Annotated in this window: 46 protein-coding genes (1 of these 46 running past the window's edge); 22 read left to right on the top strand and 24 right to left on the bottom strand. The window is 68.6% G+C overall.

Annotated features, from left to right (window positions below; all coding sequences use genetic code 11):
- On the bottom strand, positions 1 to 652 hold a 652-nt coding region (locus VLG41_RS18525; protein ID WP_325350864.1), incomplete at its 3' end, for a histone deacetylase family protein.
- A gap of 42 nt (positions 653 to 694) precedes the next feature.
- Here VLG41_RS18525 and VLG41_RS18530 point away from each other — a divergent pair.
- Genes VLG41_RS18530 through mltB form a run of 4 tightly spaced genes read left to right on the top strand, consistent with a single transcriptional unit; the run spans position 695 to position 5,750 of the window.
- Positions 695 to 1,615, top strand: coding sequence for a MoxR family ATPase (locus VLG41_RS18530; RefSeq protein ID WP_325350865.1), 921 nt, complete (start codon positions 695 to 697; stop codon positions 1,613 to 1,615).
- On the top strand, positions 1,616 to 2,599 hold the full coding sequence (locus VLG41_RS18535; RefSeq protein ID WP_325350866.1) for a DUF58 domain-containing protein: 984 nt from the start codon (positions 1,616 to 1,618) through the stop codon (positions 2,597 to 2,599).
- Positions 2,593 to 4,650: a DUF3488 and transglutaminase-like domain-containing protein gene (locus VLG41_RS18540; RefSeq protein ID WP_325350867.1), complete on the top strand. Its 2,058-nt coding sequence runs from the start codon at positions 2,593 to 2,595 to the stop codon at positions 4,648 to 4,650. Before VLG41_RS18535 ends, VLG41_RS18540 begins: the two co-directional genes overlap by 7 nt.
- 14 nt (positions 4,651 to 4,664) lie before the next feature.
- The gene (mltB, locus tag VLG41_RS18545; protein WP_325350868.1) at positions 4,665 to 5,750 is read left to right on the top strand and encodes a lytic murein transglycosylase B; all 1,086 of its coding nucleotides are present in this window, start codon (positions 4,665 to 4,667) and stop codon (positions 5,748 to 5,750) included.
- A 6-nt stretch (positions 5,751 to 5,756) separates the two neighbouring features.
- Here mltB and VLG41_RS18550 read toward each other — a convergent pair whose 3' ends face one another.
- From VLG41_RS18550 to VLG41_RS18560, 3 genes are read right to left on the bottom strand one after another with little or no spacing between them, the layout of a single operon-like run.
- A complete protein-coding gene (locus VLG41_RS18550; RefSeq protein ID WP_325350869.1) occupies positions 5,757 to 6,230 on the bottom strand; it encodes a type III secretion system chaperone in 474 nt (157 codons plus the stop codon).
- Positions 6,227 to 6,835, bottom strand: coding sequence for a hypothetical protein (locus tag VLG41_RS18555; RefSeq protein WP_325350870.1), 609 nt, complete (start codon positions 6,833 to 6,835; stop codon positions 6,227 to 6,229). Before VLG41_RS18555 ends, VLG41_RS18550 begins: the two co-directional genes overlap by 4 nt.
- A 1-nt stretch (position 6,836) precedes the next feature.
- Complete coding sequence (locus VLG41_RS18560) at positions 6,837 to 8,903, bottom strand: hypothetical protein (protein WP_325350871.1); 2,067 nt, start codon at positions 8,901 to 8,903, stop codon at positions 6,837 to 6,839.
- A 254-nt stretch (positions 8,904 to 9,157) separates the two neighbouring features.
- On the opposite strand from VLG41_RS18560, the gene VLG41_RS18565 reads away from it, so the two are divergent.
- Genes VLG41_RS18565 through VLG41_RS18575 form a run of 3 tightly spaced genes read left to right on the top strand, consistent with a single transcriptional unit; the run spans position 9,158 to position 13,884 of the window.
- Positions 9,158 to 9,616: a type III secretion system chaperone gene (locus tag VLG41_RS18565; RefSeq protein ID WP_325350872.1), complete on the top strand. Its 459-nt coding sequence runs from the start codon at positions 9,158 to 9,160 to the stop codon at positions 9,614 to 9,616.
- A 31-nt stretch (positions 9,617 to 9,647) separates the two neighbouring features.
- Complete coding sequence (locus VLG41_RS18570; protein ID WP_325350873.1) at positions 9,648 to 12,059, top strand: hypothetical protein; 2,412 nt, start codon at positions 9,648 to 9,650, stop codon at positions 12,057 to 12,059.
- Positions 12,060 to 12,090: 31 nt separating this feature from the next.
- Complete coding sequence (locus VLG41_RS18575; protein ID WP_325350874.1) at positions 12,091 to 13,884, top strand: hypothetical protein; 1,794 nt, start codon at positions 12,091 to 12,093, stop codon at positions 13,882 to 13,884.
- A 25-nt stretch (positions 13,885 to 13,909) separates the two neighbouring features.
- Here VLG41_RS18575 and VLG41_RS18580 read toward each other — a convergent pair whose 3' ends face one another.
- The 5 genes from VLG41_RS18580 to VLG41_RS18600 form a co-directional block, all read right to left on the bottom strand.
- Positions 13,910 to 14,869, bottom strand: coding sequence for an alpha-E domain-containing protein (locus tag VLG41_RS18580; protein WP_325350875.1), 960 nt, complete (start codon positions 14,867 to 14,869; stop codon positions 13,910 to 13,912).
- A 14-nt stretch (positions 14,870 to 14,883) separates the two neighbouring features.
- The gene (locus VLG41_RS18585; RefSeq protein WP_325350876.1) at positions 14,884 to 16,323 is read right to left on the bottom strand and encodes a circularly permuted type 2 ATP-grasp protein; all 1,440 of its coding nucleotides are present in this window, start codon (positions 16,321 to 16,323) and stop codon (positions 14,884 to 14,886) included.
- A gap of 110 nt (positions 16,324 to 16,433) precedes the next feature.
- Positions 16,434 to 16,895: a type III secretion system chaperone gene (locus tag VLG41_RS18590; RefSeq protein WP_325350877.1), complete on the bottom strand. Its 462-nt coding sequence runs from the start codon at positions 16,893 to 16,895 to the stop codon at positions 16,434 to 16,436.
- 19 nt (positions 16,896 to 16,914) lie between these two features.
- The gene (locus VLG41_RS18595) at positions 16,915 to 18,672 is read right to left on the bottom strand and encodes a hypothetical protein (RefSeq protein WP_325350878.1); all 1,758 of its coding nucleotides are present in this window, start codon (positions 18,670 to 18,672) and stop codon (positions 16,915 to 16,917) included.
- Between the two features lie 402 nt (positions 18,673 to 19,074).
- Positions 19,075 to 21,468: a DNA internalization-related competence protein ComEC/Rec2 gene (locus tag VLG41_RS18600; protein ID WP_325350879.1), complete on the bottom strand. Its 2,394-nt coding sequence runs from the start codon at positions 21,466 to 21,468 to the stop codon at positions 19,075 to 19,077.
- 105 nt (positions 21,469 to 21,573) lie between these two features.
- On the opposite strand from VLG41_RS18600, the gene VLG41_RS18605 reads away from it, so the two are divergent.
- From VLG41_RS18605 to VLG41_RS18620, 4 genes are read left to right on the top strand one after another with little or no spacing between them, the layout of a single operon-like run.
- The gene (locus VLG41_RS18605; RefSeq protein ID WP_325350880.1) at positions 21,574 to 24,978 is read left to right on the top strand and encodes a transglutaminase family protein; all 3,405 of its coding nucleotides are present in this window, start codon (positions 21,574 to 21,576) and stop codon (positions 24,976 to 24,978) included.
- A 46-nt stretch (positions 24,979 to 25,024) separates the two neighbouring features.
- On the top strand, positions 25,025 to 27,622 hold the full coding sequence (locus VLG41_RS18610) for a circularly permuted type 2 ATP-grasp protein (RefSeq protein WP_325350881.1): 2,598 nt from the start codon (positions 25,025 to 25,027) through the stop codon (positions 27,620 to 27,622).
- A gap of 6 nt (positions 27,623 to 27,628) precedes the next feature.
- Positions 27,629 to 28,597, top strand: coding sequence for a transglutaminase family protein (locus VLG41_RS18615; RefSeq protein WP_325350882.1), 969 nt, complete (start codon positions 27,629 to 27,631; stop codon positions 28,595 to 28,597).
- 54 nt (positions 28,598 to 28,651) lie between these two features.
- Entirely contained in the window at positions 28,652 to 29,122 is a 471-nt protein-coding gene (locus VLG41_RS18620) for a RidA family protein (protein WP_325350883.1), read from the top strand.
- On the opposite strand, the gene VLG41_RS18625 is transcribed toward VLG41_RS18620, so the two are convergent.
- From VLG41_RS18625 to VLG41_RS18640, 4 genes are read right to left on the bottom strand one after another with little or no spacing between them, the layout of a single operon-like run.
- Complete coding sequence (locus VLG41_RS18625; protein ID WP_325350884.1) at positions 29,123 to 29,302, bottom strand: hypothetical protein; 180 nt, start codon at positions 29,300 to 29,302, stop codon at positions 29,123 to 29,125. It lies immediately after the preceding gene.
- A 2-nt stretch (positions 29,303 to 29,304) separates the two neighbouring features.
- The gene (locus VLG41_RS18630) at positions 29,305 to 30,435 is read right to left on the bottom strand and encodes a DNA glycosylase AlkZ-like family protein (RefSeq protein WP_325350885.1); all 1,131 of its coding nucleotides are present in this window, start codon (positions 30,433 to 30,435) and stop codon (positions 29,305 to 29,307) included.
- Positions 30,436 to 30,471: 36 nt separating this feature from the next.
- The gene (gene parC / locus VLG41_RS18635; protein ID WP_325350886.1) at positions 30,472 to 32,817 is read right to left on the bottom strand and encodes a DNA topoisomerase IV subunit A; all 2,346 of its coding nucleotides are present in this window, start codon (positions 32,815 to 32,817) and stop codon (positions 30,472 to 30,474) included.
- Positions 32,817 to 34,784, bottom strand: coding sequence for a DNA topoisomerase IV subunit B (locus VLG41_RS18640; RefSeq protein WP_325350887.1), 1,968 nt, complete (start codon positions 34,782 to 34,784; stop codon positions 32,817 to 32,819). The genes parC and VLG41_RS18640 overlap by 1 nt, the downstream gene beginning before the upstream one ends.
- A 152-nt stretch (positions 34,785 to 34,936) precedes the next feature.
- Between VLG41_RS18640 and VLG41_RS18645 the strand changes: the two genes are divergently transcribed.
- The 6 genes from VLG41_RS18645 (at position 34,937) to bamC (ending at position 40,111) form a co-directional block, all read left to right on the top strand.
- Positions 34,937 to 35,992, top strand: a complete 1,056-nt coding sequence (locus VLG41_RS18645) for a hypothetical protein (RefSeq protein WP_325350888.1) — start codon at positions 34,937 to 34,939, stop codon at positions 35,990 to 35,992.
- Positions 35,993 to 36,128: 136 nt separating this feature from the next.
- Entirely contained in the window at positions 36,129 to 37,352 is a 1,224-nt protein-coding gene (locus VLG41_RS18650; RefSeq protein ID WP_325350889.1) for an MFS transporter, read from the top strand.
- Positions 37,349 to 37,474, top strand: coding sequence for a hypothetical protein (locus VLG41_RS18655; protein ID WP_325350890.1), 126 nt, complete (start codon positions 37,349 to 37,351; stop codon positions 37,472 to 37,474). Before VLG41_RS18650 ends, VLG41_RS18655 begins: the two co-directional genes overlap by 4 nt.
- Positions 37,474 to 38,028 (top strand): class I SAM-dependent methyltransferase, encoded by a 555-nt coding sequence (locus tag VLG41_RS18660; RefSeq protein WP_325350891.1) that lies wholly within the window; start codon positions 37,474 to 37,476, stop codon positions 38,026 to 38,028. Before VLG41_RS18655 ends, VLG41_RS18660 begins: the two co-directional genes overlap by 1 nt.
- A 69-nt stretch (positions 38,029 to 38,097) precedes the next feature.
- Positions 38,098 to 38,985 (top strand): 4-hydroxy-tetrahydrodipicolinate synthase, encoded by an 888-nt coding sequence (dapA, locus tag VLG41_RS18665; protein WP_325350892.1) that lies wholly within the window; start codon positions 38,098 to 38,100, stop codon positions 38,983 to 38,985.
- A gap of 31 nt (positions 38,986 to 39,016) precedes the next feature.
- Positions 39,017 to 40,111, top strand: coding sequence for an outer membrane protein assembly factor BamC (gene bamC, locus VLG41_RS18670; RefSeq protein ID WP_325350893.1), 1,095 nt, complete (start codon positions 39,017 to 39,019; stop codon positions 40,109 to 40,111).
- On the opposite strand, the gene VLG41_RS18675 is transcribed toward bamC, so the two are convergent.
- On the bottom strand, positions 40,112 to 40,636 hold the full coding sequence (locus VLG41_RS18675) for a hypothetical protein (protein WP_325350894.1): 525 nt from the start codon (positions 40,634 to 40,636) through the stop codon (positions 40,112 to 40,114). It lies immediately after the preceding gene.
- A 17-nt stretch (positions 40,637 to 40,653) separates the two neighbouring features.
- Positions 40,654 to 41,802, bottom strand: a complete 1,149-nt coding sequence (locus tag VLG41_RS18680) for a JmjC domain-containing protein (protein ID WP_325350895.1) — start codon at positions 41,800 to 41,802, stop codon at positions 40,654 to 40,656.
- A 38-nt stretch (positions 41,803 to 41,840) separates the two neighbouring features.
- Here VLG41_RS18680 and VLG41_RS18685 point away from each other — a divergent pair, with 38 nt between their 5' ends.
- Positions 41,841 to 42,380, top strand: coding sequence for a peptidylprolyl isomerase (locus VLG41_RS18685; RefSeq protein ID WP_325350896.1), 540 nt, complete (start codon positions 41,841 to 41,843; stop codon positions 42,378 to 42,380).
- On the opposite strand, the gene dut is transcribed toward VLG41_RS18685, so the two are convergent.
- The 7 genes from dut to xseB all read right to left on the bottom strand — a co-directional run bounded on the left by dut (position 42,381) and on the right by xseB (position 49,832).
- Positions 42,381 to 42,830 (bottom strand): dUTP diphosphatase, encoded by a 450-nt coding sequence (gene dut, locus VLG41_RS18690; protein WP_325350897.1) that lies wholly within the window; start codon positions 42,828 to 42,830, stop codon positions 42,381 to 42,383.
- 10 nt (positions 42,831 to 42,840) lie between these two features.
- Positions 42,841 to 44,643: a TRAP transporter large permease gene (locus tag VLG41_RS18695; protein WP_325350898.1), complete on the bottom strand. Its 1,803-nt coding sequence runs from the start codon at positions 44,641 to 44,643 to the stop codon at positions 42,841 to 42,843.
- A 12-nt stretch (positions 44,644 to 44,655) separates the two neighbouring features.
- A complete protein-coding gene (locus VLG41_RS18700; RefSeq protein ID WP_325350899.1) occupies positions 44,656 to 45,252 on the bottom strand; it encodes a TRAP transporter small permease subunit in 597 nt (198 codons plus the stop codon).
- Between the two features lie 147 nt (positions 45,253 to 45,399).
- A complete protein-coding gene (locus tag VLG41_RS18705) occupies positions 45,400 to 46,479 on the bottom strand; it encodes a TRAP transporter substrate-binding protein (protein ID WP_325350900.1) in 1,080 nt (359 codons plus the stop codon).
- A 174-nt stretch (positions 46,480 to 46,653) separates the two neighbouring features.
- Entirely contained in the window at positions 46,654 to 48,561 is a 1,908-nt protein-coding gene (gene dxs, locus VLG41_RS18710) for a 1-deoxy-D-xylulose-5-phosphate synthase (protein WP_325350901.1), read from the bottom strand.
- A gap of 39 nt (positions 48,562 to 48,600) precedes the next feature.
- Entirely contained in the window at positions 48,601 to 49,584 is a 984-nt protein-coding gene (locus VLG41_RS18715) for a farnesyl diphosphate synthase (RefSeq protein ID WP_325350902.1), read from the bottom strand.
- Positions 49,581 to 49,832 (bottom strand): exodeoxyribonuclease VII small subunit, encoded by a 252-nt coding sequence (xseB, locus tag VLG41_RS18720; RefSeq protein ID WP_325350903.1) that lies wholly within the window; start codon positions 49,830 to 49,832, stop codon positions 49,581 to 49,583. The genes VLG41_RS18715 and xseB overlap by 4 nt, the downstream gene beginning before the upstream one ends.
- Before the next feature lie 276 nt (positions 49,833 to 50,108).
- Here xseB and VLG41_RS18725 point away from each other — a divergent pair, with 276 nt between their 5' ends.
- The 4 genes from VLG41_RS18725 to VLG41_RS18740 are packed head-to-tail and all read left to right on the top strand — an operon-like array spanning position 50,109 to position 55,652.
- The gene (locus tag VLG41_RS18725) at positions 50,109 to 51,269 is read left to right on the top strand and encodes an aromatic ring-hydroxylating dioxygenase subunit alpha (protein ID WP_325350904.1); all 1,161 of its coding nucleotides are present in this window, start codon (positions 50,109 to 50,111) and stop codon (positions 51,267 to 51,269) included.
- Between the two features lie 3 nt (positions 51,270 to 51,272).
- Positions 51,273 to 52,163: a DMT family transporter gene (locus tag VLG41_RS18730; RefSeq protein ID WP_325350905.1), complete on the top strand. Its 891-nt coding sequence runs from the start codon at positions 51,273 to 51,275 to the stop codon at positions 52,161 to 52,163.
- Between the two features lie 40 nt (positions 52,164 to 52,203).
- A complete protein-coding gene (locus VLG41_RS18735) occupies positions 52,204 to 53,055 on the top strand; it encodes a sulfurtransferase (RefSeq protein WP_325350906.1) in 852 nt (283 codons plus the stop codon).
- Positions 53,055 to 55,652, top strand: coding sequence for a PAS domain S-box protein (locus VLG41_RS18740; protein ID WP_325350907.1), 2,598 nt, complete (start codon positions 53,055 to 53,057; stop codon positions 55,650 to 55,652). Before VLG41_RS18735 ends, VLG41_RS18740 begins: the two co-directional genes overlap by 1 nt.
- A gap of 30 nt (positions 55,653 to 55,682) precedes the next feature.
- Here the strand turns inward: VLG41_RS18740 and VLG41_RS18745 are convergent, their stop codons facing one another.
- Positions 55,683 to 56,492 carry a ZIP family metal transporter gene (locus VLG41_RS18745; RefSeq protein ID WP_325350908.1) on the bottom strand — a complete coding sequence of 270 codons (810 nt, stop codon included), beginning with the start codon at positions 56,490 to 56,492 and terminating at the stop codon, positions 55,683 to 55,685.
- A 63-nt stretch (positions 56,493 to 56,555) separates the two neighbouring features.
- Positions 56,556 to 57,296, bottom strand: the 3' portion of a protein-coding gene (locus tag VLG41_RS18750; protein ID WP_325350909.1) for a dienelactone hydrolase family protein. It continues 159 nt past the right edge of the window; 741 of the gene's 900 nt are visible here — the last part of the coding sequence; its start codon lies beyond the right edge, outside the window; its stop codon occupies positions 56,556 to 56,558.

Here is a 57,296-nt window from a genome sequence, read left to right on the forward strand (position 1 = left end):
CGGGCAGGTTGACAAGGTTGGCCGCCGTGGAGTGCTCACAGGCCGGGTAGAAGGGGTGCTGGTAGAAGCTGCACATGAGGATGCGCTCGTCGCCCCCGACGATGTCCTCGGTGCCGTTACCGTGGTGCACATCGAAATCGATGATGGCCACGCGTTGGAGACCGTGGCGCTCCAGCGCGTACTTGGCCGCCACGGCCACGTTGTTGACGAAGCAAAAGCCCATGGCCTGGCGGCGCATGGCGTGGTGGCCAGGCGGGCGCACCGCGCAGAAGGCGTTGCGCAACTCCCCCGCCATCACGGCGTCGGTGGCGTCGATGGCCGCGCCCGAGGCCAGCAGGATGGCCTCCCAGCTGTGCACGTTCATGGCGGTGTCGGGGTCGACCTGCGCGTGCTTCGGGCCGCCAGCGGTGATGTCGTCCTTGAGGGTGTCGGCCAGCCCGCGCAGGGCGGCCAGGTGCAGCCGGTCGTGCGCGAGTTCGAGGTCGGCCAGCGCGGCGGGCGTGGCCTCGCGGCGCTCGAGCGCGGCGTCCAGGCCGGTCAGCAGCAGCCGGTCCTCGATCGCATCGAGCCGTTCGGGGCATTCGGGGTGGCCGGCGCCCATCTCGTGCTGCCAGCATGCCTTGTGCGTGAAATAACCGGTGGCGTGGGCCATCTCTGATCTGCGGTGAGAATCGCGGCCAATATGCAAGTCCAGATGCAACAAGATTCGAAGATCCAGCACCTGCTGAGCCAGCTTAACACGGTGATCGTGGGCAAGCCGCAGCAGGTGAGCGATTGCGTGGCCTGCCTGCTCGCGGGCGGGCACCTGCTCATCGAGGACGTGCCCGGCGTGGGCAAGACCACCCTGGCGCACGCCCTGGCGCGCAGCTTCGGCCTGCAATTCGCCCGCGTGCAATTCACGGCCGACCTCATGCCGACCGACCTCATCGGCGTGTCCATCTACGAGCGTGGGCGCGAGGCCTTCGTCTTCCACCCCGGCCCGGTGTTCGCCCAAGTGCTGCTGGCCGACGAGATCAACCGCGCCAGCCCCAAGACGCAAAGCGCGCTGCTGGAGGCCATGGAGGAAAAGCAGGTGACGGTGGAAGGCGAGACGCGCGCCCTGCCGCAGCCCTTCTTCGTCATCGCCACGCAGAACCCGCACGACCAGCTCGGCACCTACGCGCTGCCCGAGTCGCAGCTCGACCGCTTTCACATGCGCCTGTCGCTGGGCTACCCCGACCGCGCGGCCGAGCGCGAGCTGCTGCGCGGTCAGGACCGGCGCGAACTGATCGAATCGATGCCGCCCGCCCTCACGCCCGAGGACCTGGCCCGCCTGCAGCGCGCGGTGAGCGAGGTGCACACCGCCGAGCCGGTGCTCGATTACCTGCAGGACCTGGTCAACGCCACCCGCAGCGGCCGCTGGTTCCTGCAGGGACTGTCGCCGCGCGCGGCGCTGGCCGTGGTGCGCGCAGCCAAGGCGCAGGCCTACCTGCAGGGGCGCGACTACGTGGCGCCCGACGACATCGCCGCAATCCTGCCGCAAACCACGGCGCACCGGCTGATCCCTGTGCGCGACGCCGGTCGCGGGCCGCTGGAACAAGTGCGCGCCATGCTTGACGCCGTCCCCCTGCCCTAGATGAACCCGTCCTGGCGCAACGTCAAGGCGCGGGCGCGCCAGTGGTTTCACAACCGGCTCAAGCGCACCGACACGCTCACGCTCACGCAGCGCAACGTCTACATCCTGCCCACCCGCCCGGGCTGGATGCTGGCCTTCACCCTGATGTTGCTGCTGGTGGCCAGCATCAACTACCAGCTCAACCTGGGCTACCTGCTGACCTTCCTGCTGGCCGGCAGCGCGTTGGTGGGCATGCACGTGTGCCACAACAACCTGCGCGGGCTCACGCTGCACCTGCACCCGCCCGAACCCGTGCACGCGCACCAGGCGGTGGTGTTGGAGGTGCGCCTGTCCAGCGAACGGCGGCGCACGCGCCACGGCATCGGCCTGGGCGTGCTTCCCGAGGACGGCGGCGCGCCCGCGCTGGCCTGGGCCGACGTGCCCGCGCAAGGCAGCGCCGAGCTGCAGGTGGCCTGGCAGCCGCCCGCGCGCGGCCTGCACGCCCTGCCCGCGCTCACCGCACAGACGCTCTTTCCGCTCGGCACCTTCCGCGTGTGGACGGTGTGGCGCCCGGCCGCCAGCGCCCTCGTCTATCCCACGCCCGAAGAGCACCCCCCGCCGCTGCCGCCCGGCGAGCCGCAATCCGGCGGCGCCGGCAGCGCGCGCGTACAGGCCACCGGCGAGTACGACGGCGTGCGCGCCTACCGCCGCGGCGACCCGATGAAAGCCGTGGTCTGGAAGAAGGCGGCCCAGGCCTTCGCGGGTGGGCGCGACGACCTGGTGAGCCGCGACGCCCTGTCCAGCCAACGCCAGGAACTCTGGCTGGACCTGAACCAGTGCGGCGGTATGGGCCTGGAGGGCCGCGTGTCGCGCCTGACCGCCTGGGTGCTCATGGCCGACCGGCTCGAACTCGACTACGGTATGCGCCTGCCGGGCCGCGAGATCGCGCCCGACCAGGGGCCGGTGCACCGCAACCAGTGCCTGGAGGCGCTCGCGCTGTGTTGAACGCCCTTCGCACCACCCGCGCCCCGGGCGTCGCGCGCGCACTGCCCCGCGAGGCGCGGGACACCCTGTTCGTGCTCGCCGTCATCGCCTGGGTGGTGGCCTTGCAGGCCGCGCACATCCCCTGGTGGACCACGGCGCTCACGGCCGGCGTACTGGCCTGGCGCGCCCGGCTGGCGCTGCGCGCCGCCCCCCTGCCCGGCTGGCCCTGGCGCCTGGGCCTGCTGCTCATCACCCTGGGCGCCACCTTCGCCAGCCACGGCACGCTGCTGGGGCAAGAGGCCGGTGTCACGCTGGTGGTGGTGCTGCTGGCGCTCAAGACCCTGGAGCTGCGCGCGCGGCGCGACGCCTTCGTGGTGTTCTTTCTCGCCTTCTTCACGCTGCTCACGCACTTCTTCTATTCGCAGTCGCTGCTCACGGCGGCGGGCATCCTGATCGCGCTGCTGGGCCTGCTGACGGCGCTGGTGAACGCCCACATGCCGGTGGGGCGGCCCCCGCTCGCCCAGGCCGCCCGCATTGCCGCTGGCATGGCGCTGCTGGGCGCACCCATCATGCTGGTGCTGTTCCTGCTGTTCCCGCGCATGGCGCCCTTGTGGGGAGCACCGAGCACCGACCCCAGCGGGCGCAGCGGCCTGTCCGACGAAATGCGCGTGGGCGAGATCGCCCAGCTCGCGCTGGACGACAGCATCGCGCTGCGCGTGCGCTTCGACAACCCGCGCCCGCCACCCGCCGGCCTGCTCTACTTCCGCGGCCCGGTCTTCGGCGGCTTCGACGGCCGGGAATGGCGGCCGCTCGAATCGGGCTTTCCGCGCGAGCGGCGCCTGTCGGCCGAGTTGCGCCCGCGCGGCGAACCCGTGGGCTACGAGGTCACGCTGGAGCCCAACCGCCGCCCCTGGGTTTTCGTGCTCGAAGCCGCCACCACCGCTCCCGAGCTGCCCGGCGACAACCGCGTGCGAATGAGCGAGGAGCTGCAGTGGATCGCTCAGCGGTCCATCAACAGCCTGGTGCGCTACCGGGCGCAGAGCCACCTCGATTTCGGCCACGGCCCGCTGCAGAACGAGATCGGCCTGCAGGACTACGTGCAACTGCCGCCCGGCTTCAATCCACGCACGCTGCAACTCGCTCAAGAGCTGCGGCGCCAGCACGGCCCTGGCCCCGCCGCCGCGCCCGCGCTGGTCAACGCGGCGCTGGAGCGCCTGCGCACGGGCGGCTACACCTACACACTGGAGCCCGGCGTCTACGGCCGGCACACGGCCGACGAGTTCTGGTTCGACCGCAAGACCGGCTTCTGCGAGCACATCGCCAGCGGCTTCGCCGTGCTCATGCGCGCCATGGACATCCCGGCGCGCGTGGTCACGGGCTACCAGGGCGGCGAGGTCAACGCCATCGATGGTTACTGGACCGTGCGCCAGCGCGACGCCCACGCCTGGACCGAGGTCTGGCTCCAGGGTCAGGGCTGGGTGCGCGTGGACCCGACGGGCGCGGTCTTCCCTGGCCGCATCGGCTCGATCCAGCGCCTGCAGGCGCCCGCCGCGGGCTTCGGTGGCGCGTTCGCGGGGGCCTTGGGCAACCTCAACCCCACGCTCATCGCGCAACTGCGCGCCGCCTGGGAAGCGGTCAACAACGTGTGGAACCAGTGGGTGCTGGATTACACGCAGGGCCGCCAACTCGACCTGCTGCGCGCGCTGGGTTTCGCCTCGCCGAGCTGGCAGGACCTGGCCACCGTGCTGCTGGGTGTGGTCATCGTGGTGAGCCTGCTGGGCGCCTTGTGGGCGCTGTGGGAGCGCCAGCGGCACGACCCCTGGCTGCGCCTGCTGCGCCGGGCGCGCCAGCGGCTGGGGCGCCTGGGCGTCGCGTCGGACGAGCGCACATCGCCGCGGGAGTTGGCCCGGCGCGCCACAGCGCAACTGGGCGACCGCCACCTCACACAAGCCGTGACCGCGTGGCTGCTGCGCCTGGAAGCCCAGCGATACGCGCGCGACAGCGGCACCAGCCTCGCCCAACTGAGACAGGAATTCCGCCGGCTGGCCTGGCCGGGCCGCACCATCGCGTGATCCAATCGCACGCAATGCAACGCCGATCGATCGCCCTGGCCGCCCTGGCCCTCACCTCCCTGCCGCTGCCCACCGCCCTTGCCCAAGGCAAGCCGCCCGCCAAGCAGCGCCCCACCCACCGCCCCCCATCGCGCCCGGCCTTCTTCTATGGCGACCACCCGGCCGCCATGGCCTTCGCCGACGACCTCGCCGAGCGCCGCCAGCTCGACCCCGCCTGGGTGCGCGCGCAGGTCGCTCAGGCGCAGCGGCTGGAGGCGGCCATCCGCGGCGTCACCCCACCACCGCGCGGCGTGCCCAAGAACTGGGCCGCCTACCGCGCGCGCTTCATCGAGCCTACGCGCATCGCCGCCGGCCAGCGCTTCTGGCGAGACAACCGCGACGCCCTGACGCGCGCCGAAGCCGAGTTCGGCGTGCCGGCCTCGCTCATCGTGGGCGTGGTCGGCGTGGAGACGCTCTACGGCCGCCACACCGGCACGCACAAGGTCATCGACGCGATCACCACGCTCGCCTTCGACTTCCCCGCCAGCCACCCGCGGGCCGCCGCACGCACCGCCTTCTTCCGCGACGAACTGGAGCAGTTGCTGAGTCTGTGCCATCGCAACGGCAGCGACCCGCACAGCCTGCTCGGCAGCTTCGCGGGTGCCATGGGCCTGCCGCAGTTCATGCCCAGCAGCTGGGCGCGCTACGCCATCGACTTCGACGCGGATGGCAAGGTCGACTTGTTCGACAGCCCGGCCGACGTGATCGGCTCGGTGGCCAACTACTTCAAGGCCTTCGGCTGGCAAACGGGCATGCCCACGCACTACCCGGTGCGCTTCGACCCGGCCACGCTGGACTTGAACACCCTGCTCGCGCCCGACATCCTGCCCAGCTTCGGCGTGGTGGACTTCCAGGCCAAAGGCGCGGTGCTCGACGGCGCGGCGCTGCAGCACAGCGGCAAGCTCGCGCTGGTTGAACTGGAGAACGCGGGCGCGCCCTCCAGCTACGTGGCCGGCACCGAGAACTTCTACGTGGTGACGCGCTACAACTGGAGCAGTTACTACGCGTTGGCGGTGATCGAGTTGGGGGAAGCGGTGAAGGCGAGCCTGGGCTTCAACTGATCACGCTCAGGCGAAACCGCCGGGCCGTGGCCCGGGTGGCGCGCCGGCCGCCTGCGGCGTGGCCGCAGCCTTCGCCACCAACCAAGCTTGCAGGTCGTCCAGCAAGCCCTGCATGCCCTTGAAGGCCGCCAGAAAGCTGGCGTCGGTGAGCGTCGCCCAGAACAGGCGATGCGCCACCGCCACGTTGGGCGGCGAGTCGCCGTCGAGGCTGATGGTGGCGCCCTGCGTGTCGCGCCAACCGAAATTGCCCTGCAGCAATTCGATCAACAGCCCGCTGTCGGCCGGCCAGGGCAAGGCACCCGCCACGCCGGACAGCAGGAAGGCCTCTTGCTCGGGCTCGCTGGACAGCTGCATCGACAGGCCGTTGCCCAGCTCGAAGTCCAACTGGTCGTCGTCGTCCATCACCAGCGGGTCCAGGCCGATCGCCACACCCAGCGCGGCGACGCGCGCGTGCATCAGTTCCGGAACGGTCGAGTTCATGCCAGGGCGACCGCGTCTGGCGCGGGCATCAGTTGGTCGAGCGACATCAGCACCTGCAGGATGGCGCGCGGATCGCTCAGCACGCGCTCCTGCGACGGGGATTGCGCCCCGAGCCAGCCCCAGCGCGGCTGGCGGAACTCGTCCAGGTCGAGCAGCAGGCGGTGGTCGTGCGGCCACAGCCCCTCTCGGTGCACGGCATCGGCCTTGTCCAGGGCGCGGCGCAGCAGGGAAAATATGGCGCTCAGGCGCTCGTGCGTGGGCACGCCGGGACCGGGCAGCGTGGTCACGCGCAGGCGCAGGAAGCACCCCAGTTCGGGCGTGGCCACCACCACGCGCATCACCAGGCTCTCCAGCCCATGCCCTTCCATGGCCACCAAGGCGCGCGAGGGCACCGGCGCCGCGAGCCATTGCTCGACACAGTCGCGATGGGCCTGCGGCATGTCCCAAGCCGACGTGGTGAACACGGCGCGCGAGCGCTGCACCAGAGCGTCCGCCAGCGCCCCCGGCAAGGGTGGCACCGGCATGCCACGGCCGGCCAGGACTGCACGGCAGCGGGTCCAGCCCAGGCCGGTGGGGGGATGCGCCAGGGGCCTCAGGTCGTGCATGTCAGGCGTTCTTGATGGCCATATCTTGCTCACGCCTCAGTTCCTGGCGCACCTGCGCCGGGTTGAAGATCGGCATCTGCATGTGAGGCGACGGCACATGGTCATTCATCCAGCGCGTCTCCTGCACATAGGCCCTGTCACGGCCCAGATAGCCCGCGCGGTTGGCTTTCTCCGTATTCGCATTCGACAGCCGCCCGTCCGGCTCCGGCGACACCACACCCAAACGCTCGTTCGCCTCGTCCGACACCCACTCGTCCGGTGTTGTCACCACCATCACAGCCTCAGGCCCTGTCTTGGCCAATTCAGCCTGGATGAGATGCAATCGCTCGACCGCCGCCTCCACCTCTGCTTTGCTCAGGAGAGGCGACAGGACGGCACGCAGCTCACTTTCATCGAGGCGCAGGAAGGTTTTGCGGAGTTCGGGGGTGACGAGCTTGGGCAAGGGAGGGCAACGATCCACACCGAATCGGGTGGTGACCGGACCAAAAGACAGATCGTTGTCGATGGCAAACACGCGCATGTGCTCGTCAATGAAGTAATTCTGAGGATTTCGGTCGAGCTGGCCGCACAGCGCATCCAGCCACTGGAGCCGGATCAGCCCCTCCCGCAAGCGCGCATCGTCGAAGTCCGTTTGCAGCAGGATGAAATTGTCATACGTTCCGGGCCCCTCGCGGGTCAACATGAGCCGACCGTCATCGTCGAGCGAAGCTCCGCTGTACCCCTGGGCTGCCGCATATGCTTTCAACGCATCGGGGTCACCGCGCAGCCACCGAGCCAACTCTGGCTCCAGCGTCATATGCACCTTGCCAGTTGCCCGAGGGGAAGCCCCCGGTGCCAGGCCCATCACCGTGCCGACGTCCTTGCCCGACTTGGACAGGAAAGTAGGGGGCACAAGTTGCGTATTCAGCAGTTGATCGACACGGTATGTCGCCACCATCCGACCAGGCAGATTGGCCGGCGTTCGCGTCGCGCCCTCCCCGATGTATGCGACGGTGCCATCCGACAGCTTCTTCATTCGAGGAGTGCAACCAATTCCATGGGCCAGAAAGTCCGGGGGGATATTGGGGTTGTCCGACTCCGGCTTGAACACCATCTGGTAGATCGTCCCGGTATCGGGGTCGGTATAGGGGATCAGCCACACCGTGTTCATCGCACCACTGCCCAGCTCTCTCTTGGCCTCCATGTCCGCATTGGCGTCGCAAAACAGCTGGCTGGGCAGGGTCTGCTCATTGAACGGAATACCGAGCTCGGCGTAGCGTTGGGTGAGCAGTAGGATCGTGTAGGCATCCATTCCATGGACCATGCCCAACAGGATCGACTCGCTGGAGACGTCTCGGGCCACCAGGAACATGAGGTCGCTCAGCGACAAGTCGATCGTGACGCCTTGAAGCTCCGCTTCGCTCACCATCCGATGGACCCTAGATAGGCTCACCTTTTCTGCGAGGACTTGATTCTTGCAGTCTGCGATCTGGCCGCCGACACCCAATCCGATAAAACGGCCTTGCAGCGATAGCTCAATGGCGTCCATATCAGAGAGCCGCTTTTCGATACGGCTCTTGAGTTCACCGGTTGAGAGCGAACCGCGCCTATCGAGGTCCTGCTTGCTCTTCTCGTACCGATCCACGCTGCTCTTCACGTCGCCCAACTGGCCGATGTTCATGAAGCGCGCCCTGCGCGTGATGCCGGGTTTCTCACGAAAGGCATTGCGGCGTTGCAGCTTGGGACGGGTCTCTTGCTTGGGCGAGGCCTCTTCCTGCTGCGGATTCCCGCGCACTGACGACACACCGCCCTTCAGGAACGACGATGGGATTTTCGGGTGCTTGCTCGATTTGCCCACCGACACGGTCCCACGAGACGATGAGTCGGTAATCTCGGAAGCGCTCGAGCGGTTCGGGCTCCCCGGGATGTTCAGTTTGCGACGGAAAGACAGCTCGGGCAGCACGTAGTCGCTTCCGCTGCCACTGCCACTGGAGACCGAGGGAGTGGGATGGTTGGAGCCGGGCGCGTCCTTCTTGAAGCCGGGGAGCTTGAAATTGCTGAGGAACTTGCCAGTTTTGCGAACGGACATGGCGGGGAACGCGTCAAGCGTGCAATTGATGAAAGGATGACGGCTTGGTAACGCCGAGTTCACCGGCGTTGTCGTTCTGATGGCCGACGCCCCACCAGCCAACTGGGCCGGCCGATCCACTCCATCCCATTAACCGACAGCCTTCGTGCCGAGGAACACGGCATCAGCGTTTCGTCACGCATCACCCGCCACCGGAAGATGGCCATGCGCCCAAGGCGTGGGCATGTGAACGCTTGTAGCCAACGGAGAGCCCCATGAACACCGACGAAGTCATCCAGGCCATCGCCACGGCCCTGGGCGTGGCCGATCTGAAGCTGGACGAACAGGGTTGCGCCCGGCTGCGCATCGACGACACCATCGACGTCAACTTCGAAGCCAGCCGCAGCAGCCACCTGCTGCACGTCTACTGCACGCTCGGCCCCGTGCCCGCCAGTGACCGCGAGCGCACCTTCGAGCAGTTGCTCACCGCCAACTTGTTCGGCGCCGACACTGGCGGCGCCACGCTGGCCATCGACGCCGAGTTCAACGAGATCGTGCTGTGCACGGACATCGGGAACCATGGGTGGACGAGCGAACTGATCATGTCGCGCCTGCAGCGCTTCATTGACGCCGCGCTGGGCTGGCGTGACCGCTTCGCGGCCCTGCAGGATGCACCGGCAGCCGTCTCCCGTACCCCTGACGTTTCCGGCGATCCGACTTTCATGCCGGTCTGATTCGAGCAACTCCTGTCTTCAAGAGCCCTCCATGCGTGCAGCCCGCCAAGACCACACAGTCTCAAAAGCCCTCAGCACACACCCCGTCCCGCACATCGCCGGTGAGCAGAAGAAGAACCAGCGCTTCACGCTGCTCCCGCCTGAGCGGCCCCGAACCACCGGTGAAAAAACCAGCTTCAAGACACTCTTTGTTCGCATCGCCTACCCCCTGCTGCCAAAGGGCCCGCGAACGGTGACAGGCAGCAGGGATACGCACGAAGCCATGCGCGCATTCCTGGCCGCCGTGAAGGCCGGCCCGATGACTGACAAGGAGGTGGAACAACACCTCGCCAACATTGGCAAGGCCAGTCGCCCGCTGAGGGGATCCGACTCGAAGCTGACCGCCGAGGTGTTCAAGCAATGCCTCGAAATGCAATTGCATGCATTGCCCTTGGAAGACCTGAAGCAGCTGTGCCGGCAAGTCGACAAAGCCTCCCCCGGCACGAACAGCAAGGCGATCAAACACCTCGGTGACAAGGCTCATGAGGAATGCCTGGCGCGACTGCGCAGCGACCTGGGTGACCAGACCACCCCTTCTGAACCGGGGGTTGCAGAGGTGCTGCAACGCATCGTCAACATCTGCGACGAAGCCTTGAGCGACATGCCGAACGACCCGGCCGCAGCGGCAGACGTGCTGCGCACCCTCGAAGGCAGGACCCTTTCCTTGGTGGGAATGTACGGGTTGAAACGCCCCGGCGCCGATGAGTTCGCGTTGTCCATTCAGCTACTCAAGGAAATCTTTGCGCTGCAGCTGCTCCGCAACGGTGCAGATGCCGACAAGCTCCGGCAAATATTCCTGGTCATGCAACCGGCCATGCGCGCGGAGCTGCGAGCGGCCCCCGCCAATAGATTCCCCGATGCCATCCCGTTCATTGATACGTTGCTGGACCAAACGACTGCCATGAAGCATGACCAGCTCGAGGCATCACTCGTCCGCGCCTGCGCAGACTTTGAGACCAGCGCGAAACGGCCCAACAACCTGGAGGAGCAGTCGGCTCACCTGGGCATCGTGATCGCTCAAGCGAAAGCTCTGGATGCCCATTGCGATGTCCATAAGGCAAGCACGGGGCGCGGTATCGGAGACAAGGCGCACGCCGTGCTAGGCAGCGCGAGAGAAGCCGCGGACCGAATGGACCTGTCCAACCTGGACCCGACGCAACTCAGCGATCAAGCACTTCACCGACTGGACACATCCTTCGAAGCGCTGGAGATCAAGGATCACGCCCCGCAAATCCAAGCGGAGAAAGCGCGACGCAAGGCGCGGAGCAACGAACCATTTCACCTCGCCGCCAAGGAAGCGCTCAACAGCTTGGCAAAAGGCGATCTGGCGGCAGCCGTGAAGCATCTGAACGTGATGCAGCAATACTTCGACAAGGCCTTGAAGGTGCACCTGGCCCTGGGCGAGCGCGCCCATGACCTCGATGGCCGATCGGAACTCTTCGCGCGGCTACTGAATGAGTTCTTCTCCAGCCAGCCGGAATCCATCGTGAAGAAATGGGCCTCGGCACTCCAATCGGATCAGGTCCTGCTGCTGGCCGAAGCACTCGAAGCCTTTGGCCGCGAGGGACTCACGCCGAATCACGAGAAGGTTGGTCAGATCGGCGCGCGCCTGACTCTGTTGCGCGTCGTTCTGAATCCACCGGGTCGCATCGTCATGGCTCAACATCTAAGGGAAACACCCGGCACGCTGAACGAGACAACCCTTCGACTGCTGAAAACCCTGACCGGCGCCGATCTGGAGCCGGCGCAGGACGCCATGAAGCATGTCCTGGACGAGATTACGCGGTCCGTCCGCGACGACGCCACCGCGAATGCATGGAACGACGTGACCAAGGCCGTCGTGAAGTCAGCAATGGAGGACATCGATGACGGCTTCCGAAGTGCCATGGACCGCATCCTTGAGGCCAGCATCCGGACTGACATGACGCGGCCGTCCTCTTCACAGCGCACGCACTATGTCGCCGCCGAAGAACCCATCAACAACGTGGCGCAGTTGCACCACAAACTGACCCTCACCACCGCTCAACTGCAGAGCCTGGCCAAGCTCGCCAACACCGACCTATGGAAATCGGCCAAAGTCAACCAACTCCTGGCCTCCAGCGAACACACGCCTGTCCGCTTGCCCGATGGCTCGCCGCTGTTGCTGGATGCACCTGAAATCGATGACACCTACCGCATCACACAGGGCAGCGATGGGCAACTGCATGTGCTGGTCGAGCGCGTTCATTCCAAAGCCCTGGACGCTGTGAACATGGCCACTGGCAAACGGGCAGAGATCGACCGAGAGGCGAGCACAGTGACCCTATCTGTGGGACTCACGCTCTATCTGGATGGCTCCTTGTCCATCGCAGAACCGGTGTCTTGTGACGCACAAATTCTGCCGAAAGCCTCTATCGCTTCCTGATACCTGCAACCCAGCGACGTAAAGGACACACATGAATCACCTTGGCGCCCATCTGCCGCTGCCGATCAATCACGCCTTCTTCGACAGTCCTATCGGTAAGGGACACGGAAAGCAGCCTGCACGATCACTCCCGCCTCATGACAGGCGCACACCGGTCGAGCGGGCGCGCGATTGCCTGTACAAGCTGGCGAACCGAGTCTTCAATGCCCTGGCCCCCGAAGGGAGACGCACCGATGTCGAGTACCGGGATAGCTTGAAGCGCACCAGTCGCGAGGTTGGCGCCTTGCTGGGCGCTGTCATTCATGACCGTTTGCCCGCGGGCCCGGGAGCACTGGTAAATGCGTTCGAACGCATCAAGAACACCGCCGAACCCGTGACAAGGCGTGGGGTCAAGCTTTCGGATCTCCTGGCACAACGCTTCGAAATCCACTTGACCCGGCTCACGGACAAGGAACTCAAGACCCTGCGAACCAACCTGACCGTGTTGCGTGCCACGACTGAAGACCTCGGCGCACGCTCGCAGCTGGACCTACTGCACACCAAGCTGTGCCGCGAAGCTGAACGTCGCGTGTTCTCCGCCGGCCAGACCGAACTCCTGCCGCGCCTCATGCAGGCCATTCAGGAAGCCCAGCAGAATCCCACGTTGGCCGCGGATACCTTTGCCAGCCTGGGAGGCATCACCAAATCCATCATGGCGCGGTACGGCCTGAGCCTCGAGGCGAAAAACAAGGACGAAACCCTGCTGGCCCAGGCCGTGATACGCAAGGTCATCAACAACCTGCTCATGAGCGGCGAAGTGTCGGCCGGTGACCTCAAGACCTTGCTCGCGGCCTTGACCAGCGAAAGCCTGGCCGAGCTGCAACCCTGCGAGAACGCGCACCTCTCTGTCCAGGACACCGACGCCTTGGAACTGCTCGTGGAAGATGTTGCCGTGCATCGCGGGCAAGCCACGCTGGATGACTTCAACAAGGCAGTCGCAGCTTCGAATGACACATTGCCCAAAGAGGCAGCTCCCGTGTCCGCCGATACCCTGCGACACCTCATTGATGTGAGCACGCAATGGAAGGCATTGCAGAAGCATGCCGCTGCCTTCGACGTCCCTGTGGCGCCCGACACAGGCAAGAAGCTGGACGCCCTGCGGGAGCGTCTGACCCAGCTGACGATCAACGAACCCAGCCTGAAGCCACTCAAGGACCACGAGCTGCCTGCGCTCCTCAAGACACTGGACGTTCTGCCCGTGCCCGACGGGAAGGAACAGATCGCGCGCACGATGAAGACGCTCCAGGACAACAGCACGCGCAAGATTGGCGAGTCCTTGCCGGGCGCCATCGGCCTCCTGGTGCCCGAGCAGACGGAGAAAGCGCTGCAAACCCTGGCGCAACTGGAGCAGTTGGTGACGCGCGCGCATGGGCGCAGCGATATGCTGCAGGACCTGAACCATACGGGCGGCGACGACACGCGCAACTTCGAGTTCGCGACCTACGGGCCCGTGTTCAAAGCCATGAATGAAGCCCAACTGGAAAGCTGCCTGAAAGCACTGTCCACCCCGTTCGCGCTTCGGCTCATGGAGACGCTAAAGGCCATGGGGTCGGAACTGTGCATCGCCGGCGGCGGAGTGGACGCAGACCCGCGCAGCCTTGCCGGCAGCCGCCTGCTGGCCATGGGCCAAGTCTTGCTGGGTCTGCTGGGTGAGGCAGGTGCGGAGAGCGCCCGTCGCGTCAACCCGGACAACCCACCGGCATACGAGGTCCCGGATATCGACCCCAGTCGCCAAGACCCTGCGATCCGCAACGCCGTGCGCGAGCTGTTCCCGATACCTCAGTGATGCGCAAGCGCTGGCGCGCGATACCTCACCCCGCCGGCACCAGAAAATCCTGGCTGATCCGCCAGCCCAGCTCGTTCACGCGGTCCAGGAACTGCGTGAGGTAGGCATGCAGGCCGGTGGCCAGGATCTCGTCGATGCGGCCGTACTGCAGCTCGGCCTTGAGCTTGCCCGCGCGGCGCAGGGTCTCGCCGCTGTGGTCGTTGGCCACCACGCTCAGGTTGCTCACCACCTCGTTGAGGCTGGCCGCCAGGCTGCGCGGCATGTCGGCGCGCAGGATGAGCAACTCGGCCACGCGCTCGGGCGTGATGACGTCGCGGTAGACCTTGCGGTAGACCTCGAAGCCGCTCACGCTGCGCAGGATCGCACTCCAGTGGTAGAAGTCGTACTCCTGATCGAGCTCGCTCGCGGCGCCGAAGAAGTCGCTGTGCACGGCGTGGAATTTCACGTCGAGCAGGCGCGCGGTGTTGTCGGAGCGCTCCAGGAAGGTGCCCATACGGTAGAAGTGGAAGGCTTCGTCCTGCAGCATGGTGCCGATGGCCACGCCGCGCGAGAGGTGCGAGCGGAACTTCACCCATTCGAAGAACTGCCCCGGGTCGCGTTCGAAGGCCTTGCCCTGCAGGGCGCGGTTGAGCTCCAGCCAGGTCTGGTTCTGCATCTCCCACAGCTCGGTGGTGAGCGCGCCACGCACGGCGCGTGCGTTCTCGCGAGCGGCCTTGAGGCAGGAGACGATGCTGGACGGGTTGTTCTCGTCGCGCACCATGAAGTCGAGCACGTTGCGCGGCGTGATGGCCTGGCCGTACTTGGCGCGGTAGGCGGGCAGCAGCTCGCTGATGGTGAGCAGGCCTTCCCAGCCCACCTGCGCGACGGCGGCCGACTGCGGCAACAGCGAGGTCTGGTAGTTGACGTCGAGCATGCGGGCGGTGTTCTCCGCGCGCTCGGTGTAGCGGGACATCCAGAAGAGGTGATCGGCGGTGCGCGACAGCATGCTTGTCTCCTGTGTCAGTCTTCCAGCACCCAGGTGTCCTTGGTGCCGCCGCCCTGCGACGAGTTGACCACCAGCGAGCCTTCCTTGAGCGCCACGCGCGTAAGGCCACCCGGCACCATCTGCACCTCCTTGCCCGAGAGCACGAAAGGCCGCAGGTCGATGTGGCGCGGCGCGACGCCGCTCTTGACGTAGGTGGGGCAGGTGGACAGCGACAGCGTGGGCTGCGCGATGTAGCCGTCGGGCTTGGCGATCACGGCCTGGCGGAATTCCTCGATCTCGGCCTTGGTGGACGAGGGCCCGACCAGCATGCCGTAACCCCCCGCGCCATGCACCTCTTTCACCACCAGCTCGTGCATGTGGGCGAGCATGTACTTGAGGTCTTCCGGGTTGCGCCCCATGAAGGTGGGCACGTTGCTCAGGATGGGTTTCTGGCCGAGGTAGAACTCGATCATCTTGGGCACGTAGGGGTAGATGGACTTGTCGTCCGCCACGCCGGTGCCGATGCCGTTGCAGATGCTGACATTGCCGCTGCGGTACACGCCCAGCAGCCCGGCACAGCCCAGTGTGGACGTGGGCCGGAACACCAGCGGGTCAAGGAAGTCGTCGTCCACGCGGCGGTAGATCACGTCTACCCGCTTGGGGCCGCGCGTGGTGCGCATGTAGACGAAGTTGTCCTTGACGAACAGGTCCTGGCCCTCCACGAGTTCCACGCCCATCTGCTGCGCGAGGAAGGCGTGCTCGAAGTAGGCGCTGTTGTACATGCCGGGCGTGAGCACCACCACGGTGGGCTCGGCCGTGGTGGCGGGGCTCACGGCGCGCAGGGTTTCCAGCAGCAGGTCGGGGTAGTGCGCCACGGGCGCCACACGGTTCTCGCCGAAAAGCTCGGGGAACAGGCGCATCATCATCTTGCGGTCTTCGAGCATGTAGCTCACGCCGCTGGGCACGCGCAGGTTGTCTTCCAGCACGTAGTACTCGCCTTCGCCGTCGGCGTTGGGGGCGCGCACGATGTCGATGCCGGCGATGTGCGAGTAGATCTGGTGCGGCACGTCCACGCCCATCATCTCGGAGCGGAACTGCGCGTTCTGGAAGATCTGGTCGGCCGGGATGACGCCGGCCTTGATGATCTCCTGCTCGTGGTAGACGTCGTGGATGAAGCGGTTGAGCGCGGTCACGCGCTGCACCAGGCCTTCTTCCATGCTGCGCCACTCGTGCGCGGGGATGATGCGCGGGATCAGGTCGAAGGGGATGAGCCGCTCGGTGCCGGCGCCCTCCTCGTCCTTGGCGCCATAGACGGCAAAGGTGATGCCGACGCGGCGGAAGATCATTTCCGCCTCTTCTCGCTGGGCGGCCATGGCGTCGTCGGGCTGCTCCGCGAGCCAGCGGGCGTAGTGCCGGTAGTGCTCCCTCACGTCCCCGGTTGAGGCGTGCATTTCGTCGAACATGGGTCGGCTCATGGTGCTGATCTCCTGCCGAAGGAGCATAGCAAGGAGCGGGCCAGGGGAAACCCGCAATGCCGTTTCGAAACGCTCAAGCGACCCGGCAGCGATCCCCCGCGACCGCCAGCTCAACCCCGGAGGTTCATCGTGCCTGGCAGTAGGCCGGGGGCTGCGCTGGCGCTTTCGCGGCACAGCGCATGGAGGTCCTCGACCAGATCCACGAAGGCTTCGGCCGTGGCCACGAAGTCCGTCACGGTCAGGCCACGCCAGTCCACCCGTTGCGCCGCCAGCATCCGCGGCGGATCGTCGTCGGTCAGCCCGATCACGGCCCCATCGGGATCGGCGTCGACGCGGTTGAATTGCAGTAGTTCAATGAGCAGTTGGGGTTCCGGTCGAGCTGGCAGCGCGCCGACATCGCAATACAGGCGCAAGTCGGAAAGCGGACCGAAACAGGCCAGGCCGATCTCGATGCCATCGTCGAAGCTCAGGACCACCTCACCGTCGTCGTCCAGGCCCAGTTGATCGAGGCCATAGCGCTGACCCAGTGCGATGAGCTGGGCGGCAAGTTGAGGCGGCAGCCGGCGGCTCATGCGCAGAGTACTTGCGGGTTCAGACGGACACGGTTGCTGGCGAACTCAGTTGAACCAGATCGGCGTGCAAGGCGACGGGATCGAATGTGACCGCCTGATCGGGGTCCAGAGGACGATCGCCACGCACATACGCCTGCGTACGCGCCTCCGTGACACACAGGTTGAGCAGGTAACGCGCAGGCACGTTGCGGCGCGCCAGGTCGGGACCCAATTCCTCCAAGCGGTCCAGGTCGCCCCTGGCGGCAATGATCCGGTCGAGGCCAAGTTCGCGCTGCACATCCGCTTGCCCCCAGGCAGGGTCATTGTCAGCAAGCACCTTGCCAAATTCAGCACAGTACGCGCAGTACCACTTCAGGGCCGCGAATCGAACGCACGTAGCCTCGATCTCATCGGTCTCGAGGAGGCCCGTGAGCTGCTCTTTCAGCTTGTCTGGTGTCATGGCCATAACCCCGTCATGCAGACTGGTCGGGATCACCTCGGGCAAGTGGGTCAGGTGAACCGCGTCCACGCCCCCGCCAAGCCCCCCGTCGAGATCGGGCGAATGGCGGCCGAAGCTGATGTCGTTGTCGAAGTACTGCACGCCGTTCGGCCCGACGGCGCAGTTGCCCAGGTGGGCATCGCTGGAGTTGACAAGGAAATTGAAACAACTGGCGGCGGCCAGTTGGGCGATGGTCGGCGATGACCGCAGCAAGACATCGGGCGAGCACTGGATATCGGCCGGCGCGGTCTCCTTGAGGGGCACGCCGTTGACGCTCTTCGCGTAGCCCTCGTCGTCGTATACCAGGCTTTCCTTCTGGCGTGAGAACACGATGGTCTGGTTGATCACCTCCGCACCGTCGAAGCCATTGTTCTTGGCGAAGCGCTGCAGATCCCTGTGGTTTTGCTCGGCCCAGACCTTCACGTCCTCCGAAACCGGCAGCTCGACGCGCCCTTGGCGCTGCAGGTGACCAGTCGGGGGAACAAAGTCCATAACCACTCCCAAGCGATCATCAAGAAGCCCGAAAACCGTCTGGGGGATCAACTTCAGCCGCAGCCCATCGTTCACCTTGGAAGTCGCGACCGCGCGACACGACAAGATGGGATTCTTGATCTGAGTCACATTGGCCGCCTCGGGCAACTGCACCATCTTGGGTTCCGCTTTGAATACCTTGGGCACCAGCGTCCCGTCATTGCTGCCCGGGTTCGCCTCAACTTCCACGCGTTCCACCGAGTGCATGGCGCCCTTGCCTAGCGAACCCACCGATCTCTTCTTGAAGTCGCCAGCGGTGTACGCCACATCGCGCGTCTGCGGCGTGATGGGAATACCGGCATCCACATACAGTTGTGTCTCCGCCGTGGACAGGCCTCGTCCATTCAGCACCGCATACGTTTGCTGCCGGATGTCCTGAAGGCGTTCCTGTTGGGTTTTCAGGCGCCGACCCACCGCGCGAAGCCAAGCCCGGTCTATCGTGAAGTTGGGCAAAGTCTTGCCCAACGCCCGCTTCTGCGCATACAGGGCGTTCTGTACCGCCGCCAACTCTCCATCGAGGCGGTGGATGAAGTTGTGCAGCGACGCCGGGTCTATGCGCTGCCCGGGAAGCGCCACCTTGTCGGTGAGGCTTGAGGCTTTTGACAACATGGACAGCGCTTCGTGGAGCCTGATCAACTCCGCGTAGTGCGGCGACATGCGATCACGGAAGGTGTCTGCGTTCACCCGTTCGTCCAACTCCCGGGCTTTGGCCCGCAGGGCATGCATGCTTGGCATATGCCGTTTGAACGCCGGCAGGTAGATGCCCATTTTTTCTGAACGGCAGTCTCCATCAATTTTTTTGTTTTGCCACCTACGTGCGTTTTCACCCACTTCAGGGCCGTCTTCACCGGACTGCGCTGGCGACCGAGCATGGCGACCCGCGGGGAGTTGGTCACCGATGCATGGTCCTGAACCTCAACGCTCGGCGCCGTCTCCGCACTCTCGGAATGACCGGTCCCCGTTGGGGTTCGGATGGTGAACTTGGACTGCGGGGAAACATTCCACTTCGCGGAGTTGGAGTTTTTGACAGACATGACGAAGTCGCTAAGGAAGGGCGGGAGATGCGCCATGGGTGCCGAACCTCCATAAGCGGTTCCGTGAAACCGACTCATCGGCCCATGGAACGACCGCAGCCGACAACAGACGTAGACCGTCCGGCGTATGGCCTGCTCATCGCTCCTCGGCCCCGTAGTGCCAGTACCGCCGCCGTCCGCCGCGTTCACACCACAGGTTGTCGGGAACCTCGCTTCTCCACGTCGCCGCCCCACACCCCGGCGACGCCACCCAGTCGATCCCCTTCTCCTCGTACCGCTCCACCACCACCCGCGCTGGGTGCCCGAAGCGGTTGCGGTAGCCCGACTGCACGATCACCCAGCGCGGCCGCAGGGAGTTGAGCAGCACCGGGCTCGACGAACTGGCGCTGCCGTGGTGCGGCGCCATCAGCAGCGTGGCGCGCTCGTTCGGCCGCGACAGCGCCAGTCTCACCTCCTGCGCAGCGGGGATGTCGCCCGTGAGCCAGGCGCTGGCGCCCTGCCGGCTGGCGATGCGCAGCACGCAGGACATGGCATTGGTGGACAGGCCGCGATCGGCCCATTCCCGTGGTCCGGGGTGCAGCACCTCGAAGTCCACCCCGTCCCAGGTCCAGCGCTGACCAGCCTGGCAGTGGCGCGCCGGGTCCTCGTCGTAGGACGACAGCCAGCGCGCATCGGGGAACGCCGCGCGCACGGCCTCGGCGCCGCCCGAGTGGTCGCTGTCGCGGTGGCTCACCACCACGGTGTCGGGCCGCTCGCCCAGGGCGCGCAGCAAGGGCAGCACGATGCGATCACCCGCATCCGCCTCGGGATTCCAGCGCGGGCCGGTGTCGTAGAGCAGCGCGTGGCGCGCGGTGCGCACGAGCACGGCGCCGCCCTGCCCCACGTCGAGCGCCATCACCTCGAACTCGCCCTCAGGCGGACGCGGCGGTGACCAGAGCAACACCGGCAGCACCAGCAGGGCCCCGGCCGCGCGCGCGACAGCGGGCAGGCGCAGGGCCAGCAACACGCCACCCGCCACGGCAATCAGCGCCAGCGGCAGCGGCGGCACCGGCCGCTGCAGCACCGCGCCGGGCCAGGCGGCCAGCCATTGCAGCAGCGGCGCCAGCGCCTCCACCGCCCAGGCCGCCACCGTCCACAGCGGCGGCGCCAGCACCCCGAGCAGGGCCAGCGGCGTGATCACCAGCGTGACCCAGGGAATGGCGATGAGGTTGGCGATCAGCCCCACCACCGACACCTGGCCGAACAGCAGCAGCGTGAGCGGCGCGAGCGCCACCGTCATGAGCGACTGTTCGCGCAGCAGGCGCCTGAAGGCCTCAGCGCCGCGCGAGGCCAGGCCGCCCGCGGCGACGGCGCGCGCCGGATCGGCCGCGAACAGGATGCCCACCGCCACGAAGCTCAGCCAGAAGCCGGCCGACAGCATGGCCCATGGGTCCAGCACCAGCACCGCCGCCATGACCAGCAGCCACACCGCCGGCCAGGGCCAGCGCCGCACCGACAGGCGCAGCCCCACCACCACGGCCAGCATCAGCACCGTGCGCTGCGAGGGCACACCCCAGCCTGAAAACATCGCGTAGGCAGCGGCGCAGGCCACGCCGCCCCAGCCCGCCACCACGGGCCGAGGCCAGCGCAGGGCCAGGGCCGGCCAGCGCGGCGTGGCGCGGCGCCAGCCCCAGGCGATGAGCGCTGTGGCGAGCCAGGCAAAGAGCGTCACGTGCAGGCCGCTGATCGCCATCAGGTGGGCCACCCCGGTGTCGCGGAACAGCGCCCAGTCCTCGCGCTCGATGGCCGATTGCTCGCCCACCGCGAGCGCCGCGAGCACGCCCGCCGCGCGGCTGTCGCCCAGGCGCTCGGCCATGGCCTCGGCCACGCGCTGGCGCGCCAGGTCCACCGGGTGGCGCCCGCTCTGCCCCAGCCGTTCGGGCGCCGGGTCCCGCGGGCCGGCGCGCACGTAGCCGGTGGCCAGGATGCCGCGCTCCCACAGCCAGCGCTCGCGGTCGAACCCATGCGGGTTGAGGCTGCCGTGCGCGCGCTTGAGCCGCACCTCGAACGCCCAGCGCTCGCCGGCCACCAGGCCCGGGCTGCGGTGGGCCACGGTCCAGCCACCGGGCCGGTCACCGTCGCGCTGGGGGCCGCCGTACCAGCCCAGCAACAGGCGCGGCGGCAGGCGCACGGGCTCGCCGTCCAGGCGGGCGCGTTCGACCAGGAATTCGAAGCGCTCGCCCTGCGTGCCCATCACCGGCAGGGACGAGACGCGCCCGATCACGGCGATGTCGCGGCCTTCCAACGCGGGCGCCAGGCCCTCGTCGGCCAGCGCGACCGCGCGCAAGCCCGTGCCGCCAAACGCCAGGGCCGCGCCCGCGAACAACCAGGCCAACCGCCGCCGCCACGCCAGCACCCACAGGCCGCCCAAAGCGACGGCCACATACCCCCACCACGCCCACAGGCCACTCTGCTGCAGTTGCGTGGCGGTGCCCAGCACCACGCCCGCCAGCGCCCAGCCGCCGCGCCAGGCGCGCGGTGTCTCCGGCACACAATCGTCATCGCCCGATGGCGCAGGACTTGCTAGCATGGTCCACAGCCGCGTGAAAGCGCCCGCCAGGTCCCGCGTCATATCCCCTCCCTGAAAGCCCGTCGCATGGCCATCCACGTTGCCCTGAGCCACATCACCCACTACCGGTACGACCGCCTGGTGCGCCTGGGCCCTCAGGTCGTCCGCCTGCGCCCCGCGCCGCACAGCCGCACCAAGGTGCTCTCGTATTCGCAGCGCGTCGAACCGGCCACCCACTTCATCAACTGGCAGCAGGACCCGTTCGCCAACTACCAGGCCCGCCTGGTGTTTCCCGAGCCCACCACCGAATTCAAGATCACCATCGACCTGGTGGTCGAGATGGCGGTGCACAACCCCTTCGACTTCTTCCTCGAGCCGCAGGCCGAGCAGTTCCCGTTCGAGTATGCCGAGGCGCAAAAGCGCGAACTGGCACCGTATCTGGCCACCGAGCCGCTCACCCCGCTTCTCACCGCCTACCTCGACGGCGTCGACCGCGCCCAGCGCCGCACCGTCGACTTCCTGGTCGACATCAACCAGCGCTTGCAGCGCGACATCGCCTACACCATCCGCATGGAGCCCGGCGTGCAGACGCCAGAGCAGACGCTGCAGCTCCAGCGCGGCTCCTGCCGCGACAGCGGCTGGCTGCTGGTGCAGTTGCTGCGTCACCTGGGGCTGGCCGCGCGCTTCGTCTCGGGGTACCTCATCCAGCTCGCGCCCGACGTGAAGTCGGTGGACGGCCCCAGCGGCCCCGAGCGCGACTTCACCGACCTGCACGCCTGGTGCGAGGTGTTCCTGCCCGGCGCGGGCTGGATCGGCCTGGACCCGACCTCCGGCCTGCTCGCGGGCGAAGGCCACATCCCGCTGGCCTGCACCCCGCAGCCCGGCAGCGCCGCTCCGGTGGAAGGCGGCGTGGACGAGAGCGAAGTGGCGTTCGAACACCACATGTCCGTCACGCGCGTGCACGAATCGCCGCGCGTGACCCGGCCCTACACCGACGAGCAATGGGCCGCCGTGCTCGCCCTGGGCGACCAGGTGGACGCCGATCTGGTCAAGCACGACGTGCGACTCACCCAGGGCGGCGAGCCCACCTACGTGGCCACCAGCGACCGCGACGCGGCCGAATGGAACACCGACGCTCTGGGCCCGACCAAGCGCGGCTACGCCACTGAGCTGCTGGGCCGCCTGCGCGAGCAATACGGCCAGGGCGGTTTCGTGCACATGGGCCAGGGCAAGTGGTACCCGGGCGAGCAGTTGCCGCGCTGGGCGCTGTCGGCGTTCTGGCGCGCCGACGGCGAACCCTGCTGGCACAAGCCCGAACTCTTGGCCGACGAGCGCGAGGAGGCCCACTACACCGCCGACGACGCGCGCCGCTTCGTGCAGGCACTGGCGCGCCGCCTGGGCCTGTCCACGCAGTACATCACCCCAGGTCACGAGGACACCTGGTACTACCTGTGGCGCGAGCGCCGACTGCCCGTGAACGTGGACCCGTTCAACAGCCGCCTCGACGACGAGCTGGAACGCGCCCGCCTGCGCCGCGTGTTCGAGCAGGGCCTGTCCAGCGTGGTGGGCTACGTGCTGCCGCTGCAGGCCAATGCCGGCAGCCCGGCTCTCGGCGGCACCGTGTGGTCCACCGGCCCCTGGTTCTTCCGCGACGAGCGCATGTACCTCATCCCCGGCGATTCGCCCATGGGCTACCGGCTGCCGCTGGATTCGCTGCCCTGGGCCAGCGCGGGCGATCGGCCGCAGCACATCGAACAGGACCCCTTCGCCCCGCGTCCGGCGCTGCCGCGCGCCACCCCGCTGCGCGCCCAGGTCGCCCCCCACGCCAGCAGCACCCGGCCCGCACGCGGCTGGCCCGCCAGCGGCGGCGCGGCAGCGCACGGCCTGTCTTCGCGCTTCCCCCAGCGCGACGAATCGGCCGGCTGGCTCACGCGCACCGCGCTGTGCGTGGAAGCGCGCGACCCGCAGCGCGCCAACGGCCCCAAGGCGGAGAAAGACAAGGGTGGCAAGGGCCAGCACCTCTATGTCTTCATGCCGCCCATGGAACGGCTGGAGGACTACCTCGACCTGCTCGCCGCCGTGGAGGCCACGGCCGAGCGCCTGGGCGTGAAGGTGGTGCTGGAAGGCTACCCGCCGCCGCGCGATGTGCGCCTCAAGATGCTGCAGGTCACCCCCGACCCGGGCGTGATCGAGGTCAACATCCACCCCGCGCACAACTGGAACGAACTGGTGGAGCACACCGAATTCCTCTACGAGGCCGCGCACCAGACGCGCCTGTGCGCCGAGAAGTTCATGACCGATGGCCGCCACACCGGCACCGGCGGCGGCAACCACTTCGTGCTGGGCGGCGCCACGCCGGCCGACTCGCCCTTCCTGCGCAAGCCCGAGCTGCTGGGCAGCCTGCTGGCGTTCTGGCACAACCACCCCTCGCTGAGCTACCTGTTCAGCGGCCTGTTCATCGGCCCCACCAGCCAGGCCCCGCGCGTGGACGAGGCGCGCAACGACCAGTTGCACGAACTGGAGGTTGCGCTGGCGCAGATCGAGCAGGCGCGCCAGGTGCACGGCGAACACATGCCACCCTGGCTGGTCGACCGCGCGCTGCGCAACATCCTGATCGACGTCACCGGCAACACGCACCGCAGCGAGTTCTGCATCGACAAGCTCTACTCGCCCGACGGCCCGACCGGCCGCCTGGGCCTGCTGGAGTTGCGCGCCTTCGAGATGCCGCCGCACGCGCGCATGAGCGTGGCCCAGCAACTGCTGTTGCGCGCCCTGGTGGCGCGCTTCTGGCAACAGCCCTACCGCGCCCCGCTGGCGCGCTGGGGCACCGAACTGCACGACCGCTGGCTGCTGCCCACCTACCTGCGCCTGGACTTCGAGGACGTGCTGACCGAGCTGCGCGACAGCGGCTACGCCTTCGACATGGCCTGGTTCGAGCCGCACCTCGAGTTCCGCTTCCCCCTCATCGGCGAAATCGCCGCGCGCGGCATCGAGCTCACCTTGCGCGGCGCGCTGGAACCCTGGCACGTGATGGGCGAGGAAGGCGCGGCCGGCGGCACCGTGCGCTACGTCGACTCCTCGCTCGAGCGCCTGGAGGTGCGCGTGCGCGGCTGGACCGACCGCCGCCACGTCATCACCTGCAACGGCCGCGCCCTGCCCCTGCACAACACCGGCACCGCCGGCGAGTACGTGGCCGGCGTGCGCTACAAGGCCTGGGCGCCGCCCTCGGCGCTGCACCCCACCATCGGCGTGCACGCGCCGCTCAGCTTCGACATCGTCGACACCTGGATGGAACGCTCCCTGGGCGGCGGCCAGTACCACGTCAGCCACCCCGGCGGGCGCAACTACGACAGCTTCCCCGTCAACGCCTACGAGGCCGAAAGCCGGCGCCTGTCGCGCTTCTTCCAGATGGGCCACACGCCCGGGCGACTGCGCGTGTCGCCCGCCGTGGTGAACCGTGAATTCCCGTGCACGCTCGACCTGAGGACCTGAGCCTGGAAGCGGGACCCGGCGCCGGCGCGAGGGCATACTGCGCGCCGTGAATGCCGATCCTCACGATTCCCTTTTCGACCCCCTTCAGCCCGAGCACCCGGGCGAGTGGGCGATGTCCCTGGCCGTGCCGGCCGATACCGGCCACCTCGACGAACTGCAGGGCGAAGGACCCCACGGCCTGGCCCCCACCTGGGGCGACTTCTTCGACCACACCGGCACCGAAGGCCTGGCCGACCTGAACCGCCGCGCCGAGGCGCTGCAGCGCCAGATCCGCGACAACGGCGTCACCTACAACGTCTACGCCGACGAGAGCGGCCTGCAGCGGCCATGGGCGCTCGACCTCTTCCCCATGATCCTGGCGCCACAGGACTGGGCGCAGATCGAGGCCGGCGTGCTGCAGCGCGCGCGCCTGCTCAACGCCATGATGGCCGACCTCTACGGCCCGCGCGAGCTGCTCAAGCGCGCCCTGCTGCCGGCCGCGCTGGTGCAAGGCCACCCGGGCTACCTGCGCGCCATGCAGGGCATGCAGCCGCGCGGCGGCACCTGGCTGCACATCGTCGGCTTCGACCTCGCCCACGGCCCCGATGGCCGCTGGTGGGTGGTGGGCCAGCGCACCCAGGCGCCGTCCGGCCTGGGCTACCTGCTCGAGAACCGCATCGCCATCAGCCGCCAGTTCCCCAAGGCCTTCGCCGGCATGAAGGTGCAGCGCCTGGCCGCGAGCTACCGCGCGCTCATGAACGGCATCAAGGCCATGGCGCCCGAGGGCGAGAACGCGCGCATCGCGCTGCTCACGCCTGGCCCCTACAACGAAACCTACTTCGAACACGCCTACCTGGCGCGCTACCTGGGCCTCACGCTGGTGGAGGGCAACGACCTCACCGTGCGCGACGAGCGCCTGTTCCTCAAGACCCTGGCCGGGCTGGAGCCCGTGCACGCCCTCATCAAGCGCGTGGACGACCAGTGGCTCGACCCGCTGGAGCTGCGCACCGACTCCACACTGGGTGTGCCCGGCCTCTTGCAGGTGCTGCGCGCCGGCAACCTGCTGCTGGCCAACGCACCGGGCTCGGCCCCGCTCGAATCGAGCGCGCTGCTCGGTTTTCTGCCCGCCATCAGCGAACACCTGCTGGGCGAACCGCTGGCCCTGCCCTCGCTGGCCACCTGGTGGTGCGGCGAGGACGCCGCGCTGCGCAGTGTGCTGCCGCTGCTGAAGGACGGGGTGATCAAGGCCACCTATCCCCACCGCGCGAGTGGCGGGCCCGAAACCGTGATCGGCCAGGGCCTGGGCGCGCGCGCGCTGGACGAATGGACCGGCCGCCTGGTGCGCCAGCCCGAGCAATACACCGTGCAGTCCTGGCTGCCGCTGTCGCAGACGCCCACCTGGACGGGCGACCGGCTGATGCCGCGCTCGGCCATGCTGCGCGTGTTCGCCCTGGCCGACGGCGCCGGTTCCTGGCGCGTGCTGCCCGGTGGCCTGGTGCGCCTGGCGCCGCGCGGCCAACTGGTGGCGGCCATGCAGCGCGGCGGCAGCAGCGCCGACTGCTGGGTGCTGACCGAAGGCGCGGTCGATCACACCAGCCTGCTGCAAAGCCAGCCCAGCTCCTTCGCCATCGCCCAGCAGAAGCAGCCGGTGACCAGCCGCGCGGCCGAGAACCTGTTCTGGCTGGGACGCTACACCGAGCGCGCCGAGAACAGCGTGCGCCTGGCCGAGATCGTGCTCGACGAGCTGGAGGGCGAGGAGCCTGGCACCCGGGCCCTGCTGACCTGGCTTACCGAGGTCTCGCGCGAGAACGCGCTGGTGCTGGCCGACGTGCCCGACGCCCAGCAGTCCCCGCGCGTGTTCGCGCGCAGCCTCATGGCCAACCTGGCGCCCCACCCGCAGGACCCGGCCGCCGCCAGCTCGTTCAGCGCCGGCTTCAACCTGCGCGCCATCGCCAGTGCGGCCGCGCAGGTGCGCGAGCGGCTCTCGCGCGAACACTGGAACCTCATCGAGCGCGCGCAGGCCGGCTTTGCCAACAGCGCCGCGCGCCTGCTCCGTGACGGCGACTTCACCACCGGCGAGGCACAGCTGCTGCTGCAGGAAGCGAGCCAGCAGCTCGCCGCCATCACCGGCTCGCAGACCGACCGCATGGTGCGCGACGACGGCTGGCGCCTGCTGTCCATCGGCCGCCACATCGAGCGCCTGGCCACCCTGTCGCGCGCCCTGGCCCTGGGCCTGGAAACGGGCAGCCTGCACGAGCCCGGGGGCTTCGAGGCCATGGTGGCCCTGTTCGACAGCACCATCACCTTCCACGCCCAGTACCAGCAGCGCCGCGACATGGTGGCCCTGATCGACCTGCTGGTGCTCGACCGCGACAACCCGCGCTCCCTGGCCTGGGTGGTGCAAACCTTGCGCGCACGCCTGGCCCGACTGGGCCAGAGCGTGGCGCCGCAGGACGCCGAGTTGGCGCACGATCTGCCCGACCCGGCCACCTGGCAACTGGCCGAGCTGAGCAACTGGCAGCGCGGGCCCGATGGCCGCCGCGTGTGGAGCGCGCTCGCCCAGTTGCTGGAGGACTGCGAAACCGCCGCCATCGACCTCTCCGACGAGATCACGCGCCTGCACTTCAGCCACGCCGACCGGCGCAGCCAGACCCTGTCCATCTGAACCGCCATGAAGCTGCGCGTCCTGCACCGCACCACCTACCGCTACCAGAGCGCGGTGGACATGGCGCAGCACATGCTGCACCTGAGCCCGCGCGCCACCGCGCTGCAGCGGGTGCTATCGCACCGGCTGGAGATCGATCCCGAACCCGCCGCGCGGCACCAGAGCACCGATGCCTTCGGCAACCTGCGCACCTTCTTCGCCCAGCAGGCGCCGCACGACAGCCTGAGCGTGCTGGCCGACAGCACCGTCGCCACCACCGCCCCGGGTGCCCTGCCCGAAAGCGGCCACTGGCACGCCCTGGACTGGGAGCGCGCACGCGAGCACTTCCGCTACCGCGTCAACGCCCCCTACGACCCCGCGGCCGAGTTCCTCTTCGCCTCGCCTCTGGTGCCGCGCGACGAGGCCTTCCTCACCTGGGCGCGCCCCGTCTTCGCGCCGGGCCTGCCGGTGCTGCGGGCCGTGCGCGCCCTCATGGAGCACATCCACAGCGAACTGCAGTACGAAACCGACAGCACCGAGGTCAGCACGCCGCCGCTGGAGGCGCTCGCCCAGGGCAAAGGTGTCTGCCAGGACTTCGCGCACATCATGGTCGGCTGCCTGCGCAGCCTGGGCCTGCCCGCCCGGTACGTCAGCGGCTACCTGCTCACTCAGCCGCCGCCCGGCCAACCCCGCCTCATCGGCGCCGATGCCTCGCACGCCTGGGCCGCCGTCTACGTGCCCGGTGAAGGCGGCACCGAGGGCGAGTGGTTCGACTTCGACCCCACCAACAACCGCTGCGGCCGGGGCAGCCCGGGCGAAGACTACGTGACGCTGGCCATCGGGCGCGACTTCAGCGACGTCTCGCCCATGCGCGGCGTCATCCAGGGCGGCGCCCAGCACACGCTGGACGTGGCCGTGACCGTGGCACCACCCGACGAGCTGGAAGGCCGCGAGCTCCACCCCGTCACCGAACCACCGCCCAGCCGCGGCCGATAGATGAGCGCTCGATAGAATGGCCCGCTCCTTTTGGCCATTCACCTGGAGCGACCGATGAGCGCACTCGCGAAACTCAAACAACTGGGCATCACCCTGCCCCCCGTGGCCACGCCGGCCGCTGCCTACGTGCCCTACGTGCAGACCGGCCAACTCATCTTCATCAGCGGCAACATCGCGCGCAAGGACGGCAAGGCCTGGGTCGGGCAACTCGGCCTGACCATGGAAACCGACGAGGGCAAGGAAGCCGCGCGCAGCATCGCCATCGCCCTCATGGGCACGCTGCAGGCCGCCTGCCAGGCGTCGGGCAAGACGCTCGACGACGTCAAGCGCATCGTGAAGGTGCTGAGCCTGGTCAACAGCACGCCCACCTACACCGAACAGCACCTCGTCACCAACGGCTGCAGCGAGCTGCTGGGCGAGGTCTTCGGCGACGCCGGCCAGCATGCGCGCAGCGCCTTCGGCGTGGCGCAACTGCCGATGGGGGCGTGTGTGGAGATCGAGCTGATCGCCGAGTTGAAGGCCTGATCAGCGCTGGCGGCGCGCATTCGCGCGCCGCACCTGCCGGCTCTGGCCGGCTGCTTTCTTCGCCGTCTCCCGTTGCGCGCGCCGCTGGGCGAAGTACCGGGTGGCGTAGCGGGAGACGGCGAACGCCAGCACCCCCACCGCGACCGCGATCACCACACCGGTGATGTCGCCAGATTCCATTCTCATCGCTCCCCGGACCCGCCCGCGGCGCGCCCATAACCCGACAGAAATTCCTCGAAGCGCGCCAGCTCTTCGTCGAGCGCTCGCCCGAAGGCCGCATCGCGCGGGGCGCGTCCCGAGACGAAGCCCAGGTCGCGCACCAGCCGTCCGCGCTCCAGTCGCAAATTGGCCCAGCCCAGCATCTGCTCGCCCCAGAGCAAAGGCAGCGCGTAGTGGCCCATGGTGCGGCGTGGCGCGGGCACGTAAGCCTCGAAGCGGTAGGCCCATCCCCACAGCATCTCGAAGCGGCGCCGGTCCCAGGCCACGGGGTCGAAGGGCGCCAGCAGGCGCACGCCCTCGTGCGGCCGGTGGCGGCGCGAGGCGGGGTTCTCGTCCGCCGGCCAGAACCAGGTGGTGCCGTCCACCACCGCGTGGCCATACCGTTGCTTGGCGGCCTGCACCACCGCCCGCGCCTCCACCGCCAGGTGCGGGGCGCCGTAGCGCAGCAGCGTGACGAGGTAGCCCAGGCTGGGCGCCGGCAAGGGCGCGTACAAGGCCACGATGGCGTCCACCAGCGCCTGGGCGCGTGCCAGCCGCGCGGTGGGGCTGTCGTCCTGCTCGGCGTGGCTCATGGCCTCGTACACGCGCGTGCCGGCTTCGCGACGGCGCACGCGCAGCCAGCCGTGGTAGTGCATGTGGTCCAGCAGGCGCGTGCTGGCGTTCAGGTCGCCACCCCAGTAGCCGGCCACGCGGCCGTGGTGGGCGAAGGCTTCGCCCACCTCGCGCGGGTGCGCCAGGCCACGCTCGCGCACGAAGTCCAGCACGGCCCGCGCGCGTTGCGTGGTGTCCTCGTCCCAGGCCTGGCGCGGCGTGCGCGGGTGCAGCAGGGCCAGCATGTCGCGCGGCACGAAGCCGTAGTTGACGAAGGCGTCTTCCTCCAGCCCCAGGCGCTCGTAGCGGCGCTCCAGGTCGCCGGCACGGTAGCCCTGCACGCGCTGGAACAGGATCAGGTCCTGCGCGCGCGCCGGGGCGCGCATCGGGTCGGCCTGCACGAAGCCCAGGCGGCGCACCGCGGCTGGCAGCGTCACCGGCTTGAACAGGCTGCGCGCGATGGCGTGGCGGCGCAGCGCGTCGAGGGTGAGCGGTGGGGCCATCGGATGCGGTGAGCGGTGCCGGTGGGGCCGCGCGGCCTATTCGACCCGCGTGATGCGCGACGGCTTGAAGCCCAGGTCCGCCGCCTTGCCCTTGCGCCCGCGCGCGGCGCGGGCGTTGTTCAGGCTGCGGATCTCCAGCGTCTCGTCGCGCTCCTTGCCGCCGCGGCCGATGCCCTCGATCCTCACGCTGCGCGTGTAGGCCGCCGCGCCGGCCAGCGTGTCCTTGGGCTCCAGGTCGATCAGCATCAGTCCGCGACCGCCCTTGTCCATCTGCTTGAGCTCGGCGATCTCGAAGGTGAGGATACGACCGCCCGTGGACGCACAGCACACGTGCGTGGCCGGTGCCAGCGGCAAGGTGCCGGAGGAAAACGCCGCGTGCGAAGGCGCGCAAGGCGTTTCGCCTTCGCCCAGGCTGAGGAAGGTCTTGCCGCCGCGCTGGCGTGAAATCATGGACTCCACCGTGGCGATGAAGCCATAGCCGCCGCTGCTGGACAGCAGCAGCGCCGCGTTGGCCGGGCCCGCGAAGTAGTGCAGCGGCTGCGTGCCGCTTTCCAGGTCGATCAGCGTGGTGACGGGCTGGCCGTCGCCACGCGCGCCGGGCAGGCTGGCCACCGACACCGAGTACACGCGCCCGTTGCTGCCGATGACGATCAGCGTGTCCACCGTGCGGCACTCGAAGGTGCCGTACAGGCCGTCGCCGGCCTTGAAGGCGAAGGCCGAGGCCTCGTGGCCGTGGCCGGTGCGCGCACGCACCCAGCCCTTGCTGGACACCACCACCGTCACCGGCTCGTCGACCACCTTGATCTCGGCCACGGCCTTCTTCTCGGCCTGGATCAGCGTGCGGCGCTCGTCCGCGAAGGCCTTGGTGTCGGCCTCGATCTCCCTGACCATCAGGCGCTTGAGGCTCGCGGGATTGGCGAGGATGTCTTCCAGCTTGGCCTGCTCCTCGCGCAGGTTCTTCAGTTCCTGCTCGATCTTGATCGCCTCCAGCCGCGCCAACTGGCGCAGGCGGATCTCTAGGATGTCCTCGGCCTGGCGGTCGCTGAGATGGAAGCGCTCGATCAGCGCGGCCTTGGGCTCGTCGCTGTGGCGGATGATGCGGATCACCTCGTCGATGTTGAGCAGCACGAGCTGCCGGCCTTCGAGGATGTGGATGCGGTCCAGCACCTTGTCCAGGCGGTGCTGCGAACGCCGCGTGATCGTGGTCTGGCGGAACTCGATCCACTCCACCAGCATCTGCCGCAGCGACTTCTGCACCGGCCGGCCATCGAGCCCGATCACCGTGAGGTTGATCGGCGCGGACGTCTCCAGGCTGGTGTGCGCCAGCAGTTGCGTGATGAGTTCCTGCTGCTCGATGCGGCTGCTCTTGGGCTCGAACACCAGGCGCACCGGCGCGTCCTTGCTCGACTCGTCGCGCACGCCGTCGAGCACCGCGAGGATGCTGGCCTTGAGCTGGTTCTGGTCCTGCGTGAGCGCCTTCTTGCCGGCCTTGACCTTGGGGTTGGTGAGCTCCTCGATCTCCTCGAGCACCTTCTGCGAACTGGTGCCCGGGGGCAGCTCGGTCACCACCATCTGCCACTGGCCGCGCGCCAGGTCCTCGATCTTCCAGCGCGCACGCACCTTCAGGCTGCCGCGGCCTGTGCGGTAGGCGTCGGCGATGTCGCCGGCCGGGCTGATGATCTGGCCGCCGCCCGGGTAGTCGGGGCCGGGGATGAGCGCGGCGAGTTCCTCGTCGCTCAGCTTGGGGCTCTTGATCAGCGCCACGCAGGCCTCGGCCACCTCGCGCAGGTTGTGGCTGGGCACCTCGGTGGCCAGACCCACGGCGATTCCGCTGGCGCCGTTGAGCAGGTTGAAGGGCAGGCGCGCGGGCAACTGCCGGGGCTCGGTGGTGGAGCCGTCGTAGTTGGGCACGAAGTCCACCGTGCCCTCGTCGATCTCGTCGAGCAGCAGGCCGCTGATCTTCGCCAGCCGCGCCTCGGTGTAGCGCATGGCCGCGGCACCGTCGCCGTCGCGCGAGCCGAAGTTGCCCTGGCCGTCGATGAGCGGGTAGCGCTGCGCGAAGTCCTGCGCCATGCGCACCAACGCATCGTAGGCGGCCTGGTCGCCGTGTGGGTGGAAGCGGCCCAGCACGTCACCCACCACGCGGGCGCTCTTGACCGGACGCGCGGCCGTGTTGCCGCTGAAGCCCAGGCCCATGCGCTCCATGCTGTAGAGGATGCGCCGCTGCACGGGCTTCTGGCCGTCGCAGACGTCGGGCAGCGCGCGGCCCTTGACGACCGAGAGCGCGTATTCGAGGTAGGCGCGCTGGGCGTAGGCCGCGAGCGAATCGTCGGGTTCGGCCGGCGGTGCCAGCGGCAGTTCGGGGTTGTTCACATCAGCCATCAGATATCCACCTCCACGGCGTCACCGTGGAGTTCCATGAGTTCACGCCGCGCCGCGGCCTCGCCCTTGCCCATCAGCTGGGTGATGCGGGCCTCGGTGGCGGCGAAGTCGTGCGCGCCCAGCAGCACGGGCATGAGGCGGCGCGTGTCGGGGTTGAGCGTGGTGTCCCACAACTGCTCGGCGCTCATCTCGCCCAGGCCCTTGAAGCGGCTCACCTGGCACTTGTCGGCCGGCACGCCTTCCTTGGACGCCTTGTCGAGGATGGCGTGCAGTTCGCCCTCGTCGAGCGCGTAGGCCTTGGCCGCCGGCTTCTTGCCGCGCGCGGGGATGTCCACGCGAAACAGCGGCGGACGCGCCACGTAGACGTTGCCCGCCTCGATGAGCTTGGGAAAGTGCCGGAAGAACAGCGTGAGCAGCAGCACCTGGATGTGCGAGCCGTCCACGTCGGCGTCGGACAGGATGCAGACCTTGCCGTAGCGCAGGCCACTCAGGTCCGGCGTGTCGTTGGGGCCGTGCGGGTCCACGCCGATGGCCACCGCGATGTCGTGGATCTCGTTGTTGGCGAACAGGCGGTCGCGCTCGACCTCCCAGGTGTTGAGCACCTTGCCGCGCAGCGGCAGGATGGCCTGGCATTCCTTGTCACGGCCCATCTTGGCGCTGCCGCCGGCCGAGTCGCCCTCGACCAGGAAGATCTCGTTGTGGCTCAGCTCGCGGCTTTCGCAGTCGGTGAGCTTGCCCGGCAGCACGGCCACGCCGCTGCCCTTGCGCTTTTCCACCTTCTGGCCCGCGCGCTGGCGCGTCTGCGCGGCCTTGATGGCCAGCTCGGCGAGCTTCTTGCCGTAGTCCACGTGCTGGTTGAGCCAGAGTTCCAGCGAAGGGCGCACATAGCTCGACACCAGGCGCACCGCGTCGCGCGAGTTCAGGCGCTCCTTGATCTGGCCCTGGAACTGCGGGTCGAGCACCTTGGCGCTGAGCACGTAGCTGGCGCGCGCGAACACGTCCTCGGGCAGCAGCTTCACGCCCTTGGGCAGCAGCGCGTGCAGGTCGATGAAGCTCTTGACCGCCTGGAACAGGCCATCGCGCAGGCCGCTGTCGTGCGTGCCGCCCGCGCTGGTCGGGATGAGGTTGACGTAGCTCTCGCGCACCGGTGCGCCGTCTTCGGTGAAGGCCACGCACCAGGACGCGCCCTCGCCCTCGGCGAAGCTGTCGTGGCCGGCCTCGGCGAAGCCCTCGCCCTCGAACATGGGGATCACCGGGTCGGCGGTGAGCGTCTGCTGCAGGTAGTCGCGCAGGCCTCCCTTGTACTGCCAGGTCTGGGTTTCCTTCGTCTTCGCGACCACGAGCTGCATGGTCACGCCGGGCATCAGCACGGCCTTGCTGCGCAGCAGGTGGACGAGCTCGTTCATCGGCAGCGCCGAGGACTCGAAGTACTTCGCGTCGGGCCAGGCGCGCACCGTGGTGCCCTGCTTGCGATCGCCCTCGCCGCGTGGGGCCACGGCCAGCGGCTCGATCACGTCACCACCGGAGAAGACCAGGCGCGCGGCCTGGCCCTCGCGGTAGCTGATCACCTCCAGGCGTTTGGACAGCGCGTTGGTGACGCTCACGCCCACGCCGTGCAGGCCGCCCGAGAAGCTGTACGCGCCGCCCTTGCCCTTGTCGAACTTGCCGCCCGCGTGCAGGCGCGTGAACACCAGCTCGACCACCGGGGCCTTTTCCTCGGGGTGCAGGCCGAAGGGAATGCCCCGGCCTTCGTCTTCCACGCTGACCGAGCCATCGGTGTGCAGCGTGACCTTGATCTTCTTGCCGAACCCCGCGAGCGCCTCGTCGGCCGCGTTGTCCAGCACTTCCTGAATGATGTGCAGCGGGTTGTCGGTGCGGGTGTACATGCCCGGCCGCTGCTTGACCGGCTCCAGCCCCTTGAGGACGCGGATGGAGCCTTCCGAATAGGTGGAGGGGGTGCTTGCCATGGGCGCGGATTGTAGGCGCGGATGGCGAAAACCACTGGATGAAATACCAGCCCATCCCAATGACTCGGAAACAGCAGGCGGCGTGGGTTACCGAATGGGCCGCGACCCGCCGGTCGTTCCATTCGGTCCATTGCCTCACGACAGCCCCTCCCATGAACTCCGTCAGCGCCTTTTCCCAACCCAGCACATCGCGCCAGCCAACCAACCGCCCGGATCTCACCCGGCTGAGCGCCATCCGCAACCCCCAGGCCGCAGGCCAATTGGCCGTCACCCGGCTGAATAAGCAAGACAAGGAAGCATTCCTGGCCGTGCTGGACCGCCTGCAGGAAGACGGCATTCATGAACTGGACTTCAGCAAGCAGGACATCAGCGCCGAGGGCATGCAGTGCATGGCCGACGCCTTCGCCGAACGGCTTGCCCAAGGCAAGCGCTTGGGTGTCACCCACCTGAACTTCTGCGATGCCAAGCTGGGCCCCCCCGCCCCGCTCATCCAAGCGCTCAGACAGCACGCGGGTGGCGCCATTGAATCAATGGACTTCTCCGGCGCTTACGACCAAGGGCCACCGGGCGCCGGTCTCAGCCAAGAGGCGCTGACGGCCATAGTCCGTTTCCCTAACAACAATCAGGCACTGCGCGAGTTCAAACTCAACCGGCAGCCGGGCTTGGCGTCATCGCTTTCCATCCTGACCACCGCCCTGCAGAGTTCGGTGCTGACGACTCTCGCACTGCAGGACTGCAACCTGTCGGAGGAGGCGTGGCAACACCTGAAGACCTGCACCGGCAAGGACAGTGCACTGACACACCTCGACCTGCTAGGCAATGACAACATGGCCAGCAACGAGCATCCGGACTTCTTTCTGCTGTTTCTCGTGAGCTTGAACAAGAACCAGACCTTGGTGGCGGTGCATCTGCCCGCGTCCGCGACCGCGTGGTATCAGGCTGGCATCAGGAACTTGCCTGATGGTCCGGTGAAAACAGCGCTGGGCTTGCAGAACAACACAAGCCTTCGTGTACTGACCCCGCTGTCGGCGTCGGACAAAGCGGAATTGCGGGTGCTGAACGAGAACCTGAGTCGAAACCGCTGGAAGCACCTGGAGCCCAAGCTGGCTTTGGCGGGTTGCCTGAAGGATCCGTTCGGGGTACCGGCCGAACTCAGGCAAAAGATCGCAGAACTGGTGGAGCGCATCCCACCAAGCCCCTTGCAGTGAGAGGCCAGGCACTGTCGCCAAGGCGTCACGCCGAGCGCCATCCATTCGGGGAACGCGACAATTGCCTGCGGCAATTTCATCGACTTGCATGGGCACGGACATGCCAGGGAATCCACATCCCGGCTAGAGTGCCGGGATGTCCTCGCACCGCCCTCTCTCCGCCACCCAGGTCCTGCTCTGCGGGGCCCTCATCGTCACCCTCTCCATGGGCATTCGCCACGGTTTCGGCCTGTGGCTGCAGCCCATCACCCAGGCCCAGGGCTGGACGCGCGAAACCTTTGCCTTCGCGCTGGCGGTGCAGAACCTGGCCTGGGGCGTGTTCGGCATCTTCGCCGGCATGGCGGCCGACCGCTTCGGCGCCTTCCGCGTGCTGCTGGTGTGCGCGGGCCTGTACGCCCTGGGGCTGGCAGGCATGGCACTGTCCACCTCCACCCTGTCGTTCGCGCTGACCACGGGCGTGCTGATCGGCGCGGCCCAGGCCGGCACCACCTACGCCGTCATCTACGGCGTCATCGGTCGCAACATCCCGGCCGAGCGCCGCTCCTGGGCCATGGGCGTGGCCGCCGCGGCGGGCTCCTTCGGCCAGTTCCTCATGGTGCCGGTGGAAGGCTGGCTGATCGAGGGCCTGGGCTGGCAGAACGCGCTGCTGGTGCTGGCCGTGGCGGTGCTGCTGATCGCGCCGCTGGCCATGGGCCTGCGCGAGCCCGGCTTCTCGGGCAGCGCGCCGGTCAAGCGCGAGCAGACCATCGCCCAGGCGCTGCGCGAGGCCTTCCAGTACCGCAGCTTCCAGTTGCTGATGGCGGGCTACTTCGTCTGCGGCTTCCAGGTGGTGTTCATCGGCGTGCACATGCCCAGCTACCTCAAGGACAACGGCCTGTCGCCGCAGGTGGCCAGCTACGCGCTCGCGCTCATCGGCCTGTTCAACGTGATCGGCACCTACGCGGCCGGCGTGCTGGGCCAGCGCATGGCCAAGCGCCACATCCTGGCCTTCATCTACTTCGCGCGCGCCATTGCCATCGCCGTCTTCCTGTGGGCGCCGCTCACGCCCATGAGCGTCTACGTCTTCTCCTCGGTGATGGGCCTGCTGTGGCTGTCCACCATTCCGCCGACCAACGCCACGGTGGCGCAGATCTTCGGCGTGGCGCACCTGTCCATGCTGGGCGGCTTCGTGTTCTTCAGCCACCAGATCGGCAGCTTCCTGGGCGTGTGGCTGGGCGGCTACCTGTATGACCAGACCGGCAGCTACGACATCGTCTGGACCATCGCCATCGCGCTGGGCGTGTTCGCGGCGATCGTGAACCTGCCGGTGCGCGAGGCGCCCATCGTGCGCACACCGCAGCGCGTAGGGGCCACAGCGTGAGCCTCGCGCGGCGCGCCACCCTGTGGGCCGCTGCCACCGCGGCCCTGCTGGCCACGTTCGCCCTGTACCAGCGGCCCGATTTTCTCGTCAACCTCGCCGACCGGGTCTGGAGCTGCTTCTGATGCACGGCACCGAAGCGCCGTCGGCCTGGGTGCGGCGCTGGTCGCACCTGGTGCCCGAGGGCGGCGCGGTGCTCGACGTGGCCTGCGGGCGCGGGCGCCACCTGCGCTGGTTCGCCGGGCGCGGGCACCCCGTCACCGGCGTGGACCGCGACCCCGAGGCCATCGGCGCCATCCACGGCCTGGGCCGCGCGGTGCTGGCCGACATCGAGAACGGCCCTTGGCCCTTCGTCGGACAGCGCTTCGCGGGCGTGGTCGTTACGAACTACCTGTGGCGCCCGCTGCTGCCCACCCTCATGGACAGCGTGGCCGAGGGTGGTGTGCTGATCTACGAAACCTTCGCCATCGACCACGCCACCATCGGCAAGCCCTCGCGGCCCGATTTCCTGCTCAAGCCCGGGGAACTGCTGATGGCCTCCAGCGGTCTTCGCACCGTGGCCTACGAGGACGGCTTCTGCGGCGACCCCGACCGCTTCGTGCAGCGCCTGGTGGCGGTGCGCGAACCCCGCTCCGACGGCGCATCGCCGCCCCGGCATCGGCTCGATGCCGCTGGGTAGAATGCTCCGCTTATCCGCCCCCGGAGGGCGCCCAGCGCGCGCATGTGGCCGCTGACACAACGATCCGCCATGCAAATGATCACCGGCAGCATCGTGGCCCTGGCCACGCCCTTCAACCCCGACGGCAGCGTCGACTACCCCGGCCTGCGCAAGCTGGTCGACTGGCACATCGCCGAAGGCACCGACTGCATCGGCGTGGTGGGCACCACGGGCGAGTCGCCCACCGTCACGGTGGAAGAGCACTGCGAGATCATCCGCGTCTCGGTGGAGCAGGCCAACAAGCGCGTGCCCATCATGGCCGGCTGCGGCGCCAACTCCACGGCCGAGGCCATCAACCTCGCCCGGTTCGCGCAAGGCGTGGGCGCCGACTGCCAGTTGCAGGTGGTGCCCTACTACAACAAGCCCACGCAAGAGGGCCAGTACCAGCACTTCAAGGCCATCGCCGAGGCCACGGGCGACCTGCCCATCGTGCTCTACAACGTGCCCGGCCGCACCGTGGCCGACATGCAGGTCGACACCGTGCTGCGCCTCACCCAGGTCAAGGGCATCGTCGGCATCAAGGAAGCCACCGGCAACATCGAGCGCGCCCAGTGGCTCGTCCGCGAAGCGCCGGCCGACTTCGCCATCTACTCCGGTGATGACCCCACGGCCGTGGCCCTCATGCTCTGCGGTGGCCACGGCAACGTGAGCGTCACCGCCAACATCGCGCCGCGCGCCATGCACGATCTGTGCGTGGCCGCCGTCGCGGGCGATGCGAAAAAGGCCATGCTCATCCAGAAGCGCCTGCTGCCGCTGCACAAACAACTGTTCTGCGAATCCAACCCCATCCCGCTCAAGTGGGCCATGGCCCGCCTGGGCCTGTGCGGCGAGACCATGCGCCTGCCGCTCACGCCCATGTCGCGCCAGCTCGTGCCCCAGGTCGAAGCCGCCCTGCGCGAGTCCGGCCTGCTGAACTGAGCCCCGTTTACTTCCGAGACCCTGCCCCTCCATGAGCCAATTTCATCGCCTGTGCCTGATCGCGTGTGCCGCGCTGCTCGCCACCGGTTGTTCCATCCTCAAAGAGGACAAGATCGACTACAAGAGCGCGCAGGAAGGCAAGCGGCTGGACGTGCCGCCCGATCTGACGCAGCTCAGCCGTGAGTCGCGGTACGTGGTGCCGGGCACGGCCGTCACGGCCAGCGGCTACCAGGCCGGGCAGGCCAATGCCGCCGCCGCGCAGGGCAGCGGCACGGCCACCGTGGAGGTGGGCGACGTGCGCATCGAGCGCGCCGGTTCGCAGCGCTGGCTGGTGGTCAACCGCCCGGCCGGCCAGCTCTGGGGCCCCATCCGCGATTTCTGGCAGGAGAACGGTTTCCTGCTCGAGACCGACCAGGAAACCCTGGGCATCATGGAGACCGACTGGGCCGAGAACCGCGCCAAGCTGCCGCAGGACATCGTGCGCCGCACCATCGGCCGCCTGTTCGACAGCCTCTACTCCACCGGTGAGTTCGACAAGTTCCGCACCCGCCTGGAGCGCAACGCCAGCGGCGGCACCGAGGTCTACATCACCCACCGCGGCATGGTCGAGGTCTATTCCAACGAGCGCGAGAACCAGACCGCGTGGCAACCCCGCCCGGCCGACCCCGAGCTCGAGGCCGAATTCCTGCGCCGCCTGATGGTCAAGCTCGGCGTGAGCGAGACCCAGGCCCAGGCGGTGGCTGCTTCGGCGCCCAACCAGTCGCAGGCCGCGCGCGTGACCACGGTGAACAACCGGCCCGCCCTGCAGTTCAACGACAACTTCGACCGTGCCTGGCGCCGCGTGGGCCTGTCGCTCGATCGCAGTGGCTTCACGGTGGAAGACCGCAACCGCACGGAAGGCACCTACTTCGTGCGCTACGTGGAGCCCGTCAAACCGGGTGAGAAGCCCGGCTTCTTCGCCCGCATGTTCGGCGCCGACGACAAGCAGCCCACGCCGCAGCGCTACCGCATCGTCGTCAAGAGCGAGGCCGACCTCACCACGGTGTCGGTGCTCGACGCGCAAGGCCAGCCCGACGCCTCGGCCAACGCGCAGCGCATCGTCCAGTTGCTCGCCGCGGATCTCTGATCAGAGCCCCAGGGTGGTCGGCGCAAAGGCCGGCCGCCCTTTCATCCACCACTCGTCCAGCCGCTCGTGCAGCGCCACGCGGCGCTCGGGCGCGTGGCTGGCCACCAGGCTGCTGCGCACCGGGTCCAGGCGCTCCAGCGTCCAGCTCGCGGTCCAGATCACGCCCGGCAGTTCGTGCGGCGAGGCCTGTGGCACGGCATGCGCTTCAACGATGTGCGCCCAGGTGGTGCGCCAGGCCGCGAAGCGCGGGTGCAAGGCGCGCATCGCGCTGAAGTCGCGCGCCAGCAGGCGCATCTGTCGCCCGCGCCGGGCCCAGGCGTTCAGGCCCGCGATCACCGATCGCTCGCCGAGCGGCCAATCCGCGAAATCGTCGTCCACCAGCCAGAGCATGGGCCAGCCTTGCGAGGCCGCGGCGCCGATGGCCTGGCGCACCGCGTCCGTGAAGGCCACGCGGCCAACCAGCCGGCCCTCGGGCAAGGCCAGCGGCACAGGCTCGGCGTTGTCGGTGGCGTCGGCGTCGGACATGGGCTCCCCCCGTGGTTTCACTCCGCTTCGAGGTGCAGCCAGCCGGCCTCGAACCAATCGGCCAGCACGGCCTGCGCGTCGGCGCTGGCGCGCCGCACCTCGCCCGCATTCAGGTGGCGCTGGTCGGCCAGGCGGCGCATGAGTCGCGCGTCGGCACCGCCGGCGCGCAGGCCTTCGCCATTGATGAATACGTGGCGCTCGTCGTACATCATGCGCGTGCGCCGGTCGAGCCGCAAGGCGCCGGGCGCCCAGGCCCCGGCCGGTTCGTCGAACCAGGTGTGCGGCTTGGGCTCGGTCATCACCTCGCCCAGTGCCAGGGCCAGGGCATCGCGTTCGCCCAGCAAGCGCTGCAGAGCATCGGCCGCGAAGGCCTGCAGCCCCTGTGGCAGGCGCGCGGGCTGCGCCGTGGGTTCCTGCTGCGGGTCGCGATACAGCGTGTCGTCCTCCAGCGCGTCGGCCATGCGCTGCAGCAGTTCGCCGGCCAGGCCGCCACGCTGCGGCGCGCGAAAGCCGATGGAGCAGGTCATGCAGTCGCCACCCACCGCCTCGCCGTCGTGCGCCCAGCGCGGCGGCAGGTAGAGCATGTCACCGGGCTCCAGCACGTGTTCCTCTTCGGGCTCGAAGTGCTGCAGGATCTTGAGCGGCACACCGGGCTGCAGGCTGAAGTCCTTCTGGCGACCGATGCGCCAGCGCCGCCGGCCCGTGGCCTGCAGCAGGAAGACGTCGTAGCTGTCGAAGTGCGGCCCCACGCCGCCGCCCTCGCTGGCCCAGGAGATCATCAGGTCGTCCAGGCGCGCGTCGGGCACAAAGCGAAAACGCTGCAGCAGCGCGTGCGCGGCGTCGTGGTGCAGGTCCACGCCCTGCACCAGCAGGGTCCAGCGCGGGCGGTTTTGCGGCGGTAGCGCGCGCCGCGCGAACGGGCCATGGCGAAGGGACCAGCCCGCGCGCCCGTGTTCGATGAGTCGCGACTCGACGCCCTCTCGCCCGGCCAGATCGAACAGGGCACCGCGGTCCAGCGGCGGCCGGAAGCCGGCGATGGCCTGGCGGATCAGCAGGGGTTTCTTCTGCCAGTGCCGGCGCATGAAACGCGCGGGACTGAGGCCGCCCAGCAGGGCCAGCGGTTCGTCGGACAAGAAACCTGGCAACAGGCCGTTCATGGGGCTCATGGGAGAATTGTCCAATGAAATCCGATGCCGCTTTTCCCATGGCCGTGACGCCCCAGTGCGTCGTGGCGCTCACCTGGACCCTGAAAGACACGCTGGGCGACGAACTCGACACGCTCGACGAGCCCGTGGAGTTCCTGGTGGGTGGCAGCGACCTGCTCGGCAAGATCGAGGAAGCCCTGCAAGGCCATGTGCCGGGGGACACGCTGGAGCTGCACCTCGAGCCGCTCGACGCCTTCGGCGACTACGACGACCAGTTGCTGTTCCTCGAGCCGCGCGAGCGCTTCCCCGAAGAACTCGAGGAAGGCATGGGCTTCGAGGGCCTGCCGCCTGGCTGCAACCCGGCCGCGCCGCGCGACCGGCTGTTCTTCGTCAGCGACATCTACCCCGACCACGTGGTGCTCGATGGCAACCACCCGCTGGCGGGCATCGCGATCCGCATCAAGCTCAAGCTGCACGCGGTGCGCGAGGCCACGGAAGACGAGATCGGCCGTGGCACGCTGGGCACGGGCTTCTTCCGCACGCAACTCGACGCGGCGGACCCGGGGCAGGCGCCGCCGGTGCCGCCGACGCTGCACTGATCAGCCGCGTCCCGTCGAGCCGTAGCCGCCGGCCCCGCGCGCGCTCTCGGCTGCGAAGTCCTCGACCACGTTGAAGCGCGCCTGCACCACGGGCACGATGACCATCTGCGCCAGGCGCTCCATGGGCTCGATGGTGAAGGCCACGTCGCTGCGGTTCCAGGCGCTCACCATGAGCTGGCCCTGGTAGTCGCTGTCGATGAGACCCACCAGGTTGCCCAGCACGATGCCGTGCTTGTGGCCCAGGCCCGAGCGCGGCAGGATCAACGCGGCATAGCCCGGGTCGGCCAGGTGGATGGCCAGGCCGGTGGGCACCAGTTGCCAGGCGTTGGGCGCCAGCCGCAGCGGGGCATCGAGGCAGGCGCGCAGGTCGAGCCCGGCGCTGCCCGGCGTGGCGTAGGCGGGCAGTTGTTCCGCCATGCGCGGGTCGAGGATCTTGACGTCGATCTGCATGCGCTCGGTCTCAGTTGCTCTTGGGTTTGAGCGCCTCTTCCAGCGCCTTGTTCGGATCGACCTCGGCCGGTGCGGCCTCCTCGGCCTCGGGCTGCAGTCCGTCGGCCGAGGGCTCCTCGGTCGCCTCTTCTTCCTCTTCGGTGCCGTAGCCACCCCCTTCGGACGGCGGCGCCATGTCGCGCAGCAGGTCCTGCACGGCCTCGTTGTCCACCTTCACCGGCGCGCCCAGGCTGCCCGTCACGATGCCCGGGTTGAGCATGACCACCGCCACCATGATGAGCTGCAACACGATGAAGGCGATCGATCCCTTGTAGATCTGAGCCGTGGTGACGGCCGGGATCAGCTTGCCCGTGACCTGGTCGGTGTAGTCCTGGCGCGCGGCCACGCTGCGCAGATAGAACAGCGCGAAGCCGAAGGGCGGCGTGAGGAAGGAGGTCTGCATGTTCATCGCCAGGATCACGCCGAACCAGATGAGGTTGATGTCCAGGCTTTGCGCCACGGGCACCAGCAGGGGCACGACGATGAAGGCGATCTCGAAGAAGTCGATGAACATGCCCAGGATGAACACCAGGAAGTTCACGACGAGCAGGAAGCCCATCTGCCCGCCGGGCAGCTTGTCGAACAGGTGCTCGACCCAGATGTGGCCGTCGGCCGCGTTGAAGGTGAAGCTGAACACCGTGGAGCCGATCAGGATGAACAGCACGAAGATCGACAGCTTGGTGGTGCTCTCCAGCGCTTCGTGCATGAGCTTGAGGCTCAGGGTGCGGCGGCTCGCGGCCATGATCAGCGCGCCGAGCGCGCCCATGGCGCCGCCTTCGGTGGGCGTGGCCACGCCCAGGAAGATGGTGCCCAGCACCAGGAAGATCAGCACCAGCGGCGGGATCAGCACGAAGGTGACCTGCTCGGCCAGGCGCGAGAGCAGGCGCAGGCCCAGCAGGCGGTTGAGCAGCGCCAGCACCAGGGCCAGCACCGAGGCCACGCTGATGGACATGATCACCACCTCGTCGCCGCCGGGCGCCACTTGGCGGTCGATCAGCGGGTTGATGATGGCCGCGTGGTTCTGGCTCCAGAGCCAGCCGGCCACCGCGCTGATGGCCAGCAGCACCAGCAGCGAGCGGTGGCCCGAGGCGCCGCTGGGCTCCACGTAGATGCGCGCTTCCTTGGGCAGCGCGGGCACCCACCGGGGCAGCACCATGGCCACCACCGCGATGAACAGCAGATAGAGGCCCACCAGCATGAGGCCCGGAACGAGCGCGCCGGCGTACATGTCGCCCACCGAACGGCCCATCTGATCGGCCAGCACGATCAGCACCAGCGAGGGCGGAATGGCCTGAGCCAGGGTGCCCGAGGCGGTGATCGTGCCCATGGCGATGGTGCGGTTGTAGCCATAGCGCAGCATGATGGGCAGCGAGATCAGGCCCATGGAGATGACCGCGGCAGCGACCACGCCCGTGGTGGCCGCGAGCAGGGCGCCCACCAGGACCACCGCGACTGCCAGGCCGCCGCGCACGGGACCGAAGACCTGGGCCACCGTGGACAGCAGCGCCTCGGCCATGCGGCTGCGCTCGAGGATGATGCCCATGAGCGTGAAGAACGGAATCGCCAGCAGCGTCTCGTTCTGCATGATGCCGAACACGCGAAGCGGCAGGGCCTGGAACAGGTTCGGTGGGAAGAGCCCGACCTCCATGCCGATGAAGCCGAAGAACAGACCGGTGGCGGCCAGCGCGAAGGCCACGGGAAAGCCCGACAGCAGGAAGGCCAGCAGGCCGCCGAACAGCAGCGGCACGAAATGGTTGGTGAGGAATTCGATCATGGGTGCGCTCGCTCAGGCCTTGTTCGTGGCGGCCGCGTGGTCGTCGGCCATTTCGCGCACCAGGAAGTCGCCCTCTTCAGCCTCCTTGTGGGCCAGCACGTCGGGCCCCTGCCCCGTGAGGAAGGCCGCGCGTTTGATGATCTCGGAGGCGCCTTGCAGCAGCAGGATGGCGAAACCCACCGGAATCAGCAGGTACACCGGCCAGCGGATCAGGCCGCCGGCGTTGGACGACATCTCGCCGGACACCCAGGCTCGCGCGAACACCGGCCAGCCTTCATGGATCATCAGCAGGCACAGCGGCGCGAGGAACACGATCACGCCGACGATGTCCACCCAGTTGCGCGTGCGCGCGCTGAACTTCGAGGAGAGGAAGTCGATGCGCACGTGCGCGTTGCGCAGGAAGGCGTAGCCCCCGCCCAGCAGGAACACGGCGGCGAACAGGTACCACTGCACCTCCAGCCAGGCGTTGGAGCTGGTGCCGAAGACTTTGCGGATGATGGCGTTGACCGCGCTGATCAGCGTGGCCGCGAGGACGAACCACATCATGAGGCGGCCGATGCGCTCGTTGATGGCGTCGATGAGTCGGGAGATCGTGAGTAAGGCTTGCATGTGAACCCCATGGGTATGGGTGTGGCCGCGCGGCTGGCACCGTGCGGCCGGGGTGTCGCGCGGGCGGGTCACCCACGCGACACGGGCCGGCGAGGCCCGAGAAAAAAACCCCGCCGCGGCGGGGTGCCGGCGCGAGTCCGGCGAGCCTCAGAGCTTAGCCGATTGCATGTAGCGGTCGAACTGCGCTTCGGTGAAACGGAACCACAGGTTCTGGTCGCGACGGAAGTTGGAATAGTCGGCGTAGATCTTCTTCCAGTGCGGGTTGCTGGCCGACAGTTCGCTGTACAGCGCCATGGATTCCTTGTAGGCCAGGTCCATGATCGGCTTGGGAAAGGCCAGCACCTTGGCGCCGCCGGCCACCAGGCGCTTGAGGGCCGCCGGGTTGCGCGCGTCGTAGCGGGCCTGCATCACCGTGTGGGCGTGCGAGGTCGCGGCTTCGACGATGGCCTTGTTCTCGGCCGACAGGGCGTTGTACGCGGCCTTGTTGACGTAGAACTCGAGCTGCGCGCCGCCTTCCCACCAGCCGGGGTAGTAGTAGTTGCGGGCGACCTTCTGGAAGCCCAGCTTCTCGTCGTCATAGGGGCCGACCCATTCCGTGGCGTCGATGGTGCCCTTCTCCAGCGCCTGGTAGATCTCGCCGCCGGGGATGTTCTGCGGCACACCGCCCATTCGCGTGAGCACCTGGCCGGCGAAGCCGCCGATGCGCATCTTCAGGCCCTTCATGTCGGCCGCGGTCTTGATCTCCTTGCGGTACCAGCCGCCCATCTGCGCACCGGTGTTGCCGCCGGGGAAGTTGACGATGCTGTACTGGTCGTAGAACTCGCGGAACAGCTTGAGGCCGTTGCCGTCGTACATCCAGGCCGTGAGCTGGCGGCTGTTCAGGCCGAAGGGAATGGCCGTGGCCATGGCGAAGGTCGGGTCCTTGCCGAAGAAGTAATACGGCGCCGTGTGGCCCATCTCGACCGTGCCCGCCTGCACGGCGTCGACGATGCCCAGCGCGGGCACCAGTTCGCCCGGCGCGTGCACGCTGACCTCGAACTTGCCGCCCGACATCGCCTTCACGCTGGCGGCGAAGACGTCGGAAGCACCGTAGATGGTGTCCAGGGCCTTGGGGAAGCTGGAGGTCAGGCGCCAGCGAATGGCGGCCTGGGCGTGCACCGAGGGTGCGACGCCAGCGGCGAGCACGCCGGCGATTCCGGCATGCCGGATGAGAGAGCGACGGTCCATGTGTTTCAACTCCGTGGTGGTTGTGTCAGCCCGCCACTGCGTGCGGGCGCCCGTGAAGGCCACGAAATTCTAGGAACGGGTACGGGGGGCCCCTCGGGGGTTTTCCCTTGAACCGAGGGCTTGCCCCAGGGGGTCGTTCAGCCTCGCGTCAGGCTCGGCCGAGCGGGGGAAGCGTCAGGCCACGACCTTCAGGCCCGATGCCCCATCGAGCAGCGCCCCGAAGCGCTCGCGCACGCTGCGCTCGATGCCCGCCGCGTCCAGGCCCTGCAGGGCCAGCAGCTTGGCCGGATCGCCGTGTTCGATGAAGTCGTCGGGCAGGCCCAGCGCCAGCACGGGCAGTTGCAGGCCTTCGGCCTGCAGAGCCTCCATCACGGCGCTGCCGGCGCCGCCCAGGGTGCAACCCTCTTCCACGGTGACGATGGCCGCGTGCGTGCGTGCGATCTCGCGCAGCAACTCGACGTCGAGCGGCTTGACCCAGCGCATGTTGGCCACGCTGGCCCCCAGGCGCTCGGCCGCGGCCAGCGCGGGGTACAGCAGCGTGCCGAACGCGAGGATGGCAACGCCGCGGCCCTTGCGGCGCAGCTCGCCCTTGCCGAAGGGCAGGCCCGCCAGGCCTTCGGGCTGGGCCGCACCCACGCCCGCGCCGCGCGGGTAGCGCACCGCCACCGGGTGGTCCTGCGCGAAGGCGGTGGACAGCAGTTGGCGGCACTCGCCCTCGTCGGCCGGACAGGCCACGGAGACCTGCGGGATGCAGCGCAGGTAGGCGATGTCGTAGGCCCCCGCGTGCGTGGCGCCGTCGGCGCCCACCAGGCCCGCGCGGTCGAGCGCGAACACCACGGGCAGGTTCTGCAGCGCCACGTCGTGGATGAGCTGGTCGTAGGCGCGCTGAAGGAAGGTGGAGTAGATCGCCACGACGGGCTTCATCCCCTCGCAGGCCAGGCCGGCGGCGAAGGTCACCGCGTGCTGCTCGGCGATGCCGACGTCGAAGTAGCGGTCGGGGAAGCGGCGGTGGAATTCGACCATGCCCGAACCCTCGCGCATGGCCGGCGTGATGCCCACCAGGCGCTGGTCGGCCGCGGCCATGTCGCACAGCCATTGGCCGAACACCTGCGTGAAGGTGGTCTTGGGCGGCGTGGCGGGCTTGGTCAGCCCGATGGCGGGGTCGAACTTGCCGGGGCCGTGGTAGGCGACGGGGTCGGCCTCGGCGAGCTTGTAGCCCTGGCCCTTCTTCGTCACCACGTGCAGGAACTGCGGACCCTCGTGCGCGTCCATGAGCTGGCGGATGTTCTCCAGCGTGGGGATCAGCGAGTCCAGGTCGTGGCCGTCGATGGGGCCGATGTAGTTGAAGCCGAACTTCTCGAACAGCGTGGCCGGCACCACCATGCCCTTGGCCTGCTGCTCGAAGCGCTTGGCCAGCTCGAACAGCGGCGGCGCGCCCTTGAGCACCTGCTTGCCCACGTGCTTGGCCGCGGCATAGAACTGCCCGCTCATGAGCTGCGCCAGGTAGCGGTTGAGCGCGCCCACCGGCGGCGAGATCGACATGTCGTTGTCGTTCAGGATGACCAGCAGCTTGCCGTCGGCCACGCCCGCATTGTTGAGCGCCTCGAAGGCCATGCCGGCGGTCATGGCGCCGTCGCCGATGATGGCCACGGCGCGGCGGTCCTCGCCCTTGGCCTTGGCGGCCATGGCCATGCCCAGCGCGGCCGAGATGCTGGTGGACGAGTGCGCGGTCCCGAAGGTGTCGAAGGGGCTCTCGTCGCGGCGCGGGAAGCCGCTGATACCGCCGAGCTGGCGCAGCGTGTCCATGCGGTCGCGCCGGCCGGTGAGGATTTTGTGCGGGTAGGTCTGGTGGCCCACGTCCCAGACCAGCCGGTCCTCGGGCGTGTTGAAGACGTAGTGCAGCGCGATGGTGAGCTCGACCGTGCCCAGGTTGGAGCTGAGGTGCCCGCCCGTGCGCGCCACGCTGTTCAGCAGGAACTGGCGCAGTTCGTCGGCCAGCGGTTTGAGCTGCGGGCGCGCCAGGTGGCGCAGGTCCGCGGGCGACTGGATGGTGTGGAGCAAGGCGGTGATCGGTACGGTCATGGGGCGTCGTCGTTCACGAACGGTGCTTGCGCATCAGGATCAGGAAGCGCGCTGGGCCACCCAGTCGGCCAGGGCATGCAGCGTGCCCGGCCGCTCGAGCCCGCTGCGCCCGAGGGCCGCGTGGGCGCGCGCCAACACATTGTCGGCATAGGCCTGGGCGGCGCCCAGACCCATGAGCGACACGAAGGTGGGCTTGTCGGCCGCGGCGTCCTTGCCCGCGGTCTTGCCCAGCGTGGCCGAGTCGGCGGTGACGTCGAGGATGTCGTCCACCACCTGGAAGGCCAGGCCCACGCAGGCGCCGTACTCGGTGAGCGCGGCCAGCGTGTCGGGCGCCACCACGCCGGTGGCCGCCCCCATGGTGACGCTGGCCTGCAGCAGCGCGCCGGTCTTGCGGCGGTGCATGGCCTCCAGCGCCGGCAGGTTCAGGGCGAATCCCACGCTGGCCAGGTCCACGGCCTGGCCGCCGGCCATGCCGTCGGCACCGGCGGCCAGGGCCAGCAGCCGGCACAGGCGCGCGCTCGTGGCGTCGTCCAGGCTCCCGTCGCCGGGGACCAGCAGCTCGAAGGCCAGGGCCTGCAGGGCGTCGCCCGCCAACAGGGCCTGCGCCTCGCCGAACTTCACGTGCACGGTGGGTTTGCCACGCCGCAGCACGTCGTTGTCCATGCAGGGCATGTCGTCGTGCACCAGCGAATAGGCATGGATGAGTTCCACCGAGCAGGCCGCGCGCAGGGCGGCGTCGGCCTGCCCGCCCACGGCCTCGCAGGTGGCCAGCACCAGCAAGGGGCGCAGGCGCTTGCCGCCGTCGAGCACGGCATAGCGCATGGCATCGCCCAGGCCGGCGGGCGCGTCGCTGGGCACCCAGCGCGAGAGCGCCTGCTCCACCGCCGCCTGCTGGGCGCCGCGCCACTGCACGAAGGATGGGTCGAGCACGTCGCGAGCCGCCGCCGGGCCGCCCCAAGGCGGCTCAGCCCCCGCGGGGGGCAGCGACTCGCGAAGCGACGGAGCGTGGGGGCCCGCGCTCATTCGTCGTTCCACGGCTTGGTCTGCCCGGCCTCGAACACCTGGATCTGCTGCTCCACCGCCTGCAGGCGGTCGCGGCAGAAGGCCAGCAGTTCGGCCCCGCGCTGGTAGCGCGTGAGCAACTGGTCCAGGGGCAACTGGCCGGCGTCGAGTTGGGCCACGAGCTGCTCGAGTTCCTGAAGGGCGGCCTCGTAGCTGGGGGCCACGGGCGAGGTGTCGGCGGCGGCCGAACGGGCGGGCGGTGGCGTCATGGGCCTCTTGAAGGAAATGCCGGCGGTCGGTGAACCCCCGGGGGGCATTCCAGCCAAATGGGGCATTTTAGCGATGGGGCATTTCCGCCGGCCGGTGCGTGCTGCACCCCGGGGGTACAATCCGCGCTCTTTTTTTCCTCAACGACGGGCCCTGCGGGCCCGGAGGGACGCACCACTTCACCCATCCCGCGCGAATTCGTCTGACGAGCACAGCGCTAGGGGTCGACAGACCCCGCCCTGCCCCTTCATAGGGGGAGTCTTTAGGTCAGGACAAGCATGTCTGATTTGAGTCTTCAACTGCAGCAGGCCAAAAGCCAATTCCCGGTGTCGAGCTACTTCGACCAGGCGCTGTTCCAGCGCGAGCTGGAGACGATCTTTCAGCGCGGGCCCCGCTACGTGGGGCACGCTCTTTCCGTTCCGAACATCGGCGACTACCACGCCCTGCCGCAAGAGGGCGGCGGCCGCGCGCTGGTGCGCACGCCCTCGGGCGTCGAACTGATCTCCAACGTCTGCCGCCACCGCCAGGCCGTGATGCTCAAGGGCCGTGGCAACCTGCAAGGCCACAGCCCCGGCCATGCGGGCGGCAACATCGTGTGTCCGCTGCACCGCTGGACCTACAGCGGCACGAACACGCCCGCCGGGGGCGGCCCCGCCGGCCAGTTGCTGGGCGCGCCGCACTTCCAGCAGGATCCCTGCCTGAACCTCAACAACTACCGCCTGCGCGAGTGGAACGGCCTGCTGTTCGAGGACAACGGCCGCGACATCGAGTCCGACCTGGCCGGCATGGGCCCGCGCGATCTGCTGAGCTTCGAGGGCATGGTGCTCGACCACGTCGAACTGCACGAGTGCCACTACAACTGGAAGACCTTCATCGAGGTCTACCTCGAGGACTACCACGTGGGCCCCTTCCACCCGGGCCTGGGCAACTTCGTCACCTGCGAGGACCTGCGCTGGGAGTTCCGGCCCGAGTACTCGGTGCAGACCGTGGGCGCACAGAACCTGCGGGAAAAGGCCGGCAGCCCGACCTACCAGCGCTGGCACGAGGTGCTGATGGCCTACCGCCAGGGCGAACTGCCCGCGCACGGCGCGGTCTGGCTCACCTACTACCCCCACATCATGGTGGAGTGGTACCCGCACGTGCTGACCGTTTCCACTCTGCACCCGATCAGCGTGGACAAGACGCTCAACATGGTGGAGTTCTATTACCCCGAGGAAATCGCCGCCTTCGAGCGCGAGTTCGTCGAGGCACAGCGCGCGGCCTACATGGAAACCTGCATCGAGGACGACGAGATCGCCGAGCGCATGGACGCGGGCCGCAAGGCCCTGCTGGCGCGCGGCGACAACGAGGTCGGACCCTACCAGAGCCCCATGGAAGACGGCATGCAGCACTTCCACGAGTGGTACCGCCAGAAGATGGGAGATGCCTTCACTGGCTGAGCCATGCAAGCACTGTGGATGCTGCTCGCGTCCTTCTTCTTCGCGAGCATGGGCGTATGCATCAAGTTCGCCGCGGCCCACTTCAACAGCTTCGAGACTGTGTTCTACCGTGGTGTCGTGGGCCTGCTGTTCCTGTGGGGCCTGACGCGCTGGCAAGGCGTGTCGCTGGCCACCCGCGTGCCCATGATGCACGCCTGGCGCAGCCTGGTGGGCACCATCTCGCTCACCGCCTGGTTCTACGCCATCGCCCTGCTGCCCCTGGCCACCGCCATGACGCTCAACTACATGAGCAGCGTGTGGATCGCCACCTTCCTGCTCGGCGGCGCGGTGCTCACGCAGGCACGCGGCACACCGGTGCGCGAGCAGGCGCCGCTGTTCATGACCGTCATCGTGGGCTTCCTCGGCGTGGCCTTGCTGCTGCGGCCCAGCTTCACCCAGGAGCAGGCCTTCGCTGGCGTGGTGGGCCTGTTGTCGGGCGTGTTCGCGGCCCTGGCCTACCTGCAGGTGGCCGCCCTGGCCAAGGTGGGCGAGCCCGAGAGCCGCACGGTCTTCTACTTCTCGCTGGGCTCGGCGCTGGCGGGGCTGATCGGCATGCTGTTCGTCGGCGTGAGCCCGCTGCGCTGGCCCGGCGCCTTGTGGCTGCTGCCGATCGGCCTGCTCGCGGTGGGCGGCCAGCTGTGCCTCACGCGCGCCTACGCCCGGGGCGCCACCATGGTCGTGGCCAACCTGCACTACTCGGGCATCGTCTTTGCGGCGCTCTTCGGGCTCACGGTGTTCGGCGACCGCATCCCCCTGATCGGCTGGATCGGCATGGGGCTGATCATCGTCAGCGGCATCGCGGCCACCGTGTTGCGCTCACGCACGGTGCCGCAGGTGCCTGCGGAAGAACCCTAGCAGTCCCTGGGAGGCAGGCGTTCTGCATCACAATGTACGCATGCTCAACTTGTTGATACAAGTCCGCGAACTGCAGGCCCTGCTCGACGCGGGTGCCCCCGTGCTGGTGATGGACTGCAGCTTCGACCTGGCGAACCCCGCGGTGGGCCGCGCGCAGTTCGAGGCCGAGCACCTACCCGGCGCGGTGTACGTGGACCTGGACCACGACCTCAGCGAGAAAGGCCGCCCCGCCAGCGAAGGCCGCCACCCCCTGCCCGGGCGGGAGCGCTTCGCCGCCCGCATGGCCGAACTCGGTTTGAGCCCGGGCATGCAGGTGGTGGCCATGGACCGCCAGGGTGTCAACTTCTGCGGCCGGCTCTGGTGGACGCTGCGCTGGTGCGGCCATGAGGCCGTGGCCGTGCTCGACGGCGGCCTGGCGGCCTGGAAGGCCGCGGGCGGCGCACTGGAGAGCGGTCCCGCCAAGCCCCGCGCCCCCGGCCAGTTCCGCGCCGGCCCTTCACTGGCGCCCGCACTCGATACTGCGGGCCTGCTGGCGCGCCTGGGCCGCGCCGACACCACGGTCATCGACGCCCGCGCCGGCGCGCGCTTTCGCGGCGAGGTCGAGCCGCTGGATCCGGTGGCGGGCCATGTGCCGGGTGCGCTCAACCGCCCCTTCGGCGACAACCTGCTGGCCGACGGCCGCTTCAAGCCCGCCGAACAGCTGCGCCGCGAGTTCGAGGCCCTGCTCGGCGGCCGCGACCCGGCCGGTGTGGTGCACCAGTGCGGCAGCGGCGTGAGCGCCGTGCCCAATGCGCTGGCCATGGCCGTCGCCGGCCTGGGCACCACCACCTTGTACCCGGGCAGCTGGAGCGCCTGGTGCAACACCGAAGGAACGCCGCGTGCGAGAGGCTGATGCAAGGGCCTGAGTCGGTGGGCGTGTCCGCGCAGGCCGAGCTCCCCGACGCAGCGGACCTGCGCAAGATCCTCTTGTGGGTCTGCATGCTGGTGGGCTTCGTGGCCCTGGGCATCGCCGCGATGGACATGCTGCTCGCCGCGCCCGAGCAGAGCGAGGCCGCCATCGCCGCCGCCCTGTCCGCCGTCGCCTGGGCCTGCTGGCTGGCGCTGCGCACCCGCCGGCTCTCGCCCGAACCCGTGGCCGGCCTGATCGTGCTGGCGGTGCTGGCCACGGCCACGCTCTCGGTGGTGAGTTACGGCTCGGTGCGCACGGCGGTCAACTTCCTTTTCGTCGGCGCGGTGGTCGGGGCGGGCACCTTCCTGGGGCGGCGCGCCCTGCTGCTGGCGGTGGTCGCCAGCGTGGGCCTGCTCGGCGGGCTCGGCTGGATCGAGGTGCACGGGGGCTTCCAGGCCAAGCCGGATTTCTCGATCAACGTGCGCGTCTGGATCACGCAGGCCGCCGCCCTGGTGGTCGTCGGCCTGGTGGTGATGCACAGCCGAGCCGTCATCCAGCGCGCCATGCAGCGCCTGCGGCACGAGCTGGAGCGGCGGCGCCAGACCGAGCAGGAGCGCGACCGCAGCCTGGAGCGCTTCACGCGCATCTTCCGCTCCAGCCCAAGCCCCATGGTCGCGCAGTCCGCGCGCACCGGCGCCATCCTCGACGTCAACGCCGCCTTCGAGCGCTGCTACGGCTACCGCCGCAGCCAGGTGCTGGGCCGCCAGGACACCTTCCTGTGGGCCGACCCGATGGAGCGCGAGCGCTACATGGAGCGCCTGGTGGCGGAGCGCCACATCGCCCAGCACCGCGGCCGTGGCCGCCGCGCCGATGGCAGCGAGTTCGACGCCATGGTGTCCAGCGAGATGGGCAACGACGACGAGGACCGCCTCATCATCACCACGGTGAGCGACATGACGGGCCGCGAGGAACTCATCCGCCGCCTGCAGCGCTCCGAGGCACTGTTCTCCAAGGCCTTCCACTTCGCGCCGCTCAACCTCACCATCACGCGCCTGTCCGATGGCCGCTTCCTGGAAGTGAACCGCGCTGAGGACAAGGCCCAGGGCTTCGAGGCCGATGAGCTGCTGGGCCGCACCTCGGTGGAGGTCGGCGCCTGGCTCACGCCGCAAGACCGCGAGCGCTTCGTCGAGCGCATCCGCCGCGACGGCCGCGTCGACGGCTACGACACGCAGATGCGGCACAAGGACGGCTCCATCGTCGACTCGCGCATCTGGGCCGAGGTCATCGACATCGACGGCGAGCCCTGCATCCTGTCCTCCAGCTTCAACGTCAGCGCGGAAAAACGCCGCGAGGCCCTGTTGCTCGACGTGGCCAAGGGCGTGGCCGCCGAAACCGGCGAGGCCTTCTTCGCCGCGCTCGCGGAAACCCTGAGCAATGCCATCGGCGCGAACCTCGTGGCCCTGGCCGAGACCGCCGACGAGGGCGAACTGCAGACCCTGGGCGTGTGGCGCGACGGGCGCGCCGCGCGCAACTTCCGCTTCAGCGTGGCCGGCACGCCCTGCGCGGACACGCTGCGCCAGCACGGCCTGATGACCTGCGCGTCCAACCTGGCCGAGAACTACCCCAACGCGCCGCAACTGCGCGCGCAGGGCTTCCAGGCCTACCTGGGCCAGGCCCTGCGCGACGCCGACGGCCAGGCCACCGGCATGCTGATCGCCATGTGGCGCACGCCGGTGGAGGTGAAGGCCGACATCCAGGCGCTCATCTCCATCTTCGCCAGCCGCGCCAACGCCGAGTTGCTGCGCCTGCGCCGCGAGCGTGAGATCGTGAGCCTGAACGAGACCCTGGAGCAGCGCGTGCGCGAGCGCACCGCCGAGCTGCAGAAACTCAACGCCGAGCTTGACGCCTTCGCCTACTCGGTCTCGCACGACCTGAAGTCGCCGCTGCGCGCCATTGACGGCTTCACGCGCCTCATGCAGGAGCAGCTCGAGGGCAAACTCGACGAGGACACGCAGCAGTTGTTCGACCGTGTGCTGCAGTCCTCGCAGCGCATGGGCGCCATCATCAATGACCTGCTGGCGCTGGCGCGCGTGAGCCAGGGCGTGCTGCAGCGCGGCACCATCGACCTGAGCGAACTGGCGCGCAGCGTGCTCGAGCACGAGCTGGCGCGGACCCCGCAGCGCCGCGTGCGCGCCGAACTGGCGCAGGGCCTGGAGGCCGACTGCGACCCGCACCTCGCGCGCATCGTGCTGGAAAACCTCATCGGCAACGCATTGAAGTACACGCGCGACCGCGAGGAAGCGCACGTCGTCTTCGGCCTGGACGGCGTCGACGACGATGGCGTGCCGAGCTTCTTCGTGCGCGACAACGGCGTGGGCTTCGACATGAAGTACGTCGACCAGCTCTTCAAGCCCTTCCAGCGCCTGCACCGGCCCAGCGAATTCGAGGGCACGGGCATTGGCCTGGCCACGGTGCGCCGCATCATCGAGCGGCACGATGGGCGCATCTCGGCCGAAGGCGCCGTTGCCCAGGGCGCCACGTTCCGCTTCAGCTTCGGCAGCCCGCCGCGCTGGAGCGAGAGCGAGTCGCAGAAGCTGTGAGCAGGTGCGGGCGCAGCGGCCCGCGCTGGCTCAATGCGCGTGCGCCAGCCCGCTCACCAGCGTGACCATGCCGATGCCCACGGCCAGCCACACGATCTGCGCCACCGTCTCGCCCGGGCCCAGGCGCTTCTGCAACTGCGGGATCAGGTCGGCCAGGGCCACGTAGACGAAGCTGCTGGACGCCGCCACCAGGAAGTACGGCAACCAGTCGTCCAGCGAGGCCAGCAGCAGGTAGCCCACGATGCCGCCCAGCGCGGTGACCGTGCCCGCCAGCGACACCTTGAGCAGCGCCGCGCGCTGCGTGCGCGAGGTCTGGCGCAGCACCACCAGGTCGCCGATGTGGTGCGGCACCTCGTGCGCCAGCACGGCCAGCGAGGCCACCAGCCCCAGCCTCAGGTCGGCCACGAAGGCCGAGGCGATCAGGATGCCGTCGCCGAAGGCGTGCACGCTGTCGCCCAGCAGCACGGCCCAGCCGCCGGCGCGGGGTTCGTTCCCGTGGTGATGGTGGTGGTGGCCGTTCCCATGGTGGTGATGGTGGGCGTGCTCGTCGTCGGCCTCCTGGCCGTGCTCGTGGCCGTGGTGCCACAGCTCCGCCTTGTCGAGCAGGAAGAAGAACACCAGGCCGCCGAGCAGCAAGGCGAAGAGCTCGTGCGCGCCAGCGGCGCTCTCGAAGGCCTCGGGCAGCAGGTGCATGAAGGCCGTGGCCATCAGCGCGCCGGCCGCCAGGCTCAGCATGTGCTGCGTGTAGCGCGCCATCATGGCGTAGCCCAGCAGCGCCGCCACCCAGACGCTGCCCACGCCGGCCGCAACGGTGCCGAGAAGAATGGCCAGAAGAGTCATGTTCCTGTCACCACGAAAAAAGGCCGCCCTGCGGCGGCCTTCGTTGAACGGCGGCCCAGGGAATCAGGCAACGCCATGCTGTTTGAACCACGCCAATGCACGCTTCCAGCCGTCCTCGGCCGGCTCCTTGCGAAAGCTCGGCCGGTAGTCGGCGTGGAAGGCGTGCGGCGCGTCCGGGTACACCACGAAGGTCGATGCCTTGGCCGCCGCATTGCCGGCCGCCAAAGCTGATTTCATCTTATCAACAGTGTCAAGGGGGATGCCGGTGTCGGCCGCTCCATAGAGGCCCAGCACCGGGCCGTGCAGCTGGCCGGCGACGTCGATCGGGTTCTTCGGGGTCAACCCGTTCTGCTGGCCCACCAGACGACCGTACCAGGCCACGCCGGCCTTCACGGCCGGGTTGTGCGCGGTGTACAGCCAGACCTGGCGCCCGCCCCAGCAGAAGCCGGTGATGCCCAGCTTGCTGGTGTCGCCGCCGTTGGCGGCCGCCCACTTCACCGTGGCGTCCAGGTCGCCCATCACCTGGGCATCGGGCACCTTGCTGACGACTTCCGATATCAGCTTGGCCACCTCGCCATAGCTCTGGGCGTCGCCCTGGCGCACGAACAGCTCGGGCGCGATGGCCAGGTAGCCGGCCTTGGCGAAGCGGCGCGCGGTGTCGGCGATGTACTCGTGCACGCCGAAGACCTCGGACAGCACCAGCACCACCGGCAGGCCGGTCTTGCCGGCGGGCGCGGCGCGGTAGGCCGGCATCTTGAAGCCGTTCACGTCGATCATGACCTCGCCCACGGTCAGGCCATCGGA

Origin of the sequence: Hydrogenophaga sp. (assembly GCF_035481345.1) — a bacterium.
Classification (GTDB): domain Bacteria; phylum Pseudomonadota; class Gammaproteobacteria; order Burkholderiales; family Burkholderiaceae_C; genus Hydrogenophaga.

What these genes read in the sequence shown, in the direction of transcription:
- VLG41_RS18615 (WP_325350882.1), top strand. Translation starts at nt 27,629, where the DNA reads ATGAAGCTGCGCGTCCTGCACCGCACCACCTACCGCTACCAGAGCGCG.
- VLG41_RS18705 (WP_325350900.1), bottom strand. Translation starts at nt 46,479, where the DNA reads ATGGACCGTCGCTCTCTCATCCGGCATGCCGGAATCGCCGGCGTGCTC.
- VLG41_RS18535 (WP_325350866.1), top strand. Translation starts at nt 1,616, where the DNA reads ATGAACCCGTCCTGGCGCAACGTCAAGGCGCGGGCGCGCCAGTGGTTT.
- dxs (WP_325350901.1), bottom strand. Translation starts at nt 48,561, where the DNA reads ATGACCGTACCGATCACCGCCTTGCTCCACACCATCCAGTCGCCCGCG.
- VLG41_RS18715 (WP_325350902.1), bottom strand. Translation starts at nt 49,584, where the DNA reads ATGAGCGCGGGCCCCCACGCTCCGTCGCTTCGCGAGTCGCTGCCCCCC.
- VLG41_RS18680 (WP_325350895.1), bottom strand. Translation starts at nt 41,802, where the DNA reads ATGAGCCCCATGAACGGCCTGTTGCCAGGTTTCTTGTCCGACGAACCG.
- xseB (WP_325350903.1), bottom strand. Translation starts at nt 49,832, where the DNA reads ATGACGCCACCGCCCGCCCGTTCGGCCGCCGCCGACACCTCGCCCGTG.
- VLG41_RS18695 (WP_325350898.1), bottom strand. Translation starts at nt 44,643, where the DNA reads ATGATCGAATTCCTCACCAACCATTTCGTGCCGCTGCTGTTCGGCGGC.
- VLG41_RS18650 (WP_325350889.1), top strand. Translation starts at nt 36,129, where the DNA reads ATGTCCTCGCACCGCCCTCTCTCCGCCACCCAGGTCCTGCTCTGCGGG.
- VLG41_RS18645 (WP_325350888.1), top strand. Translation starts at nt 34,937, where the DNA reads ATGAACTCCGTCAGCGCCTTTTCCCAACCCAGCACATCGCGCCAGCCA.
- VLG41_RS18560 (WP_325350871.1), bottom strand. Translation starts at nt 8,903, where the DNA reads ATGTCCGTTCGCAAAACTGGCAAGTTCCTCAGCAATTTCAAGCTCCCC.
- VLG41_RS18745 (WP_325350908.1), bottom strand. Translation starts at nt 56,492, where the DNA reads ATGACTCTTCTGGCCATTCTTCTCGGCACCGTTGCGGCCGGCGTGGGC.
- VLG41_RS18620 (WP_325350883.1), top strand. Translation starts at nt 28,652, where the DNA reads ATGAGCGCACTCGCGAAACTCAAACAACTGGGCATCACCCTGCCCCCC.
- VLG41_RS18530 (WP_325350865.1), top strand. Translation starts at nt 695, where the DNA reads ATGCAACAAGATTCGAAGATCCAGCACCTGCTGAGCCAGCTTAACACG.
- mltB (WP_325350868.1), top strand. Translation starts at nt 4,665, where the DNA reads ATGCAACGCCGATCGATCGCCCTGGCCGCCCTGGCCCTCACCTCCCTG.
- VLG41_RS18595 (WP_325350878.1), bottom strand. Translation starts at nt 18,672, where the DNA reads ATGGGCATCTACCTGCCGGCGTTCAAACGGCATATGCCAAGCATGCAT.
- VLG41_RS18565 (WP_325350872.1), top strand. Translation starts at nt 9,158, where the DNA reads ATGAACACCGACGAAGTCATCCAGGCCATCGCCACGGCCCTGGGCGTG.
- VLG41_RS18550 (WP_325350869.1), bottom strand. Translation starts at nt 6,230, where the DNA reads ATGAACTCGACCGTTCCGGAACTGATGCACGCGCGCGTCGCCGCGCTG.
- VLG41_RS18685 (WP_325350896.1), top strand. Translation starts at nt 41,841, where the DNA reads ATGGCCGTGACGCCCCAGTGCGTCGTGGCGCTCACCTGGACCCTGAAA.
- VLG41_RS18700 (WP_325350899.1), bottom strand. Translation starts at nt 45,252, where the DNA reads ATGCAAGCCTTACTCACGATCTCCCGACTCATCGACGCCATCAACGAG.
- VLG41_RS18730 (WP_325350905.1), top strand. Translation starts at nt 51,273, where the DNA reads ATGCAAGCACTGTGGATGCTGCTCGCGTCCTTCTTCTTCGCGAGCATG.
- dut (WP_325350897.1), bottom strand. Translation starts at nt 42,830, where the DNA reads ATGCAGATCGACGTCAAGATCCTCGACCCGCGCATGGCGGAACAACTG.
- VLG41_RS18725 (WP_325350904.1), top strand. Translation starts at nt 50,109, where the DNA reads ATGTCTGATTTGAGTCTTCAACTGCAGCAGGCCAAAAGCCAATTCCCG.
- VLG41_RS18575 (WP_325350874.1), top strand. Translation starts at nt 12,091, where the DNA reads ATGAATCACCTTGGCGCCCATCTGCCGCTGCCGATCAATCACGCCTTC.
- VLG41_RS18590 (WP_325350877.1), bottom strand. Translation starts at nt 16,895, where the DNA reads ATGAGCCGCCGGCTGCCGCCTCAACTTGCCGCCCAGCTCATCGCACTG.
- VLG41_RS18605 (WP_325350880.1), top strand. Translation starts at nt 21,574, where the DNA reads ATGGCCATCCACGTTGCCCTGAGCCACATCACCCACTACCGGTACGAC.
- VLG41_RS18740 (WP_325350907.1), top strand. Translation starts at nt 53,055, where the DNA reads ATGCAAGGGCCTGAGTCGGTGGGCGTGTCCGCGCAGGCCGAGCTCCCC.
- VLG41_RS18555 (WP_325350870.1), bottom strand. Translation starts at nt 6,835, where the DNA reads ATGCACGACCTGAGGCCCCTGGCGCATCCCCCCACCGGCCTGGGCTGG.
- VLG41_RS18675 (WP_325350894.1), bottom strand. Translation starts at nt 40,636, where the DNA reads ATGTCCGACGCCGACGCCACCGACAACGCCGAGCCTGTGCCGCTGGCC.
- VLG41_RS18625 (WP_325350884.1), bottom strand. Translation starts at nt 29,302, where the DNA reads ATGGAATCTGGCGACATCACCGGTGTGGTGATCGCGGTCGCGGTGGGG.
- VLG41_RS18585 (WP_325350876.1), bottom strand. Translation starts at nt 16,323, where the DNA reads ATGAGCCGACCCATGTTCGACGAAATGCACGCCTCAACCGGGGACGTG.
- dapA (WP_325350892.1), top strand. Translation starts at nt 38,098, where the DNA reads ATGCAAATGATCACCGGCAGCATCGTGGCCCTGGCCACGCCCTTCAAC.
- VLG41_RS18735 (WP_325350906.1), top strand. Translation starts at nt 52,204, where the DNA reads ATGCTCAACTTGTTGATACAAGTCCGCGAACTGCAGGCCCTGCTCGAC.
- bamC (WP_325350893.1), top strand. Translation starts at nt 39,017, where the DNA reads ATGAGCCAATTTCATCGCCTGTGCCTGATCGCGTGTGCCGCGCTGCTC.
- VLG41_RS18630 (WP_325350885.1), bottom strand. Translation starts at nt 30,435, where the DNA reads ATGGCCCCACCGCTCACCCTCGACGCGCTGCGCCGCCACGCCATCGCG.
- VLG41_RS18580 (WP_325350875.1), bottom strand. Translation starts at nt 14,869, where the DNA reads ATGCTGTCGCGCACCGCCGATCACCTCTTCTGGATGTCCCGCTACACC.
- VLG41_RS18660 (WP_325350891.1), top strand. Translation starts at nt 37,474, where the DNA reads ATGCACGGCACCGAAGCGCCGTCGGCCTGGGTGCGGCGCTGGTCGCAC.
- VLG41_RS18570 (WP_325350873.1), top strand. Translation starts at nt 9,648, where the DNA reads ATGCGTGCAGCCCGCCAAGACCACACAGTCTCAAAAGCCCTCAGCACA.
- parC (WP_325350886.1), bottom strand. Translation starts at nt 32,817, where the DNA reads ATGGCTGATGTGAACAACCCCGAACTGCCGCTGGCACCGCCGGCCGAA.
- VLG41_RS18640 (WP_325350887.1), bottom strand. Translation starts at nt 34,784, where the DNA reads ATGGCAAGCACCCCCTCCACCTATTCGGAAGGCTCCATCCGCGTCCTC.